The sequence below is a fragment of the Streptomyces sp. NPDC003635 genome (genome assembly GCF_053587635.1).
In genome coordinates this window covers 32,157-83,854 of sequence record NZ_JBSFOK010000041.1, presented here as the reverse complement: position 1 = coordinate 83,854, position 51,698 = coordinate 32,157, and the positions used below count along the sequence as shown (strand labels likewise).

The following is a 51,698-nucleotide window of genomic DNA, read 5'->3' as shown; positions in this document are numbered from 1 at the left end:
CGCCGCACCGGGCACAAGCCCAAGTACATCCAGTACGAGGGCTTGCACCCGGCACGCCGAGAGCACGCACCGGACGCCGCTCCTTGACGGGCAAAGGTTGCCTGACGCGGCACTAGTGCGGTCCGTGCGGCTCGAACTCCGTGCCGCACGGACCGGCACCCGCGCTCTCCGGCAGCGCGATCCGCTCGCCCCGCATCGACAGGGTCCGGTAGTACGCGCCGATCCGCTCGGTCGACCGCCCTGCGTAATGGCCGATGAACGACCGCCGGAACCGGTCGGCGCTGCGGTTCGGCTGGGAGCCGTGCACCAGACTGCCGTTGAAGAACAGCACGTCCCCCGGCGCCATGTCGACCGGCACGGCCTGGAGGCCCGGCGGCGGCGGAACGTACTCCCGCGCGAACGACACGCCCGCGTCGGCCTCTTCGGGACAGAACAGCTCCATCCGATGGGTGCCCGGCACCACTTCGAGGCCGCCGTTCTCACGGTCGATCTCGTCGCAGGCGATCCACGCCGCCACACAGGTTCCGGGTTCGACCCGCAGATAGAAGTTGTCCTGGTGCAGAGCCTGCCCCCTGGCCCCCGGCGGCTTGAAGTAGAACATGCTCTGCGCCGCCAGCACCTCCTCGCCCAGCAGCTCCTCGAGCACCGCGCGCAGCCGGGTGTCGAGCAGCATCTCCCGCGACAACTCGTCGATCTCGTGCGGCTGCATCACCCGCGGATACTCCCGGAGCGGATCACCGTCCGCCGGGCGCGGCTCGAAATGCCCCGGCACCGGACCCGCCGCGCGCAGTGCCGTGAACCGCGCGCACAACCGGTCGATCTCGGCGTAGCGGAACAGTCCGCGCGCGACCATGAACCCGTCCGCACGGAACCTCCGGAGTCCGGCGGCGATGTCCGTGGCTGTCATGCGTCCACTCCTTCGATCAGGGGCATCCGTACGTCACGCTAGGCGGACGCCCGTGCGAGGAGGATGCCCATGCGTGCTGACCAATTGCCCAGGACTGCCGCCGGGCCCGGCGACCCGGCCCCGCCGCCCGGCCTCGTGGTCGTCGGCCGCTTCGACCAGCCGACGGGGTACGGCGTCCACCGTCCGGGTGGCGCCGACAGCTGGCTGTTCACCTGGACCACCGCGGGCCGGGGCCACCTGCGCCAAGGCGCGACCGAGACCCTGGCGTCCTCGGGCGACCTCGTCGTGCTCGCCCCCGGCGTCGCCCACCGCTACGGCGTCGCACCGGGAGCCGGCCACTGGGAGTTCTGGTGGGCGCACTGCACGCCCCGCCCGGCATGGCAGGCCTGGCTGCGACCGTACGGCGCCGGGGACGGGGTGTACGTGGTCGCGCCGCGGCCGGAGCCGGCGCGGGGCCGGACCGAGACGCCTCACGGCCGTGTCAAGGTGGCGCCCGCGCGGGTCCCGGAGCCGTACGAGCGTGTCGAGGCCGCGTTCCGGCGGATGCACACCGATGCCCGGTGGACCGGTACCGGTGCGCCGCCCGGCTCGTGGGCCGAGGGGGAGCGGGTTGCCGTCGCGCACGGTTCGGCGGCCCGTGAACTCGCTCTGTGCGCTCTGGAGGAGGTCGTCCTGCTCACCGCCGCGACCGCGCGCGAGCAGCCGGCCCCGCCCGGTGTCGACGCCCGGATCCGGCGTGCCGAGGAGCTGATCGTCGCCGATCCCGGCGCCCCGCACACCGTCCGCTCGCTCGCCGAACAGGTGGCGCTCTCGCCCTCCCGGTTCACCCACCTGTTCACCCGGCAGCTCGGCCAGCCGCCGATGCGCGCCCTGCGCGAGGCGCGGCTGCGCCATGCCGCCCGTCTGCTGGAAGGCACCGACCTCTCCGTGGAACGGGTCGCCGCGGCCTCCGGATTCGCCAGCCCTTTTCACTTCAACCGGGTGTTCCGGGAACGCTATGGCACACCGCCGGGCGCCTACCGGATGAACGGTCCAATGGCCGTCGGAGCGGACGAGGGGACGGCCGCGCGATGATTTCCGTATGCCTTACTGACACAAGTTCAATTTCCCGCGCGTCGCACCCGACTCGCAAAACGTCGTGAACTCTTGTTCCCTGTCGCTGACCTGTGCAAAGGTGTGCCTCGCTCCCTCGCGTCGCACGCTTCGAAAGAGCCGCGCCCGGAGCCTACCCCTTGGTATGGACCTTTGAATGCCGCATGTTCCTCCGGAGGAATGCCGCCGTGCACGACGCAGGCTTGTCGAATTCCCCAGGGAACGCCCGACCCCTTGAATTGACCGACGCTCAATTGAGCGCCGAACTGAAGAAGTGGACGGGAGCGTCCCCCGCCCTCCATCCGGTGGGCGAACTCCTGGACCGGCACTGGGCGGCGGGCTTCGCCTATGCGCGGCTGTGCACCAGCACGTCCCGCGCCGCGGGCATGCTCACCACGGCGGCGTTCACCCGGCTCTTCGGACAGACCCTGCGCCAGACCGGTCCGACCTCCGCCTGGCGTCCCCAACTCCTCGTCACCGTACGGCGGGTGGCGGGGGAGTGGGACACCGACCAGCGCCGCGAACTGCTCCACCCCGAGCTGCTCGCCGGCTCCGCCGACGGCGAGCGCGCTGTCGCGCGGCTGCTGCCGCCGGCCGACCGCCGACTGCTGTCCGGCGCCTTCCAGCGGCTGCCCCAGTCGGCCCGCTGTCTGCTGTGGCACACCGAAGTCGAGGCCGAACCGCTGGGGGCACCCGCAGGACTCCTGGGCCTGGACGAGGAGGGCGCGCGCGTCGAACTCGGCCGCGCCCGCGACCGGCTGCGCGAGGAGTGCCTCCAGGTCCACCGCGAGCTGGCGCCCGACCAGGAGTGCCGCCAGTATCTGCGGCTGCTGGACGTCACGTATCGGCGCGGCGGCGTCGGCGTGGACCCCGATCTGCGCGCGCACCTGGACGGATGTCGGCACTGCAGCGACACCGCCGGCCAGCTGGACTGCTTCAACCATGGCCTCGGTCTCGCCCTCGCCGAGGCGGTACTCGGCTGGGGCGCGCGGGAGTACGTGGAGGCCCGGGCGTACCGCGCGGAGGAGGAGAGCGCGCCGGTGGAGGCGGCGGCCGTGCTCGGGGAGGACTTCGGCGCGGCGCAGACGGCCGACGCGCCCCGGCCGTCGTGCAGTCGCAGGGCCCGCAAGGCCGCCCGGCGCGCGGTGCGGCGGCGCAACCTCACCGTCGCCCTCGTGACCGTCGGCGCGCTGGTCGTCATACCGCTGGTGCTGTGGTCCGCCCTCGGTTCGGAGGACGGCGGAGTCCCGGACGGCGCGGGCCGCTCCGCGGAGGCGGCCGGCCGTACCCCCACCTCCGGCCCCTCATGGGCCGGGGCGAAGGAGGCGGCGAAGGGCACGCTGACCGGACGCCTGCACAACATCGCTTCCGGGCTGTGCGTCGGCATCGTGGGCGGCAAGATCGTCGAGGGAGCGGAGACGGAACTCGCGGAATGCTCGGCGCAGGCCGGCCAACAGTGGGTGTACGAGACCGACGGCCGTCTGCGCAGCGCCGCCGAGCCGGAACTGTGCTTGGACTCCCGCCTCGGCTACTCGGTGCGGCTCGCGCCCTGCACGCAGAGCAAGAAGGTCCGCTACGACTTCACGCTCCCGGGCGCCCTGGTCCCGCGCTGGGACCAGGAGCTGGCCCTGACACCCGCCGCCACCGACGGCTCGGGCGCGCTGGTCCTCAAGACCCGCAAGGACGACGCCGCCCAGCGCTGGGCGATCGACACCTCGAAGCCGGAACTTCAGCTGAAGGCGGTCAACTGGGACGCCCCCGCGACGCCCCCGGCCCCCCGACCGACCCCGACGCCCACCTCCACGCCCTCGAAAACCCCGAAGGCCACCCCGACTCCGACGCCCACGCCGACCCCCTCGGCCTCCGAGGACTGCTCCACGAACCCGTACGCCTGCGACTGGGGCGACGGCAACGGCAACGGCAATGGCAACGGCTGGGGCGGAGGCGGCTACGGCGACGGACGCCGCTGACCGCAAGGCCCCAAGCCCGGCGCGAACGCCAGGTTCCCGAGCCCGGCAGGCACGTCGGGGCCTCGAGTCCCGCGTGCACGTCAGGGCCCTAGCCCCGCGTCGCGTTTATGGCACGCCCCTGAGCCCGGCAGGTACGTCGAGGCCTCCAGTCCCGCGTGCATGTCAGGGCCCCACCCCGCATCGCGCGTATCGCACGCCCCCGAGCGCGGCAGGTACGTCGGGGCTTCGAGTCCCGGGTGCACGTCCGCGCAGGACCACTGGCCCGCGTCGCGTGACCTCACGGCCCCGAGCCTGGCGTGAAGACCGTCAGGGTCACCGTGGAGGCGTTGCCGGACACGGGCACCGCGCCGGCCGTCCAGGGCACCTCGATCGGCTTCCGCTCGTCCGGCGGGGTCACCAGCAGGGCCGCCGGACGGGCCGTGCGCGCCCCGCTGATCTCCGGACTCGAGTACGACAGACCCGCCCAGGCGCTGTCACCCGGCGCCAGCGTCACCCGGGCCGGCGTGTCGGGGGCGCGCTCGGGGTCCGGGCCGAGCTGCCCGCCGGACGCGTCGACGAAGGCGGCGCCGGGATAGCCGTACACCGTGCAGGTGCGCGCGGAGGTGTTGGTCAGGACGATCGGGAAGTTCCGCTGCCCGGCTCCCGGATCCATGCGGCCGACCTCGGCGCGCAGCTCGCCGGTGTGGCAGCGGCTCGACTTCTGCGCGGCCCCCGCGGGTGAGGAGGACGACGCGGGCCCGGTGTTCTGCGTGGCGGAGGGGGAGGACGCCGGTTCGCTGCCCAGGGCCGCGGAAGGGGACGGCGCCGGTTCCGCGGTGGTCGCCCGTGGGCGCGGGGAACCGCTGGTGGACCCGCCCTGCGGAGCGGTGCTCGTGCCGTCGCCCCCGCCGCAGGCGCCGAGGGCGCCGAGCAGCGCGACCGAGCCCGCCAGCAGGGCGGTCCGACGCACGGACGAGGACGTGTTCGCCATGGTCTCCACGCTCCTGAGGGTTCGTCACATGGGCGGGTGTCCGCCGTGCGCGGGGAGAAACCACTTCGAGCGTACGCCCGCTCAGTCCTCGTCGAGGATCCCCAGTTCCGCCCAGATCGTCTTGCCGTTCTCATGGTGCCGACTGCCCCAGCGCTGGGTGAGCTGGGCGACCAGCAGCAGCCCCCGGCCGCCCTCGTCCCAGGTCTTGGCCCGGCGCAGGTGCGGGGCCGTGTGGCTGGAGTCGGACACCTCGCAGATCAGCGTGGCCGCGTCATGGATCAGCCGCAGCCGGATCGGCTGGGCGCCGTACCGGATGGCGTTGGTGACCAGCTCGCTCACGACCAGCTCGGCCGTGAACGAGGCCCCGGTGAGCTCCCAGGCGGCGAGCTGTTCCACGACCTGCTTGCGGATCGGCCCGACCAGTGCCGGGTCGGCGGGGATGTCCCAGGTGGAGACCCGGTCGGAGGGCAGCCCCCGGGTACGGGCCACCAGCAGCGCCACGTCGTCGGCGACGCCGTCGGACGGGAGCAGCGCGTGCAGGATCCGGTCGCAGGTCTCGTCCAGCGAGGCGGAGGGGATCGCGAGGGCGTCCAGGAGGAGCGCGTGGCCGGCGCCGACGTCGCGTTCGCGGTTCTCGATCAGTCCGTCCGTGAAGAACGCCAGCAGGCTGCCCTCGGGCACCTCGACCTCGGCGGACTCGAACGGCAACCCCCCGAGCCCCAGCGGCGGACCCGCGGGCAGCTCGATCCACCGGGGACCGCCGGTCGGCGGCATCATCACGGGTGACGGATGCCCGGCCCGGGCCAGCGTGCAGCGCCGGGACACCGGGTCGTACACGGCGTACAGGCAGGTGGCGCCGACCTCGCCGGTGCCGTCCTCCCCGCCGGTCTCCCCGGAGAGCCGTACCACCAGGTCGTCGAGGTGGGTGAGCAGTTCGTCGGGGGCGAGGTCGATGTCGGCGAGGGTGCGCACGGCGGTGCGCAGCCGGCCCATGGTCGCCGAGGCCTGGATGCCCTGCCCGACGACGTCCCCGACGCACAGCGCGACCCGCATCCCGGACAACGGGATCACGTCGAACCAGTCGCCGCCGACTCCGGAGCGGGCCGCCGGCAGGTAGCGGGAGGCCGCCTCGACGGCGGGTGTGCGGGGCAGCCCGCGCGGCAGCAGGCTGCGCTGAAGGGCGAGGGCCGTCTCGCGCTCCCGCGAGTAGCGGCGGGCGTTGTCCACGCAGACGGCCGCCCGGGCCGTGATCTCCTCCGCCAGCAGGACGTCGTCGTCGGTGAACGGGTCCGGGCGCCGGAACCGGGTGAGCACCGCGACGCCGAGGGTCTGCCCCCGGGCCCGGATCGGCACGGACATCGTGGAGTGGATGCCGTACTCCCTGACCCGCTCGCCGCGGGCCCGGTCCCAGCTCAGCCAGGCGTCCAGGTCGCCGGAGGGCACCGAGGCGACGACCGTGCGGCCCGCCGTCAGGGAGGCGGCCTGCGGGGACTCGGCGGGGTACAGCTGCTGATGGCCGGGCTTGACCACCGCCTCCGGGCTCCCGGGGTTCACCGAGCGGTGCGCGGCCCGGCGCAGCCCCACCGGCACGGCGATGGGCGTCGGCGGGCCCGTGCCGTCCTCGTCCGGGTCGAGCAGGTCGACGCTGACGAAGTCGGCGAGCGCGGGCACGCACACGTCGGCCAGTTCCTGTGCCGTCCGGGTGACGTCGAGGGTGCTGCCGATGCGCACGCTGGCCTCGTTGACCAGCTGCAGGCGCTCCCGGGAGAGGTAGTTCTCGGTGAAGTCGTGGGCGGCCAGGCACACGCCCCGCACCCGGCCGTCGGCGTCGGTGACGGGGGCCATCCGGACAAGCCAGGCGTGCGCCCGCTCCTCGCCGCCGGTGCGCATGTACGTCTGCACGTCCCGGGCCCGGCCGACGGCCAGCACCCCGGCCATCTGCTCCTCGAGCTCCTCGCTCTGCGCCTTGCCGCCGATCTCGGAGAGCCTGAGCCCCTGGATGCGCTCCTCGGGCAGCCCGATCACGTCGGCCATGGCCTCGTTGATCCGGCGCAGCCGCAGCCGCTCGTCGTAGACGGCCACCGCGCACGGGGACTGGATGAGTTCGGCGGTGGCCAGCGGGTCGACGGGGGAGTCCGGGGCGTCGGCCTCCAGGGGGGTCACCACGAGCCAGTGGGCCGGGCGGTCCGCGCGCGGGGGCCGGTAGTGGGCCAGCAGCCACACCCGTACCCGGTGGCCGTCCTGGTGGAGCAGGGGGACCGTGCCGTCCCAGCGGGGGCCGTCCGGGGCCGGTACGGAGCCGTCGGCCAGCAGCTCGGCGGCCGGGCGGCCCAGGACGTCGGCGGCCGGCCAGCCCAGCAGCCGCCGTGCGCCGGCGTTCCACTCCACCAGCGTGCCGCGTTCGTCGATGACAGCCCGGGCCGTCGCGGCGTCGTCGATCGGGTCGTGCGGGCTCATCGTCGCCACTCCAACGTGGACACTCACAGTGACCGGTGGTCACGTGAGTTCCAGCCTAGTGCGTCCGGCCCTCCGATGGACGGGGAACCCCTGTGCGGGCGGTCGAACAGTCAAGGTCGAGATCCGGCCGTTCTGCCCGCCCGGGGCGCAAGCGCTCCCACCCGACGTACGACGACACTGAGTCCCGCCCGTCGGAATCTGTGTGTTCACGATCAGTTGGGAGTACTTCGGGGTCCTGATGAGGGAGATCCCCACGGCGGTCACTCGCGGACCCCGGCCTGCGGTTCCCGGACGCGCCCCACGATGACCAGCGCGCACCCCGGTGGGCCGCAGGGTGCTTTGGGGATCGGCAAGTTGACGGCGTCGGGCGTCTGAGCGGGGCGTCCGAACCGTTCGCGCGGTCCGGGTCGGTCCGGACGGGAAAGCAACTCCGTCCGGACCGTTGACGGCGCGTCACACCTGCCACAAGCATGTCCTGCGTCCGCATCTGGGAGCGCTCCCATCGAGCGTCACCCGCACCTCCTCCGAGGAGCCCAGACGTGAAACGACGCAGAACCGCCCTGCTGTCCCTGACGGCCCTCCTGGCCACGGGACTCACCGCACTTCCCGCCGCGCAGGCCGGCGCCGAAGAGGTCGAACAGCTGAAGAACGGCTCCTTCGACACCACCACCGAGCCCTGGTGGACGACCAGCAACGTCACCGCGGAACTGTCCGAGGGGCAGCTCTGTGCCGACGTGCCCGGCGGCACCACCAACCGCTGGGACGCCACCGTCGGCCAGAACGACATCACCCTGGTCAAGGGCGAGTCGTACCGGTTCTCCTTCACGGCGAACGGTTCGCCCGAAGGGCACGTGGTGCGCGCGATCGTCGGCCTGTCGGCGGCGCCGTACGACACCTGGTTCGAGGTGACGCCGGAGCTGAGCGTCTCCGGGAACGCCTACTCGTACACCTTCACCTCGCCCGTCGACACCCCCCAGGCCCAGGTCGCCTTCCAGGTGGGCGGCAGCGCGGACCCCTGGCGCTTCTGCATGGACGACGCCTCGCTGCTGGGCGGTGTGGCACCCGAGCCGTACGAGCCGGACACCGGCCCGCGCGTGCGCGTGAACCAGGTCGCCTATCTGCCCGCCGGACCGAAGAACGCCACCCTCGTCACCGACGCGACCGAGCGGCTGCCCTGGCGCCTTCAGCGGGCCGACGGATCCGTGGCCGCGCGCGGCTGGACCGTGCCCCGCGGCACCGACGCGTCCTCCGGACAGAACGTCCACTCCATCGACTTCGGCGCCTACCGCAACCGCGGCACCGGCCTGACCCTGGTCGCCGACGGCGAGACCAGCCGCCCCTTCGACGTCGACACGAGCGCCTACGAGCGGCTGCGCCTGGACGCGGCGAAGTACTACTACACCCAGCGCAGCGGCCTCGCCATCCGGGACGACCTGCGCCCCGGCTACGCCCGACCCGCCGGCCACGTCGACGTCGCGCCCAACCAGGGCGACGGGAACGTGCCCTGCCAGCCGGGCGTGTGCGACTACACGCTCGACGTCACCGGCGGCTGGTACGACGCGGGTGACCACGGCAAGTACGTCGTCAACGGCGGCATCTCGGTATGGGAACTGCTCAGCACCTATGAGCGCGCCCTGCACGCCCGCACCGGTGACGCCGACAAGCTCGGCGACGGCACCCTCGCCATCCCCGAGAGCGGCAACAAGGTGCCCGACCTCCTCGACGAGGTCCGCTGGGAGCTGGAGTTCCTGCTCAAGATGCAGGTTCCCGAAGGACAGCCGCTGGCGGGCATGGCGCACCACAAGATCCACGACGAGCAGTGGACCGGCCTGCCGCTGATGCCGCACGACGACCCGCAGAAGCGCGAACTGCACCCGCCGTCCACGGCGGCGACCCTCAACCTCGCGGCCACGGCCGCCCAGGCGGCACGCCTGTACAAGCCGTACGACAAGGAGTTCGCCGCGAAGGCCCTGGCGGCCGCCCGCAAGGCCTGGGCGGCGGCGCTCGCCCACCCCGACCGGTACGCCTCCGAGAGCGACGGCATCGGCGGCGGCACCTACGCCGACAACAACGTCACGGACGAGTTCTACTGGGCGGCGGCCGAGCTGTATCTCTCCACGGGCGAGAGGGAGTTCGCGAACCGCGTCCTGAACTCGCCCCTCCACACCGCCGACATCTTCGGCCCGCTCGGCTACGACTGGGCCAGGACCGCGGCAGCGGCCCGCCTCGACCTGGCGACCGTGCCGAGCAGGCTCCCCGGCCGGGACAAGGTCCGCCAGTCGGTCCTCAAGGGCGCCGACCGCTACCTGGCCACGCTCAGGTCACAGCCGTACGGCATGCCGTACGCCCCCGAGGGCAACCTCTACGACTGGGGCTCCAACCACCAGATCCTGCACAACGCCGTGGTCATCGCCACCGCGTACGACATCTCCGGAGCCTCGAAGTACCGGGACGGCGCGCTGCAGAGCATGGACTACCTCCTCGGCCGCAACGCGCTCAACATCTCGTACGTGACCGGCTACGGCGAGGTCAACTCCCGTAACCAGCACGCCCGTTGGTACGCCCACCAGCTCGACCCCAGCCAGCCCAACCCCCCGGCCGGCACCCTCGCCGGCGGACCGAACTCCAGCATCCAGGACCCGTTCGCCCAGTCCAAACTCCAGGGCTGCGTCGGCCAGTTCTGTTACATCGACGACATCCAGTCCTGGTCGACCAACGAGCACACCATCAACTGGAACTCGGCGCTCACCCGGATGGCTTCCTTCGTGGCCGACCAAGGATGACCCGCTGAGCCCGTTCGGGCGGCACACTGGGCGCATGAACTCGCCGGTCCCGCAAGCCGATCCCCGTCGTACGACCGTCGTGGCAGTCGGTATCGACGCCTACGAGGCGGGGAAGGACTGGGCCCTCGACGGCCCGGTCTCCGACGCGCTGCGGTTCGCTGACTGGTTCGTCGAACGGGGTGTGCCGCCCGAGCGGATCACGGCGCTGCTGTCCGCGCCGCCCGGGCGGGCCGTCGCCGAGGTGCCGTACAAAGTCCTCGGCGCGGACCGGTCCACCGTGCACCACACGCTCCTGCGCACGGTCGCAGCGGAGGAGAGCGAGCTGCTGTGGGTGGTGTGGGGCGGCCACGGCGTGCTGGACGCCGAGGGCCGCCGCCGGCTCTTCTACGCGGACGCCACCGTGCACGACCCGCTCAACCTGGACTTCGACGCGCTCCTGACGTACTACCGCGCGGCCCCCCGCCATCCCCGCCAGATCTGGCTCGTCGACGCCTGCCAGCTCCTCCACAACCCCTGGCGGTCCCGGCGCCAACTCCCCCGGGAGGACTACGGCACACCGATGCCGAGGACGGCCCGGGACCAGGCTGTCCTGTTCGCCGCCCGCCCGGGCGAGGCGGCGAGGAACCTGGCCGGCACCGGAACGGGCCTGTTCAGCCGGGAGGCGCTGGCATTGCTGCGGGAGGCCGACGCCGGCTGGCCGCCGGACCCCGGCGTCGTGATGGACCGCCTGCGCGAGAGATTCACCCGACTGCGGGCGGAGGGCCGCGCGGCACAGACCCCCACCTACGTGTGGTCGCGGACCTGGGACGGCGACGAGGGCCAGCTGCTGTCCCGGGGCGGCCCCGAGCCGACGGCCCCCTCGCACGCCGACCTCACCGCCGACCGCCTCCGCGCCCTGACGGACGCCCTGCTGGCGGTGGAGGAGTTCGTGGAACCCCACGGTCGGGAGGAGATCCTCGGCCTCCTGCGGATCGGCGTACGGGCCGCGATCCCCCGCCACAGCCGCCCCCGCCTGGACACCATCAGCATCCTCCGCACCTGCGCCCGCCGCCCGGGCGCCCTGGTGGAGTTGGCGGAGGCGCTGCTGTTGTGCGCCGGGGGGAGCGCGGAGGCGGAAACGGCGCACCGGTTGCTCATCGGGGCGTCCGCGTGAGCCGTCTGCGGTATAACGGCACAATGTACGAGTCCCGTGATGCGGCGGAGCCCGCGAGCGTCGAATCCTGGCTGCCCCGGCTGTCCCACCTTTCCCTGGACGAACTTCCCCGGATCGGCGGAGCCGCACTGCGACCCGCGATGGAGATGCTGCTGACGAGCGTGGAGCGGCCGTTCAGTACGCGGGGCGGCAGCGAGCCCAGTTGACCGATAAGCGACTCACCGTCCAGTCTGGCCGGTAATCTGCGCTGCACGTCGGACCCGACCGGTCCGAGGCTGTGGACACCGTGGGTGAGGATGCGTTCGTGGGCACGTGTTGTGAAGCCGTCGAGGAATCAGAGGACTTGAGACCCCACCGTCTCGACGACGTTTCCTTCGCCTTGCTCTGCTCCACTGGGGAACATGTACGGGCGACACGCACCCTTTTGGACGCCGAGTACAGTCGGCGTCTTCTGCTGCTGCGCGTGCTGGTGGACGAGGTCGCCGCAAATCCGGGCATGGTCGGCGACCTCAACGCAGTGCGCGAGGCGTGGGATCTGCTCGCGCGGGCGCAATGCAGTAGCCCCGAGGTGGTGCACCGGCTGCTGATGGATCCGCAGACAGGGCTGTGGGCGGCTCATGTGTTGCGACGGCTGCGTGGTACGGAGGAGAGCGACTCGCCACTTTGGTCCGAGGTGGGCCGACTGCATGCGCTCGCCGCCGCTGGTGCCGTCCTCGCCGGACTTGACTTCCGGATCCTCGTTCCAGTGCACGATGGTGCGGTCCTCCTACCGTGTCTGGGGCGGGCGCGGTTGGCCGACGAGGCGGGGGCCGCCGTCGCCGAGGTGAGCGCACAGGACGAATCGGCTTGGATCCGCGACCTACGTGAGGGCGGGTCGGTGGTGCGGTTGCCGGGGGATGTTAGTGGGGACGCGCCGGGGTGGTCGGCCATGCGCCGATTGACACTCGCCCATCAAGGGCTCGCCCTCGCTGTCCCCTTCGACGACCTGGCGCGCTACCCTGTCGTCGCCGGTACCCTAGGAGCTGATCGGCTGGACGAGGACCAGCTGCGACGCTGGGAGCGCGGGCTCGGCCGCGCATGGGCGGTACTGGTCGAGGACCACCGGGAGAGCGCCGAGGCCCTCGCCGCTGGCCTGCTCTCGATCGTGCCCCTGCCGTCCGCGGAGCGTTTCCGGCCGCGCAGTGCCTCGGCTTCCGAGGGGTTCGGATGCGTCTCGCTCTCCGCGCCGGACGTCCAAGTGCCAGAAGAAGAGGCGGGTTTGGAGCTCGCGGTTACCTTGATCCACGAGTTTCGTCACACCTTGCTCAATGGCCTGATGCACCTGACCTCCCTGGCCGACGACTGCCCCGACCTCTTCCACGCGCCCTGGCGGGACGACCCGAGGCCCTTGATAGGTGTCCTGCACGGAGCCTTCGCGTTCTCCGGTGTCGCCCGCTTCTGGCGGGCCCGCCGCACCCGCGACGGCGGCAGCGCGCGCGAACGCGCCCATTTCGAGTTCGCCTTGTGGCGGCGTGAGTCCCGGGCCACCCTCGAAATCCTCCACGACCACCCCGCACTGACCACGACCGGTCGCAGGCTGGTACGCGGTCTGCTCGACGACATTCGTTCCTGGGAGGCCGATCCGGTGCCCGTCGTGTCCCTGCAACTCGCGGAGCGGGCCGCCGCCCACCAGCGCGCGGCCTGGCGCGCTCATCATGTGCTGCCCGACGAGGCAGTGGTACGGGCGGCCGCGGACTCCTGGCTACGCGGCACACGGACACCGCTCGCCGCGCCGGAGGAGACTGAGGCCATCTCCACGGATCCCGCGGGCTGCCGTCTGGACGCCTTCGCGCACCTGGTCCGCCTGCGCATCCTTGACCCGCACGCCTTCACCGCTGCACGGCACGGCGCCCAACGGCCGAACGGAGTCACTGAGGCGGACCTGGCGTATGTGACGGGCGACCTGACCGAGGCCGCGACGCTGTACGCCGAGGAGACGTCTCGGCCCGCCTCCTGGGGCGGGCTCGGGCTGACGCTCGGTCGTCCCGAAGTGGCGGAGCGGCCGGAACTCCTACGCGCTGTCGCCGGGAAGATCAGGCGGAACTCCGGCCGCACTCCGTCCCCGGCGGACTTGGCCGAGTGGCTGGCCGATGTCTGGCAGGGCGCTCACAACGGCAGCGGATCGATGTCGCAGTCCGCGCGGGTCTCCCAGTCCACGGCCTGACGGACGGCCGGGTGATCCGCGCCGAGGACCCGGTTGAGTCGCTCCGCAGTGGTGCTGTGCATGCGCTCGGCCTGCTCGCGCTCGCCCAACGCTCTGAGGTCCAATGGAAGGTTGGCGGCACAGGCCAAGGTAGAAGGGTGCTCCGGGCCCAGCACCTCCGTGGAGGCGGCCAGGGTCTGCTCGTCCAAATCCCGGGCCGCTTCGCACTCGCCTAGGGCGTACAGATCACTGGCCAGGTTCGTCGCGCACACCAGTGCCGAGGGGTGGCGTTCCCCGAGCACGCGGCGAAGGTCTGCGAGGGCTCGTTCGTCGATGGCGTGCGCGGCTTCGGCGTCGCCGAGTAGCCGGTGCGTGACCGCGAGATCGACCTCGGCCGACAGGGTGTGTGGATGTATGGGGCCGTAGGTGTCGGCATATTGGGAGTGGATGCGCGCGCCCAGGTCCCGGGCGGTGGCGAGTTCGCCCGCGTGCCGCAGGTCGATCGACAGCTCCAGGTTCGAGGCCATAGAGCCCGGATTGTTCTCGCCGTACCGGCTGACCAGGGCCGACTGGGAACGCTCGGCCATGGCCCGCGCTTCCTCGTGCCGTCCGGCCTTGCGCAACGCGACCGCGTGATGCCGGTGGTTGGAGAGAGTGAAAGGGTTGTTGGGCCCGAGCAGCCGGGTCGTACGCTCGGTCAGCTCGCGCTGAGAGGTGAGGGCTGTGTGGTAGTCGCCCAGTTCCCGGATGTCGAGGATCAGACTGAGCCAGGTCACCAGACTCACCACGTGATCCTGGCCGTAGAGCTGCTGCTTGCTGTGCCACGTCCGAGCGTCCAGCTCCCGCGCCCGTGCGAACTGCCCGGCGAGCCGGAGGCTGACCCCCAGGTTATGGGCCGCCCGCAGGGACTCGGGGTCCTCCTCGCCGAGCAGCCGCACATAGCGCTTGTGTACAGACGCCGAGAGCTCCAGCGCGGCCGCGAAGTCACCCGCGACGCGTCGGTCTATGGCCACGTTGCCGAGCGCGTCGAGTGTGTCCTCGTGGTCCTCGCCGACGGTGCGCCGATAGGCATCCAGCACCCGGTCGTTGACGGCCGCCGACTCGGTGTAGCGGCCCATGGCGCAGAGCACGGCTGACATCCACTTGGACACTTCGAGCGTCTTGGCGTCGTCCTCACCGCCGTCCTGACGCCAGGACTCGTAGGCGGAACGGGCCAGTTGAAGCGAGGCTTCGAAATTTCCCCAGCGCAGTAGGTACAGGACCTCGTTGATGATCAGTGTGCGCACGTACGGGTCGGCCGATCCGACGGCCTCGGAGACGATCAGGTGCGGGTACAGCTCGGCGTAGCGGGGCCAGTGGTTGGCGTTGTGCGGGTCATTGGGATCGTTGGCCGACATCAACGCGTGGATGCCGTGCCGCATGCGTCGCTGTTCGACCTCCGTCATGCGGGAGATCAGGGCGGTCTGGACGAGCCGGTGTATTTGGAGGGAGCTGGCGCGGAGATCGAACCGGGCGAGTGAGTACCGGCCGATCTCCCGGATGGCTTGGCCGAGGCGGATCGGGTCGCGCAGGACCGCGTCGAGCTCAGGGGTGATCGAGGCACCCGGACGTCCCGCGAACAGATTCCGCGAGATCGACTCCGGCGCGCAGAACGCGCACAACTGCAGCAGCTGCATCGCCGCCGGGTTCTTCGCCTCCAGCTGGTCCAGCGAGACGTTCCAGGCCGCGATGACCGGCAGTTGGTAGTCCAGGGGTGCGGCCAGGCCCAAGAGGTCGACCTGCTTCTCGTCCAGCAGGCGCAGGTATTCGTCCGCGGGCATCCCGGTCTCGGCCCGCCAGGCCGCGGCCTGTTCGATGGCCAGCGGGAGATCGCCGAGCGCCTCCGCCAGGCGGTCGGCCTCGTCGTCGGTGATGTCCGGGCCGCGCCGGCGCAGCAGGTCGACGCTCTCCTCCCGCCGGAAGACGTTCACCTCGAGCGGTTTGGCCACGCTCGCCCACTGCGGATTGCGTGAGGTGACGAGGATGTTGCCGGGGCCGCCGGAGGGGAAGTAGGGCCGTACGGCTTCGGGGCTGTCCGCGTTGTCGAAGACCAGCAGCCAGTTGTCGTACGGCTCTCCGCGCCGCAGCGCCTCCAGAACCGCGGTCACCGACCAGGTCGCCTCGCTGCCCGCCTCCAGACCGAGCCGCGGTGCCAGCTCCGTCAGGGACAGCGCGATCTGCGCGGTGCGCTCGGCGGAGATCCACCAGACGAGGTCGTAGTCCCCGAGGTGCCGGTAGAGGTACTCCACGGCGAGCAGCGTCTTGCCCACCCCGCCCATTCCGTGCAGCGCGTTGGGCAGCACCGCGGTCGCCTGCTCCTTGCGGAGCCTGCGGTGCAGGGCGTCCAGCAGCTCCTCGCGGCCGGTGAAGTTGGGGTTGCGCTGCGGCACGTTGCCCCACACGGCCGGGTTGCCGCGTCGGTCGGCCGGACCCGGGGACGCGCCCGGCGGAACGTCGGTGCGCGGCTGCGGTGCGTTGCTCGGCTGGTTCACCTGGTCCTCCTGCTTCCGCAGGTGCGAAGGGGGCGGGGCGCTCAAGGGGTTTTGGCCCGGCGTCATGGCTCGGGCGGCGTGGATCCGTGGTGCCTCACGGACGGCGGAGGCCATGACCTCCAGCTCCCGTGCCTGGGCGGCGTGCGGACCCGACAGGGCGTGCAGTACGGCGATCTGCGGCTCGGCCCAGGCGCGGGCCTCGGCGTCGGGCGTGAGCGGTCGCGGGGGGTTCCGGCCGGCCAGCAGCTCGGGCACCTGCCACAGGCGGTGGGCCGCCGGGCCGAGGCCCGCGCTCACGAGGCCGACGACCTGGCGCAGCTCCTCGGTGCGTCCGGCGGCCAGCAGTTCCCCCCGGACGTCGGTTGCGAAGTCGTAGGCGAGGCGCGGTCCGGTGGTCGCGGGTGGCGGGTCGGCGAGCGGGTGGACGAGCCCATGGGTGAGCAGCTGGGTGAAGTCGGCGATCCGGGCCCCCGGGCGCAGCCGGGTCAGCACCTGTCCGATCAGCGGCACCGCGAGGGGCGCCGCGGCGAGCAGCGTGGCGAGGCGCAGGACCTCGGGCGGGACCGAGCGGCGGAAGGAGGCGACGCGTTCTGCGGCCGTCACGTCGGGCTGGGCGGGGTTCTCGGTGTGCGCTGGACCTTCCTCGCGCGGGGCCGCGAACGTCAGCGGGAGCCGGGTCCAGGTGCCCCGGGGCGCGGTGATCAGCCGTACCCAGGACGCCAGGCCGCGCGGGGTCAGCTCCAGCACCGGAACCGGATGGTACGCGCGGCTGTCCTCCGGCGCGCCGAGGCCGAGCTGCCGCGGCCGGGTGACGTGGCCGCGGTTCGGCGCGCCGGGTCCCGCGGACCGCAGCGACAGCGGCCAGGTCGGCACGCCGGACTCCGGCCAGGCCTGATGCGGCAGCAGATGGACCACGGCCAGGGCGCCCGTGCCCGCCCACCGGTGCAGGACGTGCGCCCGGGTCCCGGAGCGCCAGCCGGGCGCGTTGCCGTCGGTGACCACCAGGGTCAGCCGCGCGGGGGACGGCCGGGCGGGCGGAAGTGGGCGCAGACCGCGCCGGTCCACCCGGCGAAAGGCCCGCGAGCGCCTCAGCAACTCGGCGAACTCCGCGGCCGTGTCGTGCCACACCGCCATACCGGGGTCGGGGTCCACCGCGACGACCACGTCCCACGCCGGTGCGCCGCGTTGCGCGCGGAGCCCCCGTAAGGCCCGCAGGATGCCCTGCGGGTCGGTGATGTCCGTCCAGCGCGCGGCCGTCATGGCCCCTCCATGGCGGCCCGTTGCCAGAGAGTGTCGAGGGCCGCGATCCCTTCCTCGTCCCCTTCCCGGATTGCGCCGAGGGCACCCGTGGCCGCGAGGTGCAGCGCGTCGAGGAGCCGCCCGGCGGGGACGTGACGTTCTACGGCCAGGTCGACCACGGGATCGAAAAGACGGTCGGGGAGGTCGGGAAACCGGGAGCGGGCGAGGCCGGCCAGCGCGTCCCGTGCCATCGGCCGTAACTCCAGCCGGACGCAGTGCCGTAGGAAGCCGGGCGGCAGGTCGCGCTCACCGCCGGTGGTGGCGACGACGAAGGGCGGTTCGTGGCACCGTACGAACCCGTCGTATACCGTCGCCGTGCCGCCCGGCTCGCACGTGTGCACCGAGGTGCCCGCCGAGCCCAGGAGCGCGGGGATCGTGAACTCGCCGTCGTGCAGCACGGCCAGCAGTTCGTCGGGGAGGTCGAAGCCGCCCCGGTCGAGGTCGTCGATGAGGACGACACGGGGTAATCGGCGGGGGAGCAGGGCGGTGCCCAGCGGGCCCAGCCGTACCGTGCCCGCTCCCGCCGGGCCGCAGAGGCCCTCGCCGAGCGTGCTGGCGCCGGTGATCGGCCAGCGCAGCACCGGACCCAGGCCCAGTTCCCGGGCGATGCGGTGGGCGAGCGCCGACTTGCCGGTGCCCGGACCGCCCTCGACCAGCAGCGGGCGGCGCAGCAGGAGCGCTGTGTTGACCCGGGTCACCTCGTCGGGGTCGGGAGTGCGCGGGGTCCGCGCGCTGCCGAGGACTCGGTCGGCCGCCTCGTCGCCCGGTGGCGGCGGAGGTTCGTCCGGTCCGCCGGAGTAGACGCGCCAGGGCGGCGGGGCGGGCCAGCGGCGGTCCCGCTCGGCCGGGTCGAGCGGGACGCCCGTGCCCCGGTAGAGCGACCAAGAGTCCATGGGGGTTTCCTCCCTGCGCTGCGCGGTCACAACGGTTTGCGGTCGGGGTCGTCCCACAGCACGGCGAGGTGCCGGCCGATGTGGTGCTCGGGCGCGCCCGAGTCGAGGGCGGCGGCCTGCCGGCGGAAGCGGGTGACGCGGGGCAGCAGATCGGCGACACCGCCGGCGAACAGTTCGCCGAGCACTTGGCGGAACTCCGTCGTCGACTCGCTGGTGCGGTGCCAGACGACCACCGGATATCCCGTGCGCAGCGCGGTCATGAACTCATGGCAGCCGTCCGCGCGGCCCTCCTCGGGGGGCTCGCTCAGCACGACCGCGACATGCTCGTCGTCCGAGAGACCGGCCATCACCCGGTCGGGATGGTGCGGGCTGCCGTCGGGGACGCTCATGTAGACGGAACCGGCCGTCGGCTCCTGCTCCAGTCTCTGCCAGCGCAGCCGCCATCGGCGGTGCCAGCGCTGGTCCAGCAGCCGGTCCAGGCTGCGGATCACCACCGCCGGATAGCTCACGCCGAGCTGCAGCCGCGGGTCCTCGGCGGCGTCCAGGGGCCAGGACTCGACCGGCAGGTTGATCAGTTCCACGGGGAGCACGAACTCCAGGCGCAGCTGTCCCGGCCGGTCACCCTCGGCGCGTTCCACCTCGGAGATCACCCCGCTGACCGTGTGCTGGAGATCGGCGAAGGGGATCATCGCGGTGTCCCGGCGGCCCTCGAAGTCCGGTCCCCGGGCATCGGAGTGGAACCAGTACGACACCGTGTAGTGGCCCTCGTCGAAGGGCGCGGGCATGATCCGGATGGCGAGGTGCTCGTCGTGCGGGGCCGGTTGCCGCTCCACCGTTCTGCCGTACCGCCTGCGGTCGAGGGTGTCCCCGAACTCCCACCGCACGGCGCGCCGTCGGTTGAGCGCGTGGATCTCGTGGCGCACAGCGGTGTCCATCCAGGTCGCCGCCTCGTCCAGGTACGCCATCCAGGGCGGCACCTCCTGCGGCGCCGTGTTCTGGCCCACCAGGTAGAGGAAGTCCGACCAAGGCGTGGTGGAGTAGGGCGGCGGGGTCCGTAATCGGGACTCCGTGGCCCGTGCCACCATGCGCGGGCGCTCCTCCTCGGGGAGCGCCAGGGCCCCCAGGGACTCCGCCAACAGCGGCCAGGACTCGACGAACTCGTCCGGCAGGTGGTGCGCTGCCCGCCATTCGTCGCAGAGCCGGAACATCACCAGCGACTCCGCCGAGTCGGGTTCCAGCAGGTCCAGGACCTTGGCGAGGCAGGCCAGGCCCTGGCTGCCGTGCGTGCTGTTCATACAGAACGTCAGCAGGGCGACGTACTGCTTGCGCGGGATGGAGTAGCGGGGGAGCTGCCCGTTGTGACCGAGCCGGTCGAGCACCAGATCCAGGAACTGGTCCCGATCCCCGGACGAGCGCAGACCGTCACAGCCCACCAGGACGTCGACGGCGGCGCGCCGTATCCGGTCCTCGATCTCCTCGCGCAAGGAGGCCCCCCTCCGACGCCCCGTCCGGGGCGCGCTCCCTCGCCTGTCCGACGACTCGCTCGTATCGTCAGTGACACAAGATTAGGGGCCACGGTCGCTGACGGAAGGGGATCGGCGGAGCTGCGGGTGAGGTCAGGGGAGCTCCGCACTGGACTCCTGTTCGACGAACTCGCGGGGTCGTTCGTGGGCCGTGAGGGTGTGCAGGCGGGCCTGGTCCAGGGGTTCGTGGAGTTCGACGTACTCGCCGTGCGGGAGGCGTTTGACGATGCCCGTCTCGCGGCCGTGGGCGATCAGTTCCTTGTCGCGGAGCTGGAGGCCCAGGCAGATGCGGCGGGTCAGGACGAAGACCGCGGCCGGGAGCAGGAGGACGGCGACGCGGATCGTCCAGGTCACCGTGTTGATGGACAGGTGCAGCTTCGTCGCCACGATGTCGTTTCCACCGCCCGCCAGGAGGATCAGGTAGAGGCTGATCCAGGACGCGCCGAGGCCGGTGCGGACCGGGTGGTTGCGGGGGCGGTCGAGGAGATGGTGCTCGCGCTTGTCGCCGGTGATCCAGGACTCCAGGAAGGGGTGGACTCCGAGCAGGAGCAGGAGCAGGGGGAAGACCACGATGGGGATCAGGACGCCGAGGACCAGGGTGTGGCCCCACAGGTTGATCTCCCAGCCCGGCATCACCCGCACCAGGCCCTCCGCGAAGCCCAGGTACCAGTCGGGCTGGGCGCCCGTGGAGACCTGGTCGGCGCGGAACGGGCCGTACGCCCAGACCGGGTTGACCGTCGCCACCGCGGCGAGGACCGTGAGCGTGCCGAAGACCAGGAAGAAGAAGCCGCCCGCCTTCGCCAGGTACACCGGCATGAACGGGGCGCCCACGACGTTGCGTTCGGTCCGGCCGGGCCCCGCGAACTGGGTGTGCTTGTGGTAGACGACCAGCAGGACATGGGCGACGACCAGGGCCGCCATGATGCCCGGCAGAACCAGGATGTGCAGGGAGTAGAAGCGCGCCACGATGTCGTCGCCGGGGAACTCGCCGCCGAACAGGAACATCGACAGGTACGTCCCCACGATCGGCACCGACAGCAGCGCCCCGTTGACGAACCTGAGGCCCGTGCCCGACAGCAGGTCGTCCGGGAGCGAGTAGCCGAACAGGCCCTCGAACATGCCGAGGAACAGCAGCAGCCAGCCGAACAGCCAGTTCACCTCACGGGGTTTGCGGTACGACCCGGTGAAGAAGTGCCGCATCATGTGGACGAGCATCCCGGCGACGAAGACCAGCGCGGCCCAGTGGTGCAGCTGGCGGATGAGCAGTCCGCCGCGCACGTCGAAGCTGATGTCGAGGGTGGAGGCGTACGCCTCGGACATGCGCACGCCGTTGAGGGGGACGTAACTGCCCTGGTACGTCACCTCGTTCATCGACGGGTGGAAGAAGAACGTGAGATAGACGCCGGTCAGGATCAGCACCACGAAGCTGTACAGGCAGATCTCCCCGAGCAGGAACGACCAGTGGTCGGGGAAGACCTTGCGCAGGTACCTGCGGCCCAGCGCGTGAATGCCGATGCGGCCGTCGAACCAGTCGGCGACGCGCTCGCCCCTGGAGGCCTCCGGCTTCATGCCTCCTCCTCTTCGCCGCGCTCGACGTGGGTGAGCTTGTCGGGGTTGCTGACGATGTAGACGCCCGAGATCCGGTCGCCCTCCGGGGTGAGGTCCATGACCATCACGGCGAACGGCGCGTCCCCCTCGAACAGCACCGCGGCGTCGTCGCCGTTGACGCGGCGGTACCGCACGTCCAGATCGCCGATGCCCTGTTGGGCCGCGTGGCCGGTGAGCAGCCGGACCACCTTGTCCCGCCCCCGCACCGGGCGCAGCCCCGCCGGCTTGCGGTTGCCGCCGCCGTCCGACCACACCGTGACGTCCGGCGCGAGGATCTCCATCAGCGCGGCGATGTCCCCGCCGAGCGCGGCCCGCACGAACCGCTCGGTCGCCTCCCGCCTCACCCGCGGATGTGCCTCGTACCGCGGCCGCCGCGCGTCCACGTGGGCCCGGGCGCGCCGGGCCAGCTGCCGTACGGCCGCGGGGGTGCGGTCGAGGATGTCGGCGATCTCGGTGTGCGGGTAGCCGAACACCTCGTGCAGCACGAACACCGCGCGCTCCAGCGGGGTCAGCGACTCCAGGACCACCAGCATCGCCAGCGACACCGACTCGGTGCGCAGCGCCGGGTCGTCCGCGCCCTCGTCGGACGCGACCAGCGGCTCGGGCAGCCAGGGACCGACATACGTCTCCTGACGGCGGCTGATCGTGGCGCGGCGGCGCAGCGCGTGATTGACGGCCACGCGGACGAGGTACGCCCGTGGGTTGTCGACCCCGTCGAGCGGCTCGCCGCCACCCCGGGCGGTCCAGGACAGCCAGGTCTCCTGCAGCACGTCCTCGGTGTCGGCGACGCTGCCCAGCACGTTGTAGACGACGCCGAACAGCAGCTCGCGATGGTCGACGAAGACGCCCGTCGCCCGGTCCGGACGGTCGGGGCTCGCTGGGCGGTGCGGCGTCTCCGGGTGGTCGTGGGGCTCGGGGCGGTGGTGGGTGTCCGGGCGGTCGTGGGGCTCGGGGCGACCGGGAGCCTGTGGACGGGCCCGGGTCGCCGGCCGGTCATCGGTCCCGGCCTGTTCGGCCGCCGCCGGCCGGTCGGCTGTCCCGCCCCGGGCGGACGTCTCGGGCCGGGCGGCGGTTTCGGGAAGAGGTGTGTCGGACATACGGGGGCCTCCGCGGTGGTGCGCTCACCACTGAGAGGCTCCGAGGGGCCGCTGCTGTGACATCCGATGACCGATATGTGACCCAGGTCTCACTTGGCGTCGTGGAAGACGATCCCCAGCGCGTGCCGCCGGCCCGAGCGGACCGTGCTCACCCCGTGCCGCATCGCCCCCGCCGACCAGCCGCGCCTGCCGCGCACCGGGCGTTCGCGCGTCGTGAAGACCAGCCCGTGGCCCTGCCGGAGTGCGGTGGCGGTGCCGCGGGACTGGGCGCGCGGGCGCTGCTCCACCATCAGGAACTCCCCGCCGGTGTAGTCGGTGCCGTACTCGTCGAGGCCCACGACGACCTGGAGCGGGAAGACCAGGTCCCCGAAGACGTCCCGGTGCAGCGCGTTCCAGTCGCCTTCCGCGTAGCGCAACAGGATCTGTGCCGAGCGGTCCTGGCCCGCCGCACGGCAGCGCTCCAGCCACTCGGACAGGGAGTCGGGCCAGGGCGCCGGGCGGCCGAGGCGGGCGGCCCAGTCGCGGGCGATCGGCAGCAGACGGGGGTAGAGCGCGGCGCGCAGCGCCGCCACCGGGGCCGGGAGTTCGTGGGTGAAGTAGCGGTACTCGCCCGATCCGAAGCGGTGGCGGGCCAGGTCGACGGTGGTCCGGAACAGCTCCGGCTTCTCGTACAGCGCGGCCAGGTCGCGGCACTCCGCGGGCGTCAGCAGCGGTGCCGTCGGCGCGCCGCCGTGCACGTCCAGCTCGGCCGCGAGCGCGGCCCAGTCGGTGGCGGCGACCCTGCGGCGCGCGGTGGGGGCGGTGAACGGCATGACGTCCTCCTTCTCGCGGCCGAGTCCGCGGTGCTCGAAGCCGAGTCCGCGGTGCTCGCCTCCGAGTCTGCGGCGCGGGCCACCCGGTGACCGGCGGGATGCGGACACCGTCCTCAGGTACCGTCGTGCACCGCATCTGACCTGGGGGTATTTACGGTTGAGTACCCGCGCGGTACCGTGAGGTCATGCCAGCTCTCAACGTGGAGTTCAGCGACCGCGAACTTGAGGACCTGCGGCAGATCGCCAAGGAACGCGGTACGTCGATGAAGGCGCTCGTACGGGAGGCGGCGGCGGCCGACATCGCCCGGCACCGGGCCCTCCAGGAGGGCGCGGAGGCCTTCCGCCGGTTCTTCGCCTCGCACGCCGACGAGTTCGCGGCGGCGTTCCCGGACGACGAACCGCCCACCAAGGGCGAGGGACGGGCCGCCTGACCGATGGGACCCGTCCTCCACATCGACGTGCCCTGGCTGCTCCAGCGGCACGAAGAGGTCCTGCCGGACCAGCCCACGATCAACGACTTCTCGGCGCTGGTCGCGGCCGTCGCCCGGCACCGGGTCGACCCGCCGCGTCTCGGCGTGAACTCCGACGCAGCCTGGCGGGCCGCCGCGCTGCTGCACACCCTCGCCCTGCTCAAGCCGCTGCCCGCGGCCAACGCCCGGTTTGCCTGCGCCACCGCCGTCGCCTACATGTTCGTCAGCGGCGTCGGCATCGATCCGCCCTACGGCGCCCTGGTCGACCTGACCCGGGATCTGATCGACGGCAAGACCGACGTCTTCGGCGCGGCCGACCGGCTGCGCTCCTGGCAGATCTGAGGCCGCCGACCGGGCCCCGCCCCCTCGGGGCCGCCGACCGAGGGCGGAGGAACGGGGTCGGCGGCCGTTTCGCGCAGGAGAGCCGCCGTCCCGCGCGGGGCCTTCCGAGGGGCCGGTTCCAGTTCACTACGGGCGCGCGGGCACCGGGAGCGTGCGTGGTGCTCCGGCACGGGTGTGTGATTCACACGGGGCGCAGGGCAAAGGCAAAAGTCCGTACCGCTGACGGGAGTTGCCGCTGTATCTGACTTTCTTTCAAAGGTGCGGATGTTGCCCGAGTGCCTTGTTGGGTGTGAGTGTTTTGTGCGAGGGTTAAGTGCCCGTGCGGGGGGTAAAAGCCGGGTCGCATTCGAACCGATGGGGGATCGGGCCGGATGGGGGTCGGTGAATTCACGCTCCCCGCGCTGTTCTCCTGCGCGTGGGAAGGAATCCGCTCTGTGCCCACCCCCCACCCCCCTCGCCCCCCTTACCCCCCGCCCACCGGCGTCCCCGAGGAATCCGACGACGGCCTCGCCGGCGGTCTCAGAGGCAGACCGGACGGTGAGACGGCCCCCTCCGTCGCCCTGCTGATGGCGCGACACTGGCGCTCCGCCCAGGAATACGCGGTGATCTGTCTCGCCTCCCGGTCCGACCTCGCCGCCATGGTCACCGCCGCCGCCTTCCATCAGGTCCTCGACCGGCTGGCGCTCGGCGAACCGGCGACGGCGCTGCGTCCCCGGCTGCTGGTCGCCGTGCGGGACACGGTCCGCACCTGGGCGGCCGAGGAGCGGATATCGGCCGTTCTGCCGGTTCTCGGGAAACCCGCCGGAGGCCGCGGTATGCGGGCCGCCAAGTCCATGACCCCGGAAAATCGCAAGTTGGCCGGACGTTCATTCAACGCCCTTCCAGGACTGGCCCGTTGTCTGCTGTGGCACACCGAGGTGGAGGCGGAACCGATAACCGTGCCCGCCGCTCTGCTGGGCATGGATACCGACACCGCGTCGGTCGCCCTCGAACAAGCGCGTGAAAAATTCCGCGAAGGCTGTGTTCACGCCCACCGGGAACTCGCGCCGACGAAGGATTGCCGCTTCTACAACCGCCTCCTCGACGTCCCCATTCGTCGCGGAGGGGCGCTGTTGCCGGATGTCGAGCAGCATCTCTCCCACTGCCGCTACTGCCGTTCGGCCGCCGAACAACTGAGTCATTTCGAGGGTGCTTTGGGCATCCTGCTCGCCGAGGCCGTCCTCGGCTGGGGCGCCCGCCGCTATCTGGATTCCCGCCCGGGACGCACCCAGCAGAGCGCCCGCCCCCGAGGTCCGGCCCGGCACGGCCGCGGCCGGCGGCGCCTGATGCCCCGGGTTCCCGCCCAGGTGCGCCGGGTGGTGGAGGGGCCGCGTCCGTCCCGGGCGCTGCTCACCGGTGTCGGCGTCGCCTCCGCCGGGCTGCTCGCCTCCGTCCTCGCGGTCAGTGTCTGGTCCGACGACGACGGCACCGCCCCGGCCGCCTCCGCCACCAGCGGCGGCAGCGGAGCCGAGGCCCCGCCCACGGTGTCCTCCGCGCCCGCGGACACCGCCCAACTCCCCGTCCCGCCCGTGCGGACCCGGCTGCGCAACGCCGGGGCCGATCTGTGCCTGGACATCCGCGAGGACCCCGAGGAGGGAGCCGGTGCCGAACTCGCGGCCTGCTCGGCGGCTCGGACCCAGCAGTGGTCGTACGAGAAGGACGGGCTGCTGCGCAGCGCCGCCGAGCCGGAGCTGTGCCTCGACTCGCATGTGGACGCCGGTGTCGTGGTCCTCGGCCGGTGTGCCGACGCGGACGACGAGCGTGCCGACGATGTGCGGTACGACCTCACCGTGCAGGGGGAGTTGCTCCCCCGCTGGGACGAGCAGCTGGCGCTCACCTCGACCAACGGCGCCGCGGGCGCTGACATCGTAGTCAAGGTCCGCGACGGCTCCGGCGCCCAGCGCTGGCCGGCCGATCCGGGGGCGTCGGCGAACCCGGGCTCGCTCTCGGTCGCCGCGCCCCCGCCGGAGCGGCCTAGCTGACCACGTCCCGCGCCTCCCGCCCCGAGAGATGGCCGGTCACGTTCTCCACGGCGGCCAGCGCGATGCGCACCAGCGTCTCGCGGGTGACTCCGCCGGCGTGGGGGGAGAGGACCACGTTCGGGGCGCGCAGCAACCGCAGGGCCGGGGTGGGCGGTTCGGGGTCGAAGACGTCGATGCCCGCCCCGGCCAGGGCGCCCTTCTCCAGTGCGTCCGCGAGGGCGTCCTGGTCGATCAGGGCGCCCCGGGCGGTGTTCACCACGAACGCCGTCGGCTTCAGCAGGGCCAGCCGGTCGGCGCTGAGCAGGTGCCGGGTGGCGTCGGTGAGCGGTGTGTGCAGGGAGACGTAGTCCGCGGTGCGCAGCAGGTCGTCGAGGGGGAGGTGGCGGGCGCCGCCCAGGCTCGCCTCCGTCTCCTCGGCGACCCGGTTGCGTCCGGCGTAGACGACGTTCATGTCGAAGGCCACCGCGCGGCGGGCGACCTCGCGGCCGATCTGACCGAGGCCGACGATGCCGAGGGTCTTGCCGGACAGTTCGGTGAGCGAGCGCTGCAGCCGGGGCAGGGCCCAGTCGGCCTCGACGAGCGCGGTGTGGGCGGGGACCAACTGCTTGGCGAGGGCGAGCATCAGGGCGAAGGTCTGCTCGGCGACGTTCTGCGCCTCGGCGCCGCTGGATCCGATGTTGCACACCCGCACGCCCCGCTCGCGGGCGGCGGCGAGATCGACGTAGTCGAAGCCGTGGCTCGCGCACTGCACGAGTTCCAGCTCCGGTGCCGCGGCGAGGTGTTCGGCGGTCACCGGGGCGAGCCCGGTGATGATCACCCGGGCGGAGCGCAGCGCCGCCGGGTCCTCGTCCGCCGCCTCGACGACGGTGACGTGCGCGTCGGCGGGGAAGAGCGTGGCGAGGCCGGCTCCGGTGCCACGGCCGCCCACGTGCGGGGCGATGACGGCGAGCACGTTCATACGGACTCCTCGACGAGGTCGGCGGGGCTCAGGCCGGCCGGGCCGGCGTGCCCCGACAGGGCGAGGGTGAGGTCCAGTTCGGCGAGCAGACAGCGGATGACGTGTTCCACGCCCGCCTGTCCGTCGAGGCCGAGGCCGTAGACGTAGGGCCGTCCGACGAGCACCGCCCGCGCGCCGAGCGCCAGGGCCTTGAAGATGTCGTCGCCGGTGCGGACACCGCTGTCGAAGAGCACGGTCAGCCGGTCGCCGACCGCCGCCACGACCCCGGGCAGGGCGTCGGCCGCCGCGATCGAACCGGCCACCTGCCGGCCGCCGTGGTTGGAGACGACGACCCCGTCCATCCCGGCGTCGGCCGCCGCCCGCGCGTCGTCGGGATGCAGGATGCCCTTCAGGACGATCGGGCCGTCCCAGTTCTCGCGCAGGAACGCCAGGTCCGGCCAGGTCTTGGCGGGGTCGGCGAACATGCCCACGAAGTGCATGACCGCGGCGTTGGGATCCTCGTGCACCGGCTTGGCCAGGCCCGCTGTGAAGGCCGGGTCGGTGAAGTAGTTGGCGGTGCCCACGCCGTGCAGGAACGGCAGATAGGCCTGGTCCAGATCGCGTGGCCGCCACGCCAGCAGCGGAGTGTCCAGGGTGACCACGAGGGCGGTGTACCCGGCCGCCTTCGCCCGGCCGAGGAAGCTGCGGGCCACTTCGGGATCCTTGGGCCAGTACAGCTGGAACCAGCGCTCGGCGTCCCCCATGGCTTCCGCGACCTGTTCCATGGGGGTGCTGGAGGCGGAGGACAGGACGAAGGGCACGCCCTGCACGGCCGCGGCGCGGGCGGCGGCCGACTCGGCGTCCGGGTGCATGATCGACAGCACGCCGACCGGAGCCAGTGCCAGCGGAGCGGGCAGGGCGCGGCCCAGCACCTCGACGGACAGGTCCCGCTCGTGGACGTCGCACAGCATGCGCGGCACGATCCGGCGCCGCTTCAGAGCCGCCCGGTTGGCGCGGGCGGTGCCGCCGTCCCCGGCGCTCCCGGCGACATAGCCGACCGGCCCCGGGCCGAGGCGCTGCTCGGTGAGCTCCTCGAGCCGGGTCAGATCGGTGGGCAGCCGGGGTACGGCCCCCGTCATCCCGTTGAGATAGATCTCGTACTGGAAGTCCGCCCAGTGCTTGGCCATGTCGTACGTCCCGCCTCTCGTCGCTGAGAACGCGCAAGTACGCCGACCATACCGACCGGTAGGCAGGAGGGGAGGGGTCAGGTCCGGGTCGCCGACTCGTGCAGGACGCGGGCCAGTTCGCGCGGCTGCGAGAACATGGGCCAGTGTCCGGTGTCCATGCGCACCAGCTCCCACCGGTCGCTCTTGAGCGCCTCGGCCACCGAGTCCATCAACTCCTCCCCGTCGAGCAGGCACTTGACGTAGGTCGCCGGCAGTTCCCCGGCCGGACGCGCGAGTACGGCCGGTTCGGTGACCGTCGCCCCCGGGTGCGCGGTCGCGCCGCCGAGGAAGCGGGCGATCTGCTCGTCCGTCAGCCCCTGCCCCGCGCAGTCCTCGGGGGCGGGAGGCAGCCAGAGGCCCTCGTGCTCGGCGATGGACCGACGCACCTCGTCGCTGGGCCAGCCGGACAGGGCGGACTCCCCGTCGACCGGGACCATCGCGTCGACGAACACCGCCCGGGCCAGCCGGTCACCGATGCGCTCGGCCGCCTGCCCGACCGGCACACCGGCGTAGCTGTGCCCGACGAGGACGACATCGCGCAGATCCAGGCGCTCGACGAAGTCGACGATGTCCCGCACGTGGGTCTGCTGCCCGGCGGGCTCGCCCGTCCTCTCGGCGAGCCCGGCCAGGCTCAGGGCATGGACGTCGTGCCCCACGGCACGCAGTTCCGCCGCCACCCCGTCCCACGCCCACGCCCCGAGCCACGCCCCGGCCACCAGTACGAATCGCGTCATGCCCGCAACGTACCCGAGGGGTCTGACAGTGAGGATGTGCGAGGCGTCGCTCGGGGGTCGGTTGCTGGCCCGGCCGCGAGCGCAGGGGGGATGTCATCGCGGTCCGGACGGAAGGGCACCGGTGCCTCAGCTCCGATCAGGTGGATCACCCCGTCAGGGCGCCACGAGCCGGTCCGCAGGTCAGGCCAAGCATGCCCATCCGGCGACGGACTCGTGCCCGACATCTTCGACGGTGTGGATGTAGACCTCGTACGACGTTCTCGCCGGCCGGACCTCGGCATACCTCACACCGGGGCGCTCCGGCGAGCCGACCGGCCCGAGGAACTGCTCAACCGAACGGCCCCGCCGCAAGGCCCCGAAGATGAAGGACTCCGCCAAGTAACGCACCGGGGCACAGTACGGCTCAGCCACCCCGACCGACCAGCGTGACGATCCATGGGAGCTTCAACGCCTCCTCGGCGCGGCTGCAGCGGGAGTGCGGGGTGGCGCTGCGGCGGGGAAGGGGGCGGCCGAGCGCCGGCGCGGGGGTGTGCGCGGCGAGCGGAGGCCGTCCCTCAAGGGTCCGCCGACCGCACGGCCGTGATCAAGACCGGTGCCAGGCGATGGGGTTCATCCAGCGTTCGTCTCGCCGGTGGGTGAATCCTCCACCCCCGGCCCGGCTTCGGCGTCAGGTCCCTGTGCCCGCACCCGCTGGACGTGTTCCAGGGAGTCGCGCAGTTCGGTGAGCCAGTCGTCGGTGTGGCGCTGGACCAGGCGGACGCACCAGGCCAGGGCCTCGCTGCGGCTGCGGGCGACCCCGCCGGCGATCAGGGTGTCGAGCACCTGGCGCTCGGGCTGCCGCAGCCGGGTCATCACGGGCGCGGCGACATGGGTGAACAGCGCGCGCTCGGTGCCGCACTGCACGCCCCAGGACACCTTGCGCCCGAACCGGTGCTCGGCCTCGCGGGCCACCGCCATCCGCGCCTCCCGGGTGCGCTCCCGGAACTCCTGGACCCTGCCCTGCACGGCGGCGTTCCGCTCGGCGTCCGAGGCGTCCTCGGTGAGCCGGGGTGGGGGGATACGGCCGATCACCGTGATCTCCTCGCGGTCGACCGTGACTTCGGTCAGTTGCTCGAAGAGATCGTCGGGGAGGCGGCCGGCGAACCAGCCGCGCAGCTGCTCTCGATGCTCTGTCGTAATCATGTAATGACGATTACTCCAGTCGAGCATGAACACAAGGGGTCGCGGAGAGATCGGCCGAGAGCGGAATCGGAATGTTTCAGGCCGATTGCGGAGCGCAGGAAAACCGGCCACTTGGCTGCTTCGGGCGATCAAGAATCGCCCCACCAGGGGGTTGGAACGTTCGAATTCCGTTACTTCACGCCACTGATTCAACACGCAATGTTACTGAAACACATGGGGTCGATGTGTGTTCCGGCGGCGGACTCGGCAGAGTGGCGGTCGCCGGTTCCGGCCCGATCGGGCGGACTCCGGCACACCCCCGATTCGAGCGGAAGGATGCACACAATGCGGAACACCGCGCGCTGGGCAGCGACCCTCGGCCTGACGGCAGCGGCCGTCTGCGGCCCCCTCGCCGGAGCCGCCCCCGCGGCCCCCGGCAACGCGCCCGCCTCGCTCTACGCCCCCTCGGCGCTCGTGCTCACCGTGGCCCACGGCGAGAGCGCGGCCCTCGCCGCCCCGGAGCGCGCCGTCACCCTCGTCTGCGCCCCCTCGGCCTCCGGCACGCACCCGGCGGCCGGCCAGGCCTGCGCCGAACTGCGCGCGGCCCAAGGGGACTTCGACGCGCTCGCGAGCGACGACGACATGCTGTGCACCAGGGAGTACAACCCCGTCGTCGTCACGGTCGCCGGCGTCTGGCGGGGCGAGCGGGTCTCCTACGAGCGGACGTTCTCCAACGAATGCGTGAAGAGCTCCCTCGGCGCGAGCGTCTTCGCGTTCTGAGGGACCGGGATCGCACGGTCTCGTGTGCATCGGTGCAGCGGCCCGCAACTGGGGAGTGCGAGTCCTGTCGCGGGGCCGGTGATCTCGTCACGAGGGCCGGCCGGGCGGAGTGGGGCCGCCCGGCCGGCACCTCGGTACCGCTGGTCGAACGGCCGGTCCCGTCAGGGGACCGGCCGTTGTCAGTCCTGGGCCGGCTGGAGCACCACGAAGTCCGCGCCCGAGGGGTCCACGCAGACGGCCAGGCGGCCCACGCCCTCGGCGTCCTCGGGACCCATCTGCACGCTGCCGCCGTTCTGGGTGACCCGGGCGATCGCGGCGTCGCAGTCCTCGACGTCGAAGACGGGGTGCCAGTACGGCTTGCCGTCGGTCAGCGCGAGGTCCTCCGCGGACAGGCCCATGATGCCGCCCTGCATCCGCTCCTCGGGCTGGTCCGCCGGGGTGATCAGGGCGTACGCGCCACTGCCGCCCGGCAGTTCCATGTCGCTGTACCACCAGCCGAAGACATCGCCGTAGAACTTCTTCGCGCCCTCGGTGTCGGTCGTGTACAGCTCGGTCCACGACAGCGAGCCCGGCTTGTCCACCAGCTCCACGCCGCTGTTCGTGCCGGGCTGCCAGACGGCGAACTGGCCGCCCAGCGGGTCGCTGAACTGGGCCATGCGGCCCCACTCGTCGAGGTCCATGGGGGCCACCCGCACGGAGCCGCCCGCCTTCTCGACCGCCTGGGCGGTGGCGTCCGCGTCGGCGACGTTGTAGTAGATCATCCAGGCCGAGCGCGCCCCCTGCTCGGTGAGCTTGCCGAGCCCTGCGACGATCTTGCCGTCCCTGCGGAACATCCCGCCTTCCATGTCCTCGCCGCCGCCCTCCATGGCCTCGTACTCCCAGCCGAGCACGGCGCCGTAGAAGGCCGCGGCCGCCGGTACGTCGGGGGCACCGAGGTCGAGCCAGCAGGGGACGCCGGGGACCGAGTCGGTGGTGATCATGAGCTTTCCCTTCGGAGGTCCGTGTCAGGTCAGCCTGGCACCGGCCCGTCCGTCACGCAGGACGAGCGGGCCGCCGTACGGCCGACTGCTGCACTCTTGGACTCCGCCGGGCCCCGGAACTCATCGCGGGCGTCAGGACCTCTTCCGGTGACTGGTGTCGCACCACGGATAGCGCCGGCTGCGGCGGCAGGTGCACAGGGCCACCTGGAAGCGGTCGGAGCTGACGACGGTGCCGTCCTCCAGCTCGATTTCGACGGGCCCCTCCACGAGCAGCGGGCCTTGGCGCTGGACCTTGATCCGGCGGGGCGGTTCAGACGGGGCGTTCGGCACGGACGACCACCAGCTCTTCCCGTTCCTCGGCCGCGGACAGCAGTCCCTCGTCCCGCAGCCACTGTTCGCGTGTACGCAGCACCGGACCGAAGGGGATCCGGCGCCGCTGGGACACGGCCGCCTTCAGTCCGGCCGCACGCAGCCGCTCCACGGTCAGGCCGGGACCGCTGAGCGCCGAGTGCACCATCAGCAGGACCCCGCCGGGCCGCAGCAGCGCGGGCGCCTCCCGGCAGATGCGGTCCACGACGAGACGCCCGTCGTGCCCGGCGTCCCAGGACCGGGCGGCTCCGCGCGGCTCGGCGTCCGCGGCAGGCGTCGGCACGTAGGGCGGATTGGCGAGGATGAGGTCGTACGACCGTCCCCGCACGGGTGCGAAGAGGTTGCCGTGCCTCACCCGCAACGGGAGACCGGTGAGCCAGGCGTTCAGCCTCATGGTCAGCACCGCCCGCCATGACACGTCCACGGCGGTCACGCGCGTGTCGCGGCATGCCGCCCGGAGCGCCAGGGCGCCGGAGCCGGCGCCGACGTCGAGCACCTCCGCGGCGGCCGGCAGCGGTTCGTCCGCGAGGGCGTCGGCCAGCAGTTCGGTGTCCTCTTGTGGGGCGTAGACGCCCGGTAGCACCAGAAAGTTCACGGCGACCGGGTACCCGGGCGATCAGGAGATAAGGGGTATTTCAGGAATCTGTTGTGATCCGAGTGGCACGCGCAGGGACGACCGGCCCGCGCGCCAGTCGCCGAGCAGCCGCTCCGCGAGCCGGTCGTCCAGATGGCCGGTGGCGTCGATGCCGAAGGCCACGTCCGGCGCCAGATGCGGCTCCTCGTCGAGCAGACCGCCGATCACGTCGTGCCGTACGACCTGCTCGTGCACCGCGTCCGCCTCGACGTGCTCGTCGTAGAAGTGCTCGGCGGCGGGTCCCGCCCCGGTGCGGCGCATCGCCTCCGCCATCCGCCGCGAACCGGGGGAGGAGGTGATCTCCACGGACGCGAAGTGGCCGACGAGGGCGCCCCGGAGCCGCCGGTGCAGCCCGAACAGCGACATGAGGTTGACGGTGGCCAGCGTCTCCGCGCCGGCCGCGTCCAGGTAGTGACCGTACGCCGGATCCAGACCGAGGTCCGTCATCAGGTCGGCGAACAGGCGGGCGTGAACCCGCTCGGGGCGGCCGCCGCCGTACTCGTCGAACTCCACCGCCGCCATCCCCGACTTCGCGCGGCCCCACAGCCGGGGCAGCACCCAGGCGTGCGGGTCGGCCTCCTTCAGGTGGTACAGGGAGCGCAGTGCCGCGTACTCGCGCAGCTGCCACAACTCGCCCTCGGCGCTGAGGAAATGGCTCAATCCCGTGCCTTCGACCGGCTCGACGAGAAGGTCCGCCAGCGCGTCCTCCACGCTGTCGTGCGCGGGGGCGTCCGTGTGCAGGGCGGACAGGAAGCGGTGTTCCAGCGCCGCGCGGGTGCGCAGCAGGTCAGGGTCCCACTCCCGGTCGGCGGGCACTCCGGCGAAGCCCCGGTAGTGCAGTTCGTAGCAGAGGTACAGGGCCAGCTGGAGATCGTCGCCGTAGGGGTCGGCGCCCGCCAGGTCGCCGTCGCCCGGTAGGGGTCCCGCGTCGCGCAGGTATCGGACGACAGCCTCGGAGAGGGGGCCTCGGGTGGTCGGCAGGCGGGGGGCCCGCTGATCGTGGTTCATGCGCGCCGGGTACCCGGACGGCGCGGGGCCACCCGTTCGCGTGGAGTCGGCCCAGCGGGGTACTCCGGAGCGGCATGAAGGCACTAGTGATCAACTGCACCCTGAAGCGGTCCCCGGAACCGTCGAACACCGAGGCCCTCGCGCAGGTCGTGGTCGAGGGGCTGACGAAGGAAGGCGTGGCGGTCGACGTCGTGCGCGCCGTCGACCTCACCATCGAGCCCGGCGTCACCACCGAGGCGGTGCGCGAGGGCGACGACTGGCCCGGGGTCCACGCCAGGCTGATGGACGCCGGGATCCTCGTCGTCGCCTCGCCCACCTGGCTGGGTCGGCCGTCGTCGGTGGCCCAGCGAGTGCTGGAGCGGATGGACGCGCTGCTGTCCGAGACCGACGACGAGGGCAGGCCCGTCGCCTACAACCGGGTCGCCGGGGTGGTCGTCACCGGCAACGAGGACGGCGCGCACCACGTGATCAGCGAGATCTCGGGCGCGCTGGCCGACCTCGGCTACACGATCCCCGGTCAGGCCTGGACCTACTGGCATCTGGGACCGGGAGCCGGCCCCGACTACCTCGACGAGGAACGGGGCCGTGAGTGGTCCCACAGCACCGGCCGGGCCATGGCCGCGAATCTGTACGGCGTGGCGCGCGCCCTCGCGGAGCGGCCGGTGGGACCGCCGCCGTCGTAGCGCGCGCCAGAGTCCTCAGTCGCCCTCGGACTCCTCCTGGGCCCGGGTGTTGGGGGTGATGGCGTCGGCGGCCTCACCCCTGCGGCGGCGCCGCTCGGCGGAGTCGCGGGTCCGCTGCTCCGCGTCCGCCACTTCCTTCAGGACCTCCTCCCGAGCTGTCTCGGGCTCCTGACGTGAGGCCTTGCGTTCGTCGTTCATGAGTCTTCCTTCCTCGTCGTTCGCTCGGCCCTCAGCTCGTCACGCCCGCGACGTCCGACCCTCCCGCGACGCGCAGCGGCACCGGGCCGGGCGGCGGCTCGCCCTCGACGCGGGCGACGCTGCTCCACCAGGAGGCACCGTCCTCGATGTGCCGCAGCAGGACTCCCTCGCGGATCGCCCAGGGGCAGACGGTGACCGTGCGCAGGCCGGTCAGCTTCATCACCGTGTGCCCGACCACCGCTCCGGCCAGGCTCTGCGCGGCGCGGGGCGCGGAGATGCCGGGCAGCCGGGCGCGTTCGGCGGCGGGCAGCGTGGCCAGCCGCTCGATGGCGCCGCGCAGGTCGCGGCGGTGCATGAGGCGTTCCGTGAACGGGCCGTCGCGTCCGGGCGCCGCCCCGCACAGCCGGCCGAGCTGCTGGAAGGTCCGCGAGGTGGCCACCGCCGTGCGCGGACCCTCCCAGCGGATCCTGGCCGCCACGTCCCGCAGTTGATGGCGCACCTTGCGGCGCAGCGCCCGTACCTGCTGGGCCGACGGCGGATCGTCACCGTCGAAGAACTCATGGGTCAGCCGGGCCGCGCCGAGCGGCAACGAGGCCGCGAAGTCCGGCAGTCGGCCCCGGCCGAAGGCCACCTCCAGCGAGCCGCCGCCGATGTCCACCAGTGCGAGCGGCCCCGACCGCCAGCCCATCCACCGTCGCGCCCCGAGAAACGTCAACTCGGCCTCCAGCTCGCCCGGCAGGGTGCACAGGTCCACGCCCGTGCGCGCCCGGACCGTGCTCAGGACCTCGCACCGGTTCGGGGCGGCCCGCACCACGGCCGTGGCGAAGGAGAGGGGTTCGGCCGCGCGCCAGCGGCGCGCGGTACGGCTCGCCTCGGCGACCGCGCCCACCAGCTGTTCGACGGCCTTTTCCGGAATCGCGTCCCCCGGTCTGACGTACTCGGACAGCCGTAGCCGCCATTTGGCGGTGTGCACCGGCAGCGGTACGCCGTCCTTGGCGTCCGCCACCACCAGCCTCACCGTGTTCGAGCCCACATCCACCACGCTGATTCGCATGGCGCCGTGAGTACCCCGATTTCCGGCCGATCGAACGAAAGGCCGCCGTCTCCCTGCGGACGGCGGCCTTTCTGCGGCTCGGGGTGACCGGATCCGGTCACATGTGCACGACGGGAGCGGCGTTGGCGTCCTGCTCCGGCACACCGCGGCGGAAGAGCAGGAAGGAAATCACCGCTCCGGCCGCGAACAGACCGGCCGACCACCAGAAGGCGGTGGTGTAGCTCTCGATCGTCGCCTGGGCCTGGACCACCTTGCTGGTGGCGTCGTGGCCGGCCAGGTAGTCCGTCGCCGCGCTCGCGGCGAGCGTGCTCAGCAGTGCCGTACCGATCGAACCGCCCACCTGCTGCATGGCGTTGATCGTCGCGGAGGCGACTCCGGCGTCCTCGGCCGCCACCCCGGCGGTGGCCAGCTGCATCGTCGTCGGCATCACCAGGCCGAGGCCGAACCCGATCACGATCAGCTGCGGCAGCACATGGCTCAGGTACGACGAGCCGATGCCGATGCCGGTCAGCCAGGCCATGCCGGCCGTGGCGATGCCGAAGCCCAGCGGAATGAGGGCCTTCGGGCCGATCCGCGGCAGCAGCGCCGTGGTCCCGAGCTGAGCCGCCACCATCAGGGCGGCGACCATCGGCAGGAACGCCACACCGGTCTTGGTCGGGCTGAAACCGAGATTGAGCTGGAGGTAGTAGGTGAGGAAGAGGAACACACCGAACATGCCCGCGCCGGAGATCAGTACGGCGAGGAACGAGGCGCCCCTGCTGCGGTCGAGCAGGATCCGCAGCGGCAGCAGCGGGTGCGCGGCCCGGGTCTGCCACCAGGCGAACGCGGCCAGCAGCGCTCCGCCCGCGAGCAGGAAGCCCCAGGTCAGCGGGGAGCCCCAGTCGTGGGTCTCGGCGTTGGAGAAGCCGTAGACCAGGGAGAACAGTCCGGCGGCGACCAGGATCGTGCCTGGCACGTCGAGCTTGGAGTTCGCGGCGTCCCGGTGGTTGGACAGCAGCATCCAGCCGCCGACGAGGGCGATCACGGCGATCGGCACGTTGACGTACAGGGTCCAGCGCCAGTCCAGGGCGTCGGTCAGCACCCCGCCGAGGAGCAGGCCCACCGCGCCGCCGGCGCCGGCGATGGCGCCGTACACGCTGAAGGCCCTGGCCCGTTCCCGGGCGTCGGTGAACGTGGTGTTGAGCAGGGAGAGGGCGGCCGGTGCGAGCAGCGCGCCGAAGACGCCCTGCAGCGCGCGGGCGGTGACCAGCATCTCGAAGCTGGTGGCGGCGCCGCCGAGCGCGGAGGCCCCGGCGAAGCCGATGACGCCGATCAGGAAGGCGGGCTTGCGGCCGAAGAGGTCCGCTATCCGGCCGCCGAGCAGCAGCAGGGAGGCGAAGGCCAGCGCGTAGGCGGTGACGATCCACTGCCGGTTGCCGTCGGAGAAGCCGAGGTCGGCCTGGGCCGAGGGCAGGGCGATGTTCACGATGGTGGCGTCCAGCACCACCATGAGCTGCGCGACGGCGACGATCGCGAGGATCCACCAGCGCTTGGCGGAGGCGGCCGGCGGCGCCTCGGCGGCGCGCACGGGCGCGCTGTCGGTCAGGGTCTTGTCGGGCATGGGGAAACCACTCCAGGGAACGTCGTTCGGACGAGCCACATCCTGAACGAAACGGTTTCGTACACATCGAGGCTAGAACAGTTTCAGCGAAACGGCAACGTTTCGCTGGGGGCCGCCGAGGACCTGGCGGACGCCCTCACCGTGATCACCTCTGATGCGCGGCAACACCGGCGGTGCGATCATCGGGCGGGGTGGAGGGGAGTAACGGCGCGAGGCGGTGGTCTGTGAGGCGGAACCCCTGCGTGTTTGCCTGGCGTTGTGCCAATGTGTCAGCACATGCGTGTTGAACGGGGGACCAGGAGCCATGGATATCGCCATCACCAGCACGGCGGACGAAGCGGAACTGCGGTCGCTGTATCTGTGGCTGCGGGACGACTCGTACGTGCGGCGCCATGCGCGCGTGGAGGTGCTGGCCGAGCAGCCCCTTCCCGGTCGCATGGGAGGCGCCCTCGACGTCGTCCAACTCGTGCTGGACAGCGGATTCCAGCTCGGCAACCTCGCCCTGGCCTGGGCCGCCTGGCGCGCCACGCGCCCGGCGCCGCCGGAGGTCACCTTCGAGCGGGACGGCATCAAGGTCACATTGTCGGGTCAGGACCCTGAGACCGCCGCCAGGCTCCTGGCGGCGCTCGACCGGTAAACGGGCCCATGAACACCGAGGCCGCGCGCGAGAGGTCCGCCGCCGTGCTGATCGGCGTGAGCGACTACGAGCACCTGGCACCCCTGCCGGGTGTCCGGGGCAACGTCAGGGACCTCGCGGTCCAGCTCCGGGACCCGGCGGTGTGGGGGCTGTCCGAGGAGCACTGCCGTGTGGTGCTGGAGCCGGACAGCGCCACCGCGGCCTTCGCGCCCCTGCGTGAGACGGCCGACCGCAGCCTGGACACCCTGGTCGTCTACTACGCGGGCCACGGCCTGATCGACCCCAACCGGGGCGACCTCTGGCTGGGCCTGCCTGGTTCCCTCGTCGGACGGCCCGACACCTCCATGCCGTACTACTGGCTGAGCCAGGAGCTGCTGGGGCTGCGCGTGGAACGGCGGATCGTGATCCTGGACTGCTGCTACAGCGGCCGGGCACTGGGCATGATGGCGGACGCCCAGTCCGCGGTGGCCAACGGCGCCGTGATCGAGGGCACATACCTCATCGCGTCCGCCGAGGAGTCCGCCCAGGCGGTCGCCCCGCCTGGCGCCCGCCACACCGCGTTCACCGGCGAGCTCATCGACCTGCTGACCCGTGGCATTCCGGGAGGCCCCGAACTGCTGCCCCTGGACACGGTGTTCCAGCAGCTGGCCGACGCCTGCCGGGCACGGTCCTTCCCGCTGCCGCAGAAACGGGTACGCAACTCAGCGGGGCAGCTGCCGATCTTCCGCAACAGGGCGTACGCGCCGATGCCCGCGGGCCGACTGCTGGCGGAGCGGTACGAGCTCGGCCCGGTGTTCGAAGCCGACGCCGCGACCGAGACACACGAGGCCCGGGACCTGGAGCTCGACCGGCCAGTGCTGATCAAGATGATGCGTCCCGAGGCCGCGGCCGACGCGGGCCTCGCGGCCGGATTCCGCCGACGGGCCAAGGCGCGAGCTGGTCTCCGGCACCCCTTCGTGGCCGTGCTCCACGACATCGGCACCACTCGCCGTGACCACGTTCCCTGCCCCTACCTGGTCACCGAGTCCGTTGCCGGAGAGACGCTGGGCAGCTACGTCAGGCGGCGGCAGAACCATCCCGAATGGGTCGTCGCCGTCGTCGCCGAACTACTCGGAGTCCTCGAACACGCCCATGGACGGGGCGTCTTCGGGTGGCGGCTCGATCCGGAGAGCGTCGTGTTCACCCCCGAGAACCACGTCAAGGTCGTCGACCTCGGAGACGCGCCCGAGGGCCACGACGACCTGCTGGAGGCGGGCCGTCTGCTGTGGGCCCTGCTCGCGGATGCCGTGCCGCCGACGTCGTACGAGGTCGACGCCGTCGTCCACAAGGCGTTGGCCGCCGATCGCGCCGAGCGGTACGACAGCGCCGGTGAGCTGTGGCGGGCACTTTACGGCCTGCGGGGGCGGGCTACGCGCTCCGAACCGGCAGTGGCAGGGTCACCGCGGGCCGACCCTGAGACGGTCTCGGGGAACCTGTGGATGCGCTTCGCGGCCGGATCGCACAAGGGCATGATCCCGGTGAAGAACGAGGACTCCGGCTACGCGGGCCCCCGCCTGCTGGCGTTGGCGGACGGACTGGGGTCGGGGCCGGCGGGCGACGTGGCCAGTTCGGAGGTGATCGCGTCCCTCGTCGAACTGGACGACGACATAGTTGACTCGTCCGACCTGCTCACCCCACTGCATGCCGCAGTCCGGAGGGCGCAACGGCAGTTGGCGACGATGGCCGAGGAGGACCCGGAACTTCGCGGCATGAAGACCACGCTCACGGCGATGGTGTGGGCCGGACCGCGACTCGGGCTCGTCCACTTCGGTGACTCACGCGCCTATCTTCTCCGGGACGGGGCGCTGACACAGCTCACCCAGGACCACACCCGGATCCTGGGCACGACCGAGGAAGCCGATCCGGATCTGTCCCTGCGCGAAGCACGGGCAGGCGACCGGTACTTGCTGTGCACCGACGGGCTGAGTGATGTGGTGTCGGGAGCGACCATCGAAGAGTGCCTCGCGAGTTACCAGTCTCCCCATGAGACCGTGCGGGCCCTCGTGGAACTCGCTCTGCGCGGCGGCGGTCCAGGAAACATCTCCTGCATCCTCGCCGACCTCCTGCCGATCAGGAGCAGCGACGCCGAGTTCTCGGACACCCCCGTCATCATCGGCGCTGTAGCCGAGAACCAGACCGATCTCTACGCCAACTGACGTCGCACCAGTTCGTGCAACCGCCCGCCCGTGTCCGCCAGCAATTGCCCCGGGGTCCCCTCCTGGGCCACCTTGCCGTCCTCCATGACGATCACCCGGTCGGCGTCCAGGACGGTCGACAGGCGGTGCGCGATCACGATGCGTGTCGCGTTGAGGGACCTGGTGCTCTCGATGACCGTTCGCTGGGTCTCGTTGTCCAGCGCGCTCGTCGCCTCGTCGAAGAAGAGGATCCTCGGGCGGCGGATCAGGGCCTGGGCGATCATCAGGCGCTGGCGCTGGCCGCCGGAGATCGCGCCGCTGCCCGAGACGAGCGTGTGCAGGCCCATCGGCATCCGCTTGATGTCCTCGGCGAGCCCCGCCATCTCCGCCGCGGCCATCGCCTCCTCCGGGGTGTACGGCTCGGTGCCGCAGATGACGTCCAGGATGGAGCCGGTGAACGGCTGCGCGTGCTGCAGGACGACACCGCACTGACGGCGTACCGCCGACTGGTCAAGCGCCGCCAGGTCCTGGCCGTCGTACAGCACACTGCCCGACACCGGCTTGTCGAAGCCGATCAGCAGGCGCAGGAGGGTGGACTTGCCGCAGCCGCTCGGACCCACGATCGCCACGAACTCGCCCGGACGGACGGAGAAGGACACGTCGTCGAGGACCAGCGGGCCGTCGTCGGAGTAGCGGAAGGACAGGCGGCGGGCCTCGACCGCCCCGGTCAGGGGGCCCGGTCGGGTGCTCGTCGTGCGGACCTCCGGGGTCGCGTCCAGCACCGGCTTGATCTCCTCGAACAGCGGCAGCGCGGCCACCGCGGAGACGGCGGCGCCGGTGAGCTGGGTGACGGAGGTCAGCAGCATCGTCACCGAGGTGTTGAAGGTGAGGAACTCCGCCGCCGACATCGACCCGCGCGCCGGACCCGCCAGCAGCATGAACATCAGCAGCGTGCACAGCGGCAGATACACCGCGCCCAGCACGGCGGTGAGGTTCTTGATCCGGCCGACCCTCTGCTGGAGTTCCCGGCTGCGCGCGAACTGCGCGGCCCAGGCGGCGTACGCGTAGTTCTCGGCCGCCGCCACCCGCAGCTTGGGCAGTCCGCGCAGGGTCTGGAAGGCCTGGTTGTTCAGCTTGTTGCCGAGCACCACGAGCCGCCGCTGCCAGCGCACCTGCCAGAGTCCGAGCCCCAGGAACACCGCCGCGATCACCACCAGCACGCCGATCGCCGCCAGTGCCATCGGGACGCTGAACCACAGCAGCAGGCCCAGGTTCATCGCGCCGACCGTGACCGACTGGGCGACCGTCGGGCCGACTCCCGCCAGCAGCCTGCGGATCGCGCTGATGCCCATGGCCGCGCTCGCCAGTTCACCCGTGGAGCGCTCGGTGAAGAACTTCGTCGGCAGGCGCAACAGCCGGTCCCAGACGGCCGGTTGGAGGGTCGCCTCGATGCGGCCCTCCAGGCGCAGGATGGTCAGGTTCTGCAGCAGCATGAAGGCCGCCGCCACCACGCCGCTGACCATGACCGCCAGACACACCTGCACGATCAGACCGGTCTGCGCCCTGGGCACGAACTCACCGAGCACCTTGCCCGTCGCGATCGGCACCAGCGCCCCGATCACCACCGTCACCAGCCCGCTGATCAGCAGGTTCGTCAGGTCCCCGCCGGTGCCGCGCATGCTGAAACGGAGCAGCCTCAGCGGGCTCGGCGCACGGTCGGGCAGCGGGCGGTAGAACATCACCGCGCGCGGCTCGAACTCCTCCGCGTTGGCCTTCTCGATCGGGGTCTCCCGGCCTGTCGCCGGATGGACGGCGACATAGCCGCCGCGCCGCCACAGCAGCGCGACCGGCGCTCCGGACAGGGCCCGGTGGCCGACCAGCGGGCCGACGTTGTCCCGCCACCAGGTGCCGTCGAGACGCACGGCCCGGGTACGGACGCGGGAGGCGAGGGCCACCCGCTCGACCGGGTCGAGCCGTTCGCTCTCGGTGCCGCTCCGCGCGGGCTCGGCGAGCGCGATCCCGGCCGCCTCGGCGACCAGTTTGCAGGCCGCGTAGCCGGCGTCCGCGTCCGCGGCCGTCGTGCGCTGCCCCGGCCGTTTGCCGATCGACGCCAGCAGCGTCCGGTCGGCCTGCGCGCGGACCGCCTCACCGGCCCTGATGCCCGCCGCGGTGCGCGTCTCGTGGGTGCGCTCAAGCTGCTCGATCCAGCGGTCCAGGGTGGTCAGCAGGCGGTACTGCTGGTCGACCATGCTCTGCCAGACCGCCGGGTCCATCAGCAGGTCGGCGGCGGCTTCCTGGCCGTAGAGGGAGCCGTACTGGACGCTGCCGGGCGGCACCTGCATCCAGAACACGTCGTCGTCGGTGATGGCGGCGGCCCGCTCGCCGGCCATCGGCGCCTGGAAGAGGATGGACAGGCTGCGGCCGACGCCGAGGGCGAGGGCGTACTCCAGCGGGCTCGTCGTCGGCGGGACGTACCGCGGATTGCCGTACTCGTCGTAGGACCAGGTCTGGGTGGGGGCGGGCTGGTACAGCTCGCGCAGCCCGACGCGGTGCACCACGCAGTCCCTGAGCGGGCGGGCGACCAGCGTGTGCTGCGGGCCCGCGACCGGACCGAGCAGCAGCGAGCCCGCCTCGAGCCGGCCCAGGTGGTGCCAGTGGCCCTGCTGTCGGGCGTCCACCGCGAACAGGTCCACCGCGCCGGACGCCACCAGCCACAGCACCTGCGGGCCTTCGAGATCGAGGCGGTTGAACCCGGCGCAGTCGATGCGCGTGCCCATCTGGCCGAGCGCGTCCAGAACGAGGTCACCCTCGTGTACGGAGGTCATCTCACCGCTCCCTGACCAGCGCCGCGTACGCGCCGCCGCGCGCCACGAGCTCCTCGTGCCGGCCACGCTCCACGATCGTGCCGTGCTCCAGTACGACGATCTCGTCGCTGTCGCGCACGGTGCTCAGCCGGTGCGCGATCACCACACAGGCGCAGCCGCGCTTGCGCAGGTTGTCCATCACCACGAGTTCCGTCTCCGCGTCCAGCGCGCTCGTCACCTCGTCCAGGACGAGGATGCTCGGACGGCGCACCAACGCCCGCGCGATCTCCAGGCGTTGACGCTGCCCGCCGGAGAAGTTGCGGCCGTCCTGCTCGACCCGGCTGTGGATTTCGCCGGGGCGGCGCGTCACCACGTCGTACAGGGCCGCGTCCCGCAGTGCCTCGATCACCGCGTCGTCGGGGATGGAGGGGTCCCACAGGGCCACGTTGTCGCGGACGGTGCCCTCGAAGAGGAAGACCTCCTGGTCCACGAAGGAGACGGAGGCGGCGAGTGCGCCGCGCGGGATGTCCTCCAGACGCTGCCCGTCGATGCGGATCACGCCCTCCCAGGGCGTGTACAGGCCCGAGATCATCCGGGAGACCGTGGACTTGCCGCTGCCCGAGCCGCCGACCAGGGCGACCTGCCGGCCGGGGCCGACGGTCAGGTCGAAGCCTGTCAGCAGGGGCTGGTCGAGCGGGTTGTAGCCGAAGCTGATGTTCTGCAGCTCCACGTGCCCCTGGAGCCGGCGCGTGGAGTCGGCGCCGCCGGGGCGGTCGTAGAGCGGGTCCGCCTGGAAGTTCTCCACGTCCTTGAGGCGGGCCACGTCGGCCGCGAAGTCCTGGATGCGGCCCGCGACGCCGTTCAGGCGGGTCAGTGGCGCGGTGAAGCGGGTGACCAGGGCCTGGAAGGCGACGAGCAGGCCGACGGATATGTGGCCCTCGACCGCGCGCAGGCCGCCGATCCACAGGATCAGCGCGCTGTTCAGCGTCGCGAGCGTCGGCGCGACCACGCCCAGCCAGGCGCTCGGCACCCCGAGGCGCTGCTGCTCCTCCAGGGTGGTGGCGTGCTGGCCCGCCCACTTGCGGAAGTAGCCGTCCTCGCCGCCGGTCGCCTTCATCGTCTCGATCAGCTGCAGGCCGGTGTAGGCGGTGTTGGTCAGCCGGGCGCTGTCCGCGCGCAGCTTCGCCGTACGGGTGGCGCGCAGGCGGATCACCACCCGCATCGCCGCGATGTTCAACAGGGCGACCCCGATGCCGACGAAGGTGAGCTGCGGGTCGTAGGTGTAGAGGAGAAGCGCGTAGAGGACGACGACCACCGCGTCCACGCCCGCCGCCGCGAGGTCGCGGGCCAGGGTCTCGGCGACCGCGTCGTTGGACTGCAGGCGCTGGACCAGGTCGGCGGGGCTGCGCTGGGAGAAGAAGGTCACCGGAAGCCGCAGCAGATGACGCAGGAAGCGGGCGCTGGAGAGGGTGGAGGAGATGATCCGGCCGCGCAGCAGGTTCGCCTGCTGCAGCCAGGTCAGGACAACCGTGAGGAGCACGGCGGCGGCCATCGACGCGAACAGTACGCCGAGCAGCGAGGTCTGGCCGCCGATCAGGAACATGTCGATGTAGGTGCGGCTGAGGGCGGGCACGGCCGCACCGACCACCACCAGCAGCAGGCTCGCCAGGACCGCGGCGGGCATGGTGCCCGCGGTGCCGCGCAGCCGGGCCGGCATGGCGCCGAGGATCCCCGGCTTGCGGCCGCCCCTGCTGAAGCCCTCGCCGGGCTCCATCACCAGCACGACACCGGTGAAGCTGCCGTCGAAGTCCTCCATCGACACGAAACGGCGGCCCTTGCCGGGGTCGTTGACGTAGACGCCGCGGCGGCCGAAGCGGCGGCCCATTCCGTCGTAGACGACGTAGTGGTTGAACTCCCAGAAGAGCACGGCCGGGGCCTTCACCTCGGCGAGGGCGGCCGTGTCCATCTGCATGCCCTTGGCCGTCAGGCCGTAACCGCGGGCGGCCTTGAGCAGGTTGCTGGCGCGCGAGCCGTCGCGGGAGACGCCGCAGGCGATGCGCAGTTCCTCCAGCGGGACGTGCTTGCCGTAGTGCCCGAGGACCATGGCCAGGGATGCGGCGCCGCACTCGACGGCCTCCATCTGGAGCACGGTGGGCGTGCGGACGGTCTTCGCCCGGCCCTTGGGCACGGGGCGCTTGGGCGGGGCGGCGCGACGCCGGCCCCGGGTGTCCTGGGCGGTGCTCACGGCAGCAGCCAATCGACGGGACGCTGGTCGGCGAGCCGCACCGAGGCGTCGGCCAGGGTCATGGAGGTCAGGGAGAAGGGCGGGCCGTCGGCGGAGGACCACCGGTAGCCGCTCTTGGTCGCCGCCTTGTCGAGCCGCACCACTACGGCCACCGGCCTGCCGTCCTTCGTGAACTGCTCGCCGAGCTGGCTGTCGCCGAGGAAGGAGGTGATGGACTGCGCGGACTGGGCGGAGCGGTCCACCGATGTCACATGGCCGCGCAGCACGCCGTACTCCTGGGTGGGCACCGACTGGACGGTGAGGTCGACGACGGCGTCGTCGGGGATGGAGGCCGCGTTCTCGGCGGGCACGTACACCGTCGCGTACAGCGGGTCCTTGGCGTGCGCCACCTTCTCCACGGCGGCCACGTTCGCGCCGGTCGAGATGATCTGCCCGATGGTGGCGGCGAGCGCGGTGACCCGGCCGGCGGCCACCGTGCGCACGACGGTCTCGCCCTCGGCCGTACGGACCTTCAGGACGGGGGAGCCGGCCGGCAGCCGCTCGCCCTGCTCGGCGAGGACCTCGGTGACCTGGCCCGCGACCGGGCTCTGCAGGACGTAACTGCCCTGCCCGTGGGTCAGGATCGCCGGCGCGCTGACCGTGGAGGTCACCGACCCGGTCACCGCCCACATCGAGGCCGCCGCCATGACGACGACCGTCACGGACAGCGCGAGCCAGCCCTGGGGGCGGGCGAAACGCACCGGAAGGTCGAGCTCCTCCGGCGACTGGAGCTTGGCGAGGGCCTGTTGGCGGAACTGCAAGGGACTTCCTTATGGCACGCGAAGAGCCCGGAGCCGGGGGGCGGCTCCGGGACTCGACGTCACAAAAGGTGCGATCAGAGACCGGCGACCAGGTTCGTGACCGGGGCGGTGTTCAGGCCGGTGGCACCCTCGACCGTGCCGACGACCGTGTCGACCAGGCCGGAAACCGGGGCGATGCCGTCCACCAGGCCGGTGACGGTGCCGAGGGCGTTCACGGAAAGGCCGCCGGAGACGTTGTCGAGGTCGGCGTCCGAGATCTCGACGGTCTCAACCTGGGGGGTGGAGTTCATGATGGAACTTCCCTTCGTATGGATATCTCACAAGGGGGGAGCGGCCCCCTCTGGGGACAGATGACGGCCGCGAACCGCAGGCGCCCGGCGCCCGTTTCCGGGTGCCGTCCACGGCCCCCGCGGTGCGATGGATCAAAGCACGCGGCGGGTGCGGGCTTCCAATCAAACTCTGTCCTCACCAGGGCACTTGAGTCTCCGAAGCGGTCATCCGTGAGGGTGCGCGCACGGCTTGTCGGCGAGTTCTTCACATGCGTCACGGCATCGCCTCGGGCGCGCTCTTGCGGGGCGGGAGTCGAATCCGGCACTCCCGCCCCAATGGTGTAACCGGGGGTAGCGGGTTGTGGGGGAGTGGGGTCCCCGGTGACTTGGTTGGGCATTCGATGTGCAGATTCGCTGAAGCCAGGATTCCGCTCCGCGAACGACACGGAACGCGATGAGACAAGTGCCCTCCGTGTCGGCGCGGACGGCTGTCTCCGCTCAGCCCAGAATCGCGTAGACCGTGCTCGCGTGGGCCGCGATCTCGCCCGTGCCGCCGTCGGTCATCGTGATGTCGGCGAACGCCATCCGGCGGCCCAGTTTGGTGACCACCGCCTCGATCAGGACATCCGAGCCGGCCACCGCGCGCTGGAACGAGGTCGACTGCTGGACGGTCGTCATCGGCCCGTAGGCACCGCGCGCCGCCGACACGGCGATGACCGTCGCGGTGTCGGCCGCGGCCATCAGGGCCTGGCCCGACAGCGCCCCGCCCTCCCGGGCGAGCCGGTCCGACCAGGGCAGACGCAGCATCGCGCGTCGCTCGTCCAACCCCTCCACGGTGAGGCCCAGTTCCAGCACCCAGGGGGCGAAGTTGTCGGCGAGGATCTTGTCGGCTTCAGCGGTGGTCATCGTCATATGGGGGATTGTTCCCGGCGATCGTGACGGGGACGCGGGCCTTGGCCGAATCGGTGGTCCGAGTGGGGCGCGGGGAAACGGAATTGAACGCCCCGCGTGACCCGTGCGTACCAGTGGCCATCCAGGCGCCCCGAACAGCCGCCCCACGCAAGGCGGCACGGTCCCCGTCCCCAGGAGGTCGAGAAGGTTGAGTCACAAGCGAATGCCGAAGCGCAAGGCCGCGATAGCGGTGGGCGGTGTGGCCGCGCTCGGAGCGGCCGCGATCCTGCTGCCCAACGCGAACGCGTCCCAGGACGGCGCCTCGGACGACGCCGCGGCGCCGAGGACCCTGAAGGCGGCGGACGCCTCGGACCTGGCCTCACAGCTCGCCGGACTGCTCGGCGACGCCTTCGCCGGTTCGTACTACGACGCCGACAGCCAGCAGCTGGTGGTCAACGTCATCCCCGGTGACAACAACAACGTCATCGTGCAGGCGAAGAAGGCGGGCGCGAAGGTCCGCGAGGTCGAGAACAGCCTCGACGAACTCGACGCCGGCGCGCAGACCCTGAAGTCCGAGGCGACGATCCCGGGTACCGCCTGGGCCGTCGACCCGCGCACGAACAAGATCCTGGTCACCGCGGACTCCACGGTCACCGGCGCCAAGTGGGACCAGCTGGAGTCGACGGTGCAGAGCCTCGGCTCCGGCATGGCGACCATCAAGAAGTCCCAGGGCACCTTCAAGACCTTCCTCTCCGGCGGCGACGCCATCTTCGCGGGCGGGGCGCGCTGCTCGGCGGGCTTCAACGTCACCGCCGGCGACGGCAGCCCGGCCTTCCTGACGGCCGGTCACTGCGGGGTCGCGGCGGCCGAGTGGTCGGACGCGGAGGGCGGCGCGCCGATCGCCACGGTCGACGCGGAGACCGCGACCTTCCCGGGCGCGGGCGACTTCGCGCTGGTCAAGTACGACGACCCGGCGACTGAGGCGCCGAGCGAGGTCAACGTCGGTGGCGGGCAGACCGTGCAGATCAGCCAGGCCGCCGAGGCCGAGGTCGGCCTCCAGGTCTTCCGGATGGGCAGTACGACCGGGCTGAGCGACGGTCAGGTCCTCGGCCTCGACGCCACCGTCAACTACCCGGAGGGCACGGTCACCGGGCTCATCCAGACCGACGTCTGCGCCGAGCCCGGCGACAGCGGCGGCTCGCTGTTCACGCAGGACGGCCTCGCGATCGGCCTGACCTCCGGCGGCAGCGGCGACTGCACGGTCGGCGGCGAGACCTTCTTCCAGCCGGTCACGACGGCCCTGGAGGCGGTCGGCGCGACCCTCGGAGCGGGCGACGCTGCTGGCGGCGCCGGCGAGGAAGCGGGCGCGGGCGAGGAAGCGGGCGCGGGCGAGGAAGCGGGCGCGGGCGAGGAAGCGGGCGCCGGTGAAGAAGCGGGCGCCGGCGAAGGGGCCGGCGCGGGCGAGGAAGCCGGGGCCGGTGAAGACGTCGGCGCGGGCGAAGAGGCCGGCGCCGGTGAGGGGGCCGGTGCGGGCCAGGAGGTCGGCGGCGAGGACGCCGGCGCGGGTGCCGAGGCCGGCATGAACGAGTCGCACTGACGCACCCGCCCCACAGTCCCGAGTGGCCGGCCCTTCGGCGGGAGGGCCGGCCACTCGCTTGACCGCACCGGGCGAGCGACGGTCCGCGCCGCGCGGTCCGGACCGGCTGATCACCGCCGACGCGCGCGGCTCGCCCCGCAGGGACAACCGGGTCATGCGGTCCGAACGCCCGCAGGGCTCGGCCGACTTGTACCGTCTCGACGCCTCGGCAACCGGGCCGGGCGGCAGGTCACGTGCCGCTCCTTCGTTCGATGGCCGGCGTCGGCCGTGGGCAGCCGAGCCAGGCGCTCCGTCCCACACCGGGCTCGGCCCCTCCGCTCTGCCTCCGCCCGGGGCGGCAGCCGGGGGCTTTGCCCCGCCCGCTCGGTCGGCCTCCTTCAGCGTTCCGCTCGGAGCAGCAGTACCGCCACGTCGTCGAGGCGGCCTCTCGGCATGGCGCAGGCCTCGACCAGGTGGTCCGCGAGGTCGGCCAGGGTGAGGTCGCCCGTCTCGGTGAGGACGACGCTGAGGTCGGCCAGGGCGTCCTCGATGTCGGTGCCGGGGGATTCGATGAGACCGTCGGTGTAGAGGAGCAGGACGGAACCGGGGGCGAAGTCCACCTCCGTCGTCTGGTAGGTGGCCGAGTCGTCGATGCCCAGCAGCGGGCCTCCGGCCAGGTCCAGCACCCGTACCCGCCCGTCCGGCCGTTTCAGCAGCGGCGGCGGATGCCCCGCCCGGGCCATCACGGCCCGCCCGTGCTCCGGGTCGAGCCGCAGATACAGACAGCTCGCGAACAGATCGGCGCCCAGGTCGATCAGCAGCCGGTTGGTGCTGCGCATGACCTCCTCGGGCGGCTGCCCGACGGCGGTGTACGCGCGTACGGCCGTACGGATCTGGCCCATCAGCCCCGCCGCCGTCACATTGTGGCCCTGCACGTCCCCGATCACCGCCGCAGCCTGCCCCTGCAGGGGCACCAGGTCGTAGAAGTCGCCGCCGATGTCCATGCCCTGAGTGGCCGGCAGATAGCGGGCGGCCGCCGAGATGCCGGGCAGCGGCGGCAGCGAGTGCGGCAGCAGGGCCGCCTGGAGCCCGTGCGCCAGCTGGTGCTTGGCGTCGTAGAGCAGCGCCCGCTCCAGCGCCTGCGCGATCAGCCCGCCCAGACTCGTCAGCACCGCCCGCTCGTCCGCGGGGAAGGGGTGTGGCTCCGCGTAGGCGAGCACGGCCGTGCCGACCGGCCGGCCGGAGGCGATCAACGGCAGATAGGCCCAGGCCGCGAAGCCGTCGGGAGTGGCGTGCCGCAGCGGATACAGCCGGTCCAGCTCCTGCCGGTCCTCGAAGAACGCCGGTACGCCCGTGGTCAGGGCATGCGTGCCCGGGGTCCGCTCGGTGAGCGGCAGCCCGTCGAACCGCTCCACGACGTGCGGGTCCGGATAGCCGTGGTGGCCCAGCACATGCAGGCGGCCCGCCCGGGACCCGAGCATGACCAGCGCCTGGCTGCCCACGGCGGGCGCGATCTCGTCCGCGACCAGCTGCACCACGTCCTGCACGCCCACCGCCTCGGTGAGCGCCCCCGCCAGGTTCAGCACCTGCGAGATCGTGACCAGCCGTGAGGGCGCGTCGGCGGCCGGCCGGTGCCCCCGACTCATCTCCGCCACCGCCCGGGCCCGGGTGACCCGGAGGCTCAGCCCCGTGGTGCTCGGGTACAGCCGGAACGAGAGCCAGTCGCCCGGCGGACGCAGCGCCACGAAGGACGTGGTCTGCTGGCTGAACAGCGCGGCGCGGTAACGGTCCTCGTAGACGGGGTCGTTGAGCCACGGCACCGACGCCCACAACTGGGTGCCGAGCAGCTTGCTCACCGAGACGCCGATCAGTTCGGCCGCCGCCGGATTGGCGAAGCAGATCCGGCCGTGCAGATCGAGCGAGCACAGCCCGTACGGCAGCCGGGCCACCATCCGCGCCGACTCCACGGTGCCGAGCGAACCGGCCGCGCCGGCGAGGGCCGCCGAACCGACCAGATCCGGCTCGGGCAGCAGCGGGACGCTGTCCTCCAGGGCGCGCGCCAGCCGGGCGGCGAGCCGGTCGCAGGCGGCGGTCAGATGGGTGCGCTCCCGTTCGGACAGCTCGGGAGGATGGGAGCCGGGCCAGGTCACGAAGACCGCGCCGTACGCGGTGGAAGCGGTCGCCACCGGCAGCGCCGCCAGCGCGAAGGGGTAGGGCAGCACGACGGAGATCCGCGGGTACATGCGGGCCATCTCCTCCTCGCCGCCGACCCACACCAGCCGTCGTTCGCGCACCGCGTCGGCCACCGGGATGGGCGCGCTGACCCCCACCCGCTCCCACGGCGCCGCGAAGGCCCGGGGCAGCCCCGCCATCACCGCCATCTCCAGCACCCGCTCGTCAGGGCCCAGCAGGTAGACCGCCCCGGAGTGGGCGTGGACCTCGTCCATCATCGAGGCCAGGGCGAGCGACAGCAGCGGGCGCCCGACCCGCGTCCTGGCGGAGGCCGGCGCCTGAGAAGACGGTTGCCCGTCGGACACACCGACCACCTCCTCGCACGGCCGGGCGACGAGTCCCAGGCATCAAATCTCCTCCTAGTCGGCCCTCACCGCACGGCGAAGGGGTCCCTAGGTATGGCGCAGGGGGCGCTGGGCACGGCGGTAGGGGTGCTGGGCAGGGTGCAAGGTTCTGGGGCAGGGCGAGGGGATTGCTGGGCACGGTGGGAAGGGAGCGCTGGGCAGGGCGAGGGGATTGCTGGGCACGGTGGGAAGGGAGCGCTGGGCAGGGCGAGGGGGTTGCTGGGCACGGTGGGAAGGGAGCGCTGGGCAGGG

Annotated in this window: 39 protein-coding genes and 2 pseudogenes; 15 read left to right on the top strand and 26 right to left on the bottom strand. The window is 72.1% G+C overall.

The annotated features are described in order from the left end of the window. Positions 1-112: 112 nt before the first annotated feature. Positions 113-907 (bottom strand): phytanoyl-CoA dioxygenase family protein, encoded by a 795-nt coding sequence (locus ACWDRW_RS30635; protein WP_451728548.1) that lies wholly within the window; start codon positions 905-907, stop codon positions 113-115. Positions 908-976: 69 nt separating this feature from the next. Here ACWDRW_RS30635 and ACWDRW_RS30630 point away from each other — a divergent pair, with 69 nt between their 5' ends. Both ACWDRW_RS30630 and ACWDRW_RS30625 read left to right on the top strand, forming a co-directional pair. Continuing rightward, on the top strand, positions 977-1,981 hold the full coding sequence (locus tag ACWDRW_RS30630) for a helix-turn-helix domain-containing protein (protein WP_451728545.1): 1,005 nt from the start codon (positions 977-979) through the stop codon (positions 1,979-1,981). 206 nt (positions 1,982-2,187) lie between these two features. Beyond that, positions 2,188-3,969: a ricin-type beta-trefoil lectin domain protein gene (locus tag ACWDRW_RS30625; protein ID WP_451728542.1), complete on the top strand. Its 1,782-nt coding sequence runs from the start codon at positions 2,188-2,190 to the stop codon at positions 3,967-3,969. 277 nt (positions 3,970-4,246) lie between these two features. Here the strand turns inward: ACWDRW_RS30625 and ACWDRW_RS30620 are convergent, their stop codons facing one another. Beyond that, positions 4,247-4,939 (bottom strand): DUF4232 domain-containing protein, encoded by a 693-nt coding sequence (locus ACWDRW_RS30620; RefSeq protein ID WP_451728540.1) that lies wholly within the window; start codon positions 4,937-4,939, stop codon positions 4,247-4,249. Between the two features lie 81 nt (positions 4,940-5,020). Next, a complete protein-coding gene (locus tag ACWDRW_RS30615) occupies positions 5,021-7,396 on the bottom strand; it encodes a SpoIIE family protein phosphatase (protein ID WP_451728537.1) in 2,376 nt (791 codons plus the stop codon). A gap of 539 nt (positions 7,397-7,935) precedes the next feature. Here ACWDRW_RS30615 and ACWDRW_RS30610 point away from each other — a divergent pair. From ACWDRW_RS30610 to ACWDRW_RS30595, 4 genes are all read left to right on the top strand, one after another. Continuing rightward, positions 7,936-10,179: a glycoside hydrolase family 9 protein gene (locus ACWDRW_RS30610; RefSeq protein WP_451728534.1), complete on the top strand. Its 2,244-nt coding sequence runs from the start codon at positions 7,936-7,938 to the stop codon at positions 10,177-10,179. A 34-nt stretch (positions 10,180-10,213) separates the two neighbouring features. Beyond that, positions 10,214-11,332, top strand: coding sequence for an effector-associated domain 2-containing protein (locus tag ACWDRW_RS30605; RefSeq protein WP_451728532.1), 1,119 nt, complete (start codon positions 10,214-10,216; stop codon positions 11,330-11,332). A gap of 23 nt (positions 11,333-11,355) precedes the next feature. Further along, positions 11,356-11,538, top strand: coding sequence for a hypothetical protein (locus tag ACWDRW_RS30600; RefSeq protein WP_451728530.1), 183 nt, complete (start codon positions 11,356-11,358; stop codon positions 11,536-11,538). A gap of 218 nt (positions 11,539-11,756) precedes the next feature. Next, positions 11,757-13,535, top strand: coding sequence for an HEXXH motif domain-containing protein (locus ACWDRW_RS30595; RefSeq protein ID WP_451728527.1), 1,779 nt, complete (start codon positions 11,757-11,759; stop codon positions 13,533-13,535). Here ACWDRW_RS30595 and fxsT read toward each other — a convergent pair. The 6 genes from fxsT to ACWDRW_RS30565 all read right to left on the bottom strand — a co-directional run bounded on the left by fxsT (position 13,478) and on the right by ACWDRW_RS30565 (position 23,277). Beyond that, complete coding sequence (gene fxsT / locus ACWDRW_RS30590) at positions 13,478-17,305, bottom strand: FxSxx-COOH system tetratricopeptide repeat protein (protein ID WP_451728524.1); 3,828 nt, start codon at positions 17,303-17,305, stop codon at positions 13,478-13,480. The two genes, ACWDRW_RS30595 and fxsT, sit on opposite strands and share 58 nt — an antisense overlap. Next, positions 17,302-18,237 (bottom strand): AAA family ATPase, encoded by a 936-nt coding sequence (locus tag ACWDRW_RS30585; RefSeq protein ID WP_451728521.1) that lies wholly within the window; start codon positions 18,235-18,237, stop codon positions 17,302-17,304. Before ACWDRW_RS30585 ends, fxsT begins: the two co-directional genes overlap by 4 nt. Before the next feature lie 26 nt (positions 18,238-18,263). Further along, positions 18,264-19,721, bottom strand: a complete 1,458-nt coding sequence (locus tag ACWDRW_RS30580) for a VMAP-C domain-containing protein (RefSeq protein WP_451728518.1) — start codon at positions 19,719-19,721, stop codon at positions 18,264-18,266. 132 nt (positions 19,722-19,853) lie between these two features. Continuing rightward, positions 19,854-21,329, bottom strand: a complete 1,476-nt coding sequence (qcrB, locus tag ACWDRW_RS30575; protein WP_451728515.1) for a cytochrome bc1 complex cytochrome b subunit — start codon at positions 21,327-21,329, stop codon at positions 19,854-19,856. After that, positions 21,326-22,465, bottom strand: coding sequence for an RNA polymerase sigma factor SigJ (gene sigJ / locus ACWDRW_RS30570; RefSeq protein WP_451728512.1), 1,140 nt, complete (start codon positions 22,463-22,465; stop codon positions 21,326-21,328). The genes qcrB and sigJ overlap by 4 nt, the downstream gene beginning before the upstream one ends. A gap of 89 nt (positions 22,466-22,554) precedes the next feature. Continuing rightward, positions 22,555-23,277, bottom strand: a complete 723-nt coding sequence (locus ACWDRW_RS30565) for a 2OG-Fe(II) oxygenase (protein WP_451728557.1) — start codon at positions 23,275-23,277, stop codon at positions 22,555-22,557. A 185-nt stretch (positions 23,278-23,462) separates the two neighbouring features. Between ACWDRW_RS30565 and ACWDRW_RS30560 the strand changes: the two genes are divergently transcribed. The 3 genes from ACWDRW_RS30560 to ACWDRW_RS30550 all read left to right on the top strand — a co-directional run bounded on the left by ACWDRW_RS30560 (position 23,463) and on the right by ACWDRW_RS30550 (position 26,110). Further along, a complete protein-coding gene (locus tag ACWDRW_RS30560; RefSeq protein ID WP_451728510.1) occupies positions 23,463-23,708 on the top strand; it encodes a hypothetical protein in 246 nt (81 codons plus the stop codon). A gap of 3 nt (positions 23,709-23,711) precedes the next feature. Then, positions 23,712-24,089, top strand: a complete 378-nt coding sequence (locus ACWDRW_RS30555) for a toxin Doc (protein WP_451728508.1) — start codon at positions 23,712-23,714, stop codon at positions 24,087-24,089. Between the two features lie 434 nt (positions 24,090-24,523). After that, the gene (locus tag ACWDRW_RS30550; RefSeq protein ID WP_451728505.1) at positions 24,524-26,110 is read left to right on the top strand and encodes an RICIN domain-containing protein; all 1,587 of its coding nucleotides are present in this window, start codon (positions 24,524-24,526) and stop codon (positions 26,108-26,110) included. Here the strand turns inward: ACWDRW_RS30550 and ACWDRW_RS30545 are convergent. From ACWDRW_RS30545 to ACWDRW_RS30530, 4 genes are all read right to left on the bottom strand, one after another. After that, positions 26,103-27,068, bottom strand: a complete 966-nt coding sequence (locus tag ACWDRW_RS30545; RefSeq protein WP_451728502.1) for a 2-hydroxyacid dehydrogenase — start codon at positions 27,066-27,068, stop codon at positions 26,103-26,105. The genes ACWDRW_RS30550 and ACWDRW_RS30545 overlap by 8 nt on opposite strands. Further along, the gene (locus ACWDRW_RS30540) at positions 27,065-28,234 is read right to left on the bottom strand and encodes a lactate 2-monooxygenase (RefSeq protein ID WP_451728500.1); all 1,170 of its coding nucleotides are present in this window, start codon (positions 28,232-28,234) and stop codon (positions 27,065-27,067) included. Before ACWDRW_RS30540 ends, ACWDRW_RS30545 begins: the two co-directional genes overlap by 4 nt. Before the next feature lie 77 nt (positions 28,235-28,311). Then, the gene (locus ACWDRW_RS30535; RefSeq protein ID WP_451728498.1) at positions 28,312-29,007 is read right to left on the bottom strand and encodes an alpha/beta fold hydrolase; all 696 of its coding nucleotides are present in this window, start codon (positions 29,005-29,007) and stop codon (positions 28,312-28,314) included. Positions 29,008-29,616: 609 nt separating this feature from the next. Continuing rightward, entirely contained in the window at positions 29,617-30,189 is a 573-nt protein-coding gene (locus tag ACWDRW_RS30530) for a hypothetical protein (RefSeq protein ID WP_451728495.1), read from the bottom strand. 324 nt (positions 30,190-30,513) lie between these two features. Between ACWDRW_RS30530 and ACWDRW_RS30525 the strand changes: the two genes are divergently transcribed. After that, entirely contained in the window at positions 30,514-30,948 is a 435-nt protein-coding gene (locus ACWDRW_RS30525) for a protease inhibitor (protein ID WP_451728492.1), read from the top strand. A gap of 179 nt (positions 30,949-31,127) precedes the next feature. Here ACWDRW_RS30525 and ACWDRW_RS30520 read toward each other — a convergent pair whose 3' ends face one another. From ACWDRW_RS30520 to ACWDRW_RS30505, 4 genes are all read right to left on the bottom strand, one after another. Continuing rightward, positions 31,128-31,928, bottom strand: a complete 801-nt coding sequence (locus ACWDRW_RS30520; protein ID WP_451728489.1) for a VOC family protein — start codon at positions 31,926-31,928, stop codon at positions 31,128-31,130. Positions 31,929-32,060: 132 nt separating this feature from the next. Next, entirely contained in the window at positions 32,061-32,258 is a 198-nt protein-coding gene (locus tag ACWDRW_RS30515; RefSeq protein ID WP_451728486.1) for a CDGSH iron-sulfur domain-containing protein, read from the bottom strand. After that, complete coding sequence (locus tag ACWDRW_RS30510) at positions 32,239-32,892, bottom strand: HemK2/MTQ2 family protein methyltransferase (protein ID WP_451728483.1); 654 nt, start codon at positions 32,890-32,892, stop codon at positions 32,239-32,241. Before ACWDRW_RS30510 ends, ACWDRW_RS30515 begins: the two co-directional genes overlap by 20 nt. 21 nt (positions 32,893-32,913) lie before the next feature. Continuing rightward, a complete protein-coding gene (locus tag ACWDRW_RS30505) occupies positions 32,914-33,939 on the bottom strand; it encodes an iron-containing redox enzyme family protein (RefSeq protein ID WP_451728481.1) in 1,026 nt (341 codons plus the stop codon). Between the two features lie 74 nt (positions 33,940-34,013). On the opposite strand from ACWDRW_RS30505, the gene ACWDRW_RS30500 reads away from it, so the two are divergent. Then, positions 34,014-34,622: a flavodoxin family protein gene (locus tag ACWDRW_RS30500; RefSeq protein ID WP_451728478.1), complete on the top strand. Its 609-nt coding sequence runs from the start codon at positions 34,014-34,016 to the stop codon at positions 34,620-34,622. A 15-nt stretch (positions 34,623-34,637) separates the two neighbouring features. Here ACWDRW_RS30500 and ACWDRW_RS30495 read toward each other — a convergent pair whose 3' ends face one another. The 3 genes from ACWDRW_RS30495 to ACWDRW_RS30485 all read right to left on the bottom strand — a co-directional run bounded on the left by ACWDRW_RS30495 (position 34,638) and on the right by ACWDRW_RS30485 (position 37,474). After that, complete coding sequence (locus ACWDRW_RS30495) at positions 34,638-34,820, bottom strand: hypothetical protein (protein ID WP_451728475.1); 183 nt, start codon at positions 34,818-34,820, stop codon at positions 34,638-34,640. Positions 34,821-34,851: 31 nt separating this feature from the next. Beyond that, positions 34,852-35,874 (bottom strand): Ppx/GppA phosphatase family protein, encoded by a 1,023-nt coding sequence (locus ACWDRW_RS30490; protein WP_451728472.1) that lies wholly within the window; start codon positions 35,872-35,874, stop codon positions 34,852-34,854. A 97-nt stretch (positions 35,875-35,971) separates the two neighbouring features. Then, on the bottom strand, positions 35,972-37,474 hold the full coding sequence (locus tag ACWDRW_RS30485; protein WP_451728469.1) for an MFS transporter: 1,503 nt from the start codon (positions 37,472-37,474) through the stop codon (positions 35,972-35,974). A gap of 304 nt (positions 37,475-37,778) precedes the next feature. Between ACWDRW_RS30485 and ACWDRW_RS30480 the strand changes: the two genes are divergently transcribed. From ACWDRW_RS30480 to ACWDRW_RS30470, 3 genes and pseudogenes are all read left to right on the top strand, one after another. After that, the gene (locus ACWDRW_RS30480; protein WP_451728466.1) at positions 37,779-38,111 is read left to right on the top strand and encodes an effector-associated constant component EACC1; all 333 of its coding nucleotides are present in this window, start codon (positions 37,779-37,781) and stop codon (positions 38,109-38,111) included. 8 nt (positions 38,112-38,119) lie between these two features. Further along, positions 38,120-38,764: pseudogene (locus ACWDRW_RS30475) on the top strand (caspase family protein); the annotation flags it as partial. A gap of 825 nt (positions 38,765-39,589) precedes the next feature. Then, positions 39,590-40,294 (top strand): annotated as a pseudogene (locus ACWDRW_RS30470) (PP2C family protein-serine/threonine phosphatase); the annotation flags it as partial. Here the strand turns inward: ACWDRW_RS30470 and ACWDRW_RS30465 are convergent. The 5 genes from ACWDRW_RS30465 to ACWDRW_RS30445 form a co-directional block, all read right to left on the bottom strand. Beyond that, entirely contained in the window at positions 40,294-43,110 is a 2,817-nt protein-coding gene (locus tag ACWDRW_RS30465; RefSeq protein ID WP_451728463.1) for an NHLP bacteriocin export ABC transporter permease/ATPase subunit, read from the bottom strand. The pseudogene ACWDRW_RS30470 and the gene ACWDRW_RS30465 overlap by 1 nt on opposite strands. 1 nt (position 43,111) lies before the next feature. Then, the gene (locus ACWDRW_RS30460; RefSeq protein WP_451728460.1) at positions 43,112-45,334 is read right to left on the bottom strand and encodes an NHLP family bacteriocin export ABC transporter peptidase/permease/ATPase subunit; all 2,223 of its coding nucleotides are present in this window, start codon (positions 45,332-45,334) and stop codon (positions 43,112-43,114) included. Then, the gene (locus tag ACWDRW_RS30455) at positions 45,331-46,134 is read right to left on the bottom strand and encodes an HlyD family efflux transporter periplasmic adaptor subunit (RefSeq protein ID WP_451728457.1); all 804 of its coding nucleotides are present in this window, start codon (positions 46,132-46,134) and stop codon (positions 45,331-45,333) included. Before ACWDRW_RS30455 ends, ACWDRW_RS30460 begins: the two co-directional genes overlap by 4 nt. A gap of 74 nt (positions 46,135-46,208) precedes the next feature. Beyond that, positions 46,209-46,424, bottom strand: coding sequence for a type A2 lantipeptide (locus tag ACWDRW_RS30450; RefSeq protein WP_451728454.1), 216 nt, complete (start codon positions 46,422-46,424; stop codon positions 46,209-46,211). 477 nt (positions 46,425-46,901) lie between these two features. After that, positions 46,902-47,315, bottom strand: coding sequence for a PaaI family thioesterase (locus tag ACWDRW_RS30445; protein WP_451728452.1), 414 nt, complete (start codon positions 47,313-47,315; stop codon positions 46,902-46,904). Positions 47,316-47,517: 202 nt separating this feature from the next. Between ACWDRW_RS30445 and ACWDRW_RS30440 the strand changes: the two genes are divergently transcribed. Next, complete coding sequence (locus ACWDRW_RS30440; protein WP_451728450.1) at positions 47,518-48,891, top strand: S1 family peptidase; 1,374 nt, start codon at positions 47,518-47,520, stop codon at positions 48,889-48,891. Positions 48,892-49,268: 377 nt separating this feature from the next. Here the strand turns inward: ACWDRW_RS30440 and ACWDRW_RS30435 are convergent, their stop codons facing one another. Next, positions 49,269-51,416, bottom strand: a complete 2,148-nt coding sequence (locus tag ACWDRW_RS30435) for a SpoIIE family protein phosphatase (protein ID WP_451728448.1) — start codon at positions 51,414-51,416, stop codon at positions 49,269-49,271. Positions 51,417-51,698 lie beyond the last annotated feature (282 nt).

Coding starts and splice junctions, on each gene's coding strand:
- ACWDRW_RS30635 (WP_451728548.1), bottom strand. CDS start 907: ATGACAGCCACGGACATCGCCGCCGGACTCCGGAGGTTCCGTGCGGAC.
- ACWDRW_RS30630 (WP_451728545.1), top strand. CDS start 977: ATGCGTGCTGACCAATTGCCCAGGACTGCCGCCGGGCCCGGCGACCCG.
- ACWDRW_RS30620 (WP_451728540.1), bottom strand. CDS start 4,939: ATGGCGAACACGTCCTCGTCCGTGCGTCGGACCGCCCTGCTGGCGGGC.
- ACWDRW_RS30615 (WP_451728537.1), bottom strand. CDS start 7,396: ATGAGCCCGCACGACCCGATCGACGACGCCGCGACGGCCCGGGCTGTC.
- ACWDRW_RS30605 (WP_451728532.1), top strand. CDS start 10,214: ATGAACTCGCCGGTCCCGCAAGCCGATCCCCGTCGTACGACCGTCGTG.
- ACWDRW_RS30600 (WP_451728530.1), top strand. CDS start 11,356: ATGTACGAGTCCCGTGATGCGGCGGAGCCCGCGAGCGTCGAATCCTGG.
- fxsT (WP_451728524.1), bottom strand. CDS start 17,305: ATGACGGCCGCGCGCTGGACGGACATCACCGACCCGCAGGGCATCCTG.
- ACWDRW_RS30585 (WP_451728521.1), bottom strand. CDS start 18,237: ATGGACTCTTGGTCGCTCTACCGGGGCACGGGCGTCCCGCTCGACCCG.
- qcrB (WP_451728515.1), bottom strand. CDS start 21,329: ATGAAGCCGGAGGCCTCCAGGGGCGAGCGCGTCGCCGACTGGTTCGAC.
- sigJ (WP_451728512.1), bottom strand. CDS start 22,465: ATGTCCGACACACCTCTTCCCGAAACCGCCGCCCGGCCCGAGACGTCC.
- ACWDRW_RS30565 (WP_451728557.1), bottom strand. CDS start 23,277: ATGCCGTTCACCGCCCCCACCGCGCGCCGCAGGGTCGCCGCCACCGAC.
- ACWDRW_RS30560 (WP_451728510.1), top strand. CDS start 23,463: ATGCCAGCTCTCAACGTGGAGTTCAGCGACCGCGAACTTGAGGACCTG.
- ACWDRW_RS30555 (WP_451728508.1), top strand. CDS start 23,712: ATGGGACCCGTCCTCCACATCGACGTGCCCTGGCTGCTCCAGCGGCAC.
- ACWDRW_RS30545 (WP_451728502.1), bottom strand. CDS start 27,068: ATGAACGTGCTCGCCGTCATCGCCCCGCACGTGGGCGGCCGTGGCACC.
- ACWDRW_RS30540 (WP_451728500.1), bottom strand. CDS start 28,234: ATGGCCAAGCACTGGGCGGACTTCCAGTACGAGATCTATCTCAACGGG.
- ACWDRW_RS30535 (WP_451728498.1), bottom strand. CDS start 29,007: ATGACGCGATTCGTACTGGTGGCCGGGGCGTGGCTCGGGGCGTGGGCG.
- ACWDRW_RS30530 (WP_451728495.1), bottom strand. CDS start 30,189: ATGATTACGACAGAGCATCGAGAGCAGCTGCGCGGCTGGTTCGCCGGC.
- ACWDRW_RS30525 (WP_451728492.1), top strand. CDS start 30,514: ATGCGGAACACCGCGCGCTGGGCAGCGACCCTCGGCCTGACGGCAGCG.
- ACWDRW_RS30520 (WP_451728489.1), bottom strand. CDS start 31,928: ATGATCACCACCGACTCGGTCCCCGGCGTCCCCTGCTGGCTCGACCTC.
- ACWDRW_RS30505 (WP_451728481.1), bottom strand. CDS start 33,939: ATGAACCACGATCAGCGGGCCCCCCGCCTGCCGACCACCCGAGGCCCC.
- ACWDRW_RS30500 (WP_451728478.1), top strand. CDS start 34,014: ATGAAGGCACTAGTGATCAACTGCACCCTGAAGCGGTCCCCGGAACCG.
- ACWDRW_RS30495 (WP_451728475.1), bottom strand. CDS start 34,820: ATGAACGACGAACGCAAGGCCTCACGTCAGGAGCCCGAGACAGCTCGG.
- ACWDRW_RS30490 (WP_451728472.1), bottom strand. CDS start 35,874: ATGCGAATCAGCGTGGTGGATGTGGGCTCGAACACGGTGAGGCTGGTG.
- ACWDRW_RS30485 (WP_451728469.1), bottom strand. CDS start 37,474: ATGCCCGACAAGACCCTGACCGACAGCGCGCCCGTGCGCGCCGCCGAG.
- ACWDRW_RS30480 (WP_451728466.1), top strand. CDS start 37,779: ATGGATATCGCCATCACCAGCACGGCGGACGAAGCGGAACTGCGGTCG.
- ACWDRW_RS30465 (WP_451728463.1), bottom strand. CDS start 43,110: ATGACCTCCGTACACGAGGGTGACCTCGTTCTGGACGCGCTCGGCCAG.
- ACWDRW_RS30450 (WP_451728454.1), bottom strand. CDS start 46,424: ATGAACTCCACCCCCCAGGTTGAGACCGTCGAGATCTCGGACGCCGAC.
- ACWDRW_RS30445 (WP_451728452.1), bottom strand. CDS start 47,315: ATGACGATGACCACCGCTGAAGCCGACAAGATCCTCGCCGACAACTTC.
- ACWDRW_RS30440 (WP_451728450.1), top strand. CDS start 47,518: ATGCCGAAGCGCAAGGCCGCGATAGCGGTGGGCGGTGTGGCCGCGCTC.